General features: G+C 59.8%; 45 protein-coding genes. 15 read left to right on the top strand and 30 right to left on the bottom strand.

Features of this window, described 5'->3' with window-relative positions; genetic code table 11:
* Positions 1-123: 123 nt before the first annotated feature.
* From AC07SU_RS19845 to AC07SU_RS19825, 5 genes are read right to left on the bottom strand one after another with little or no spacing between them, the layout of a single operon-like run.
* Positions 124-702 carry a T3SS effector IpaJ family cysteine protease gene (locus tag AC07SU_RS19845; RefSeq protein WP_178923775.1) on the bottom strand — a complete coding sequence of 193 codons (579 nt, stop codon included), beginning with the start codon at positions 700-702 and terminating at the stop codon, positions 124-126.
* A 37-nt stretch (positions 703-739) separates the two neighbouring features.
* Positions 740-1,234, bottom strand: coding sequence for a periplasmic heavy metal sensor (locus AC07SU_RS19840; protein ID WP_494997984.1), 495 nt, complete (start codon positions 1,232-1,234; stop codon positions 740-742).
* Positions 1,231-1,662, bottom strand: a complete 432-nt coding sequence (locus tag AC07SU_RS19835; RefSeq protein WP_494997983.1) for a hypothetical protein — start codon at positions 1,660-1,662, stop codon at positions 1,231-1,233. The genes AC07SU_RS19840 and AC07SU_RS19835 overlap by 4 nt, the downstream gene beginning before the upstream one ends.
* Positions 1,659-2,237 carry an RNA polymerase sigma factor gene (locus tag AC07SU_RS19830; protein ID WP_494997982.1) on the bottom strand — a complete coding sequence of 193 codons (579 nt, stop codon included), beginning with the start codon at positions 2,235-2,237 and terminating at the stop codon, positions 1,659-1,661. Before AC07SU_RS19830 ends, AC07SU_RS19835 begins: the two co-directional genes overlap by 4 nt.
* Before the next feature lie 37 nt (positions 2,238-2,274).
* Positions 2,275-2,586, bottom strand: a complete 312-nt coding sequence (locus AC07SU_RS19825) for a YXWGXW repeat-containing protein (RefSeq protein WP_176997828.1) — start codon at positions 2,584-2,586, stop codon at positions 2,275-2,277.
* Between the two features lie 224 nt (positions 2,587-2,810).
* Here AC07SU_RS19825 and AC07SU_RS19820 point away from each other — a divergent pair, with 224 nt between their 5' ends.
* Entirely contained in the window at positions 2,811-2,951 is a 141-nt protein-coding gene (locus AC07SU_RS19820; RefSeq protein ID WP_176997829.1) for a hypothetical protein, read from the top strand.
* 3 nt (positions 2,952-2,954) lie between these two features.
* Here AC07SU_RS19820 and AC07SU_RS19815 read toward each other — a convergent pair whose 3' ends face one another.
* Complete coding sequence (locus AC07SU_RS19815) at positions 2,955-3,203, bottom strand: DUF1652 domain-containing protein (RefSeq protein WP_176997839.1); 249 nt, start codon at positions 3,201-3,203, stop codon at positions 2,955-2,957.
* Between the two features lie 247 nt (positions 3,204-3,450).
* Here AC07SU_RS19815 and AC07SU_RS19810 point away from each other — a divergent pair, with 247 nt between their 5' ends.
* Positions 3,451-4,395 carry a sensor domain-containing diguanylate cyclase gene (locus AC07SU_RS19810; protein WP_176997830.1) on the top strand — a complete coding sequence of 315 codons (945 nt, stop codon included), beginning with the start codon at positions 3,451-3,453 and terminating at the stop codon, positions 4,393-4,395.
* Between the two features lie 288 nt (positions 4,396-4,683).
* Here the strand turns inward: AC07SU_RS19810 and AC07SU_RS19805 are convergent, their stop codons facing one another.
* From AC07SU_RS19805 to AC07SU_RS19785, 5 genes are all read right to left on the bottom strand, one after another.
* Entirely contained in the window at positions 4,684-4,944 is a 261-nt protein-coding gene (locus tag AC07SU_RS19805; RefSeq protein ID WP_494997981.1) for a hypothetical protein, read from the bottom strand.
* Between the two features lie 4 nt (positions 4,945-4,948).
* On the bottom strand, positions 4,949-5,395 hold the full coding sequence (locus AC07SU_RS19800) for a GNAT family N-acetyltransferase (RefSeq protein ID WP_176997832.1): 447 nt from the start codon (positions 5,393-5,395) through the stop codon (positions 4,949-4,951).
* A gap of 80 nt (positions 5,396-5,475) precedes the next feature.
* Positions 5,476-6,384, bottom strand: a complete 909-nt coding sequence (locus tag AC07SU_RS19795) for a helix-turn-helix transcriptional regulator (RefSeq protein ID WP_494997980.1) — start codon at positions 6,382-6,384, stop codon at positions 5,476-5,478.
* 36 nt (positions 6,385-6,420) lie between these two features.
* Positions 6,421-7,116: a fumarylacetoacetate hydrolase family protein gene (locus AC07SU_RS19790; RefSeq protein WP_494997979.1), complete on the bottom strand. Its 696-nt coding sequence runs from the start codon at positions 7,114-7,116 to the stop codon at positions 6,421-6,423.
* A gap of 66 nt (positions 7,117-7,182) precedes the next feature.
* A complete protein-coding gene (locus AC07SU_RS19785) occupies positions 7,183-8,238 on the bottom strand; it encodes an AbrB family transcriptional regulator (protein WP_494997978.1) in 1,056 nt (351 codons plus the stop codon).
* 107 nt (positions 8,239-8,345) lie between these two features.
* Here AC07SU_RS19785 and AC07SU_RS19780 point away from each other — a divergent pair, with 107 nt between their 5' ends.
* Positions 8,346-9,245: a LysR family transcriptional regulator gene (locus AC07SU_RS19780; protein ID WP_494997977.1), complete on the top strand. Its 900-nt coding sequence runs from the start codon at positions 8,346-8,348 to the stop codon at positions 9,243-9,245.
* A 13-nt stretch (positions 9,246-9,258) separates the two neighbouring features.
* Here the strand turns inward: AC07SU_RS19780 and AC07SU_RS19775 are convergent, their stop codons facing one another.
* Positions 9,259-9,588, bottom strand: a complete 330-nt coding sequence (locus AC07SU_RS19775; RefSeq protein ID WP_065941186.1) for a hypothetical protein — start codon at positions 9,586-9,588, stop codon at positions 9,259-9,261.
* A gap of 91 nt (positions 9,589-9,679) precedes the next feature.
* Positions 9,680-12,181, bottom strand: coding sequence for a TonB-dependent siderophore receptor (locus AC07SU_RS19770; RefSeq protein ID WP_494997976.1), 2,502 nt, complete (start codon positions 12,179-12,181; stop codon positions 9,680-9,682).
* A 252-nt stretch (positions 12,182-12,433) separates the two neighbouring features.
* Here AC07SU_RS19770 and AC07SU_RS19765 point away from each other — a divergent pair, with 252 nt between their 5' ends.
* The 5 genes from AC07SU_RS19765 (at position 12,434) to AC07SU_RS19745 (ending at position 19,271) form a co-directional block, all read left to right on the top strand.
* Entirely contained in the window at positions 12,434-16,999 is a 4,566-nt protein-coding gene (locus AC07SU_RS19765) for an RHS repeat-associated core domain-containing protein (RefSeq protein ID WP_494998023.1), read from the top strand.
* A complete protein-coding gene (locus AC07SU_RS19760) occupies positions 16,996-17,412 on the top strand; it encodes a hypothetical protein (RefSeq protein ID WP_494997975.1) in 417 nt (138 codons plus the stop codon). The genes AC07SU_RS19765 and AC07SU_RS19760 overlap by 4 nt, the downstream gene beginning before the upstream one ends.
* A 300-nt stretch (positions 17,413-17,712) precedes the next feature.
* Positions 17,713-18,045 (top strand): hypothetical protein, encoded by a 333-nt coding sequence (locus AC07SU_RS19755; protein WP_494997974.1) that lies wholly within the window; start codon positions 17,713-17,715, stop codon positions 18,043-18,045.
* Positions 18,046-18,180: 135 nt separating this feature from the next.
* Positions 18,181-18,816, top strand: coding sequence for a hypothetical protein (locus AC07SU_RS19750; RefSeq protein WP_494997973.1), 636 nt, complete (start codon positions 18,181-18,183; stop codon positions 18,814-18,816).
* Between the two features lie 44 nt (positions 18,817-18,860).
* A complete protein-coding gene (locus AC07SU_RS19745) occupies positions 18,861-19,271 on the top strand; it encodes a DUF6896 domain-containing protein (RefSeq protein ID WP_494997972.1) in 411 nt (136 codons plus the stop codon).
* A 33-nt stretch (positions 19,272-19,304) separates the two neighbouring features.
* On the opposite strand, the gene AC07SU_RS19740 is transcribed toward AC07SU_RS19745, so the two are convergent.
* A complete protein-coding gene (locus AC07SU_RS19740; RefSeq protein ID WP_494997971.1) occupies positions 19,305-19,742 on the bottom strand; it encodes a DUF3995 domain-containing protein in 438 nt (145 codons plus the stop codon).
* A gap of 93 nt (positions 19,743-19,835) precedes the next feature.
* Here AC07SU_RS19740 and AC07SU_RS19735 point away from each other — a divergent pair, with 93 nt between their 5' ends.
* Together AC07SU_RS19735 and AC07SU_RS19730 are read left to right on the top strand one after the other, a co-directional pair.
* Positions 19,836-20,225 carry a DUF2946 domain-containing protein gene (locus AC07SU_RS19735; protein ID WP_494997970.1) on the top strand — a complete coding sequence of 130 codons (390 nt, stop codon included), beginning with the start codon at positions 19,836-19,838 and terminating at the stop codon, positions 20,223-20,225.
* A gap of 95 nt (positions 20,226-20,320) precedes the next feature.
* Entirely contained in the window at positions 20,321-22,447 is a 2,127-nt protein-coding gene (locus AC07SU_RS19730) for a TonB-dependent receptor (protein ID WP_494997969.1), read from the top strand.
* A gap of 141 nt (positions 22,448-22,588) precedes the next feature.
* Here the strand turns inward: AC07SU_RS19730 and AC07SU_RS19725 are convergent, their stop codons facing one another.
* Both AC07SU_RS19725 and AC07SU_RS19720 read right to left on the bottom strand, forming a co-directional pair.
* Positions 22,589-23,605 (bottom strand): ABC transporter substrate-binding protein, encoded by a 1,017-nt coding sequence (locus AC07SU_RS19725; protein ID WP_494997968.1) that lies wholly within the window; start codon positions 23,603-23,605, stop codon positions 22,589-22,591.
* Positions 23,606-23,737: 132 nt separating this feature from the next.
* On the bottom strand, positions 23,738-24,187 hold the full coding sequence (locus AC07SU_RS19720) for a hypothetical protein (RefSeq protein ID WP_174244875.1): 450 nt from the start codon (positions 24,185-24,187) through the stop codon (positions 23,738-23,740).
* A 415-nt stretch (positions 24,188-24,602) separates the two neighbouring features.
* On the opposite strand from AC07SU_RS19720, the gene AC07SU_RS19715 reads away from it, so the two are divergent.
* The 3 genes from AC07SU_RS19715 to AC07SU_RS19705 all read left to right on the top strand — a co-directional run bounded on the left by AC07SU_RS19715 (position 24,603) and on the right by AC07SU_RS19705 (position 25,527).
* Positions 24,603-24,878: a hypothetical protein gene (locus tag AC07SU_RS19715; protein ID WP_176999056.1), complete on the top strand. Its 276-nt coding sequence runs from the start codon at positions 24,603-24,605 to the stop codon at positions 24,876-24,878.
* A 110-nt stretch (positions 24,879-24,988) separates the two neighbouring features.
* A complete protein-coding gene (locus AC07SU_RS19710; RefSeq protein ID WP_176999055.1) occupies positions 24,989-25,219 on the top strand; it encodes a hypothetical protein in 231 nt (76 codons plus the stop codon).
* A 71-nt stretch (positions 25,220-25,290) separates the two neighbouring features.
* Positions 25,291-25,527, top strand: coding sequence for a DUF2789 domain-containing protein (locus tag AC07SU_RS19705; protein ID WP_494997967.1), 237 nt, complete (start codon positions 25,291-25,293; stop codon positions 25,525-25,527).
* Positions 25,528-25,533: 6 nt separating this feature from the next.
* Here AC07SU_RS19705 and AC07SU_RS19700 read toward each other — a convergent pair whose 3' ends face one another.
* The 3 genes from AC07SU_RS19700 to AC07SU_RS19690 all read right to left on the bottom strand — a co-directional run bounded on the left by AC07SU_RS19700 (position 25,534) and on the right by AC07SU_RS19690 (position 28,034).
* Positions 25,534-25,737: a hypothetical protein gene (locus tag AC07SU_RS19700; RefSeq protein WP_176999053.1), complete on the bottom strand. Its 204-nt coding sequence runs from the start codon at positions 25,735-25,737 to the stop codon at positions 25,534-25,536.
* Positions 25,738-25,852: 115 nt separating this feature from the next.
* Positions 25,853-27,085 carry a methyl-accepting chemotaxis protein gene (locus AC07SU_RS19695; protein WP_494998022.1) on the bottom strand — a complete coding sequence of 411 codons (1,233 nt, stop codon included), beginning with the start codon at positions 27,083-27,085 and terminating at the stop codon, positions 25,853-25,855.
* A 544-nt stretch (positions 27,086-27,629) separates the two neighbouring features.
* Entirely contained in the window at positions 27,630-28,034 is a 405-nt protein-coding gene (locus tag AC07SU_RS19690; protein ID WP_010564800.1) for a TraR/DksA family transcriptional regulator, read from the bottom strand.
* 373 nt (positions 28,035-28,407) lie between these two features.
* Between AC07SU_RS19690 and AC07SU_RS19685 the strand changes: the two genes are divergently transcribed.
* Entirely contained in the window at positions 28,408-33,159 is a 4,752-nt protein-coding gene (locus AC07SU_RS19685) for a dermonecrotic toxin domain-containing protein (RefSeq protein WP_494997966.1), read from the top strand.
* A gap of 169 nt (positions 33,160-33,328) precedes the next feature.
* Here the strand turns inward: AC07SU_RS19685 and AC07SU_RS19680 are convergent, their stop codons facing one another.
* The 11 genes from AC07SU_RS19680 to AC07SU_RS19630 all read right to left on the bottom strand — a co-directional run bounded on the left by AC07SU_RS19680 (position 33,329) and on the right by AC07SU_RS19630 (position 46,224).
* Positions 33,329-34,351, bottom strand: a complete 1,023-nt coding sequence (locus tag AC07SU_RS19680) for an ABC transporter permease (protein ID WP_026083090.1) — start codon at positions 34,349-34,351, stop codon at positions 33,329-33,331.
* 25 nt (positions 34,352-34,376) lie between these two features.
* The gene (locus AC07SU_RS19675; protein ID WP_176999050.1) at positions 34,377-35,930 is read right to left on the bottom strand and encodes a sugar ABC transporter ATP-binding protein; all 1,554 of its coding nucleotides are present in this window, start codon (positions 35,928-35,930) and stop codon (positions 34,377-34,379) included.
* Positions 35,931-35,994: 64 nt separating this feature from the next.
* Complete coding sequence (locus AC07SU_RS19670) at positions 35,995-36,924, bottom strand: sugar ABC transporter substrate-binding protein (protein WP_176999049.1); 930 nt, start codon at positions 36,922-36,924, stop codon at positions 35,995-35,997.
* Between the two features lie 48 nt (positions 36,925-36,972).
* Positions 36,973-37,158, bottom strand: a complete 186-nt coding sequence (locus AC07SU_RS19665) for a hypothetical protein (RefSeq protein ID WP_176999048.1) — start codon at positions 37,156-37,158, stop codon at positions 36,973-36,975.
* A 151-nt stretch (positions 37,159-37,309) separates the two neighbouring features.
* The gene (locus AC07SU_RS19660; protein ID WP_494997965.1) at positions 37,310-38,338 is read right to left on the bottom strand and encodes a Gfo/Idh/MocA family protein; all 1,029 of its coding nucleotides are present in this window, start codon (positions 38,336-38,338) and stop codon (positions 37,310-37,312) included.
* 150 nt (positions 38,339-38,488) lie between these two features.
* Positions 38,489-39,499 (bottom strand): bifunctional inositol 2-dehydrogenase/D-chiro-inositol 1-dehydrogenase, encoded by a 1,011-nt coding sequence (gene iolG / locus AC07SU_RS19655; protein ID WP_176999046.1) that lies wholly within the window; start codon positions 39,497-39,499, stop codon positions 38,489-38,491.
* Positions 39,500-39,517: 18 nt separating this feature from the next.
* Positions 39,518-41,449, bottom strand: a complete 1,932-nt coding sequence (gene iolD, locus AC07SU_RS19650) for a 3D-(3,5/4)-trihydroxycyclohexane-1,2-dione acylhydrolase (decyclizing) (protein WP_494997964.1) — start codon at positions 41,447-41,449, stop codon at positions 39,518-39,520.
* Positions 41,450-41,597: 148 nt separating this feature from the next.
* Positions 41,598-42,419, bottom strand: coding sequence for a TIM barrel protein (locus tag AC07SU_RS19645; RefSeq protein WP_494997963.1), 822 nt, complete (start codon positions 42,417-42,419; stop codon positions 41,598-41,600).
* Positions 42,420-42,444: 25 nt separating this feature from the next.
* On the bottom strand, positions 42,445-43,233 hold the full coding sequence (iolB, locus tag AC07SU_RS19640; RefSeq protein WP_078742045.1) for a 5-deoxy-glucuronate isomerase: 789 nt from the start codon (positions 43,231-43,233) through the stop codon (positions 42,445-42,447).
* Positions 43,230-44,123 carry a myo-inosose-2 dehydratase gene (gene iolE / locus AC07SU_RS19635; RefSeq protein ID WP_494997962.1) on the bottom strand — a complete coding sequence of 298 codons (894 nt, stop codon included), beginning with the start codon at positions 44,121-44,123 and terminating at the stop codon, positions 43,230-43,232. Before iolE ends, iolB begins: the two co-directional genes overlap by 4 nt.
* A 163-nt stretch (positions 44,124-44,286) precedes the next feature.
* On the bottom strand, positions 44,287-46,224 hold the full coding sequence (locus tag AC07SU_RS19630; protein ID WP_494997961.1) for a bifunctional 5-dehydro-2-deoxygluconokinase/5-dehydro-2-deoxyphosphogluconate aldolase: 1,938 nt from the start codon (positions 46,222-46,224) through the stop codon (positions 44,287-44,289).
* A gap of 284 nt (positions 46,225-46,508) precedes the next feature.
* Between AC07SU_RS19630 and AC07SU_RS19625 the strand changes: the two genes are divergently transcribed.
* Positions 46,509-47,417, top strand: coding sequence for a MurR/RpiR family transcriptional regulator (locus AC07SU_RS19625; RefSeq protein WP_176999041.1), 909 nt, complete (start codon positions 46,509-46,511; stop codon positions 47,415-47,417).
* Positions 47,418-47,505: the final 88 nt, after the last annotated feature.

The following is a 47,505-nucleotide window of genomic DNA, read 5'->3' as shown; positions in this document are numbered from 1 at the left end:
CGATTCAAATGCCAGCTGGCCCTCCGCTTTCGCAGGCAAGCCAGCTCCTACATTTTGATCGGTGTCCGGCCGGGACATTGGGTACACCGCTAACCCCCTGTGGGAGCGGGCTTGAAGAGCGCCCTAAACCTCCACTTCCTTCTCCAGCACCAAGGTAATCCCCGTTTGCGAGTACACCTTCGACCAGGTGTTCATCGTCTTGAAGTTATCGTGGTTGTCGCCATCGGCCGGGTCCATGAAGTCTCCGCCCGGGCGCAGCATCACGTAGTGCAGCCCCACTACAAAGGTGGTGACCACACACAACGCTCGGCGATTTGCGGCCATCGGCGGCGGTGCGCCGTGGATCACGGGAAAGCCCGCCTTCACGCAAAGCTCTTCGCACTTGGGGTACAAGGTGGCCAAGGCGCTGGCCAGAAAGCCTTCCATGTAGATGGTCACGTTCAACCCCAACGTCCGCGCCGCCAACGCCACACTGTGGGGATAGGAGTAGCCGGCCTTGGTGGGATCGAAGGGTTTGACCACCCCGCCGGTCAGCGCGCCGGAGGTGAACTTGTAGAGTTCCACTTCACACATGTTGGTGCGCAACGCATCGGTTGCGGTCATGCCACCGGGCAAGGTTGCCTCCAGCTCCACTGCCGCGCACAACAACGACGCAGCCCCACAGGAAAAATCAAAAGCCTGTTTCTTTTTCGCAGCCGGCATAAGCACACTTCCATAGAGGTTATGCGGGCTTAACAGCTCAAGAACGGGGTTTATTCCCCGCTGTCTGGATGAATTTTTCTTTAGCCTTGACCTGTCCGCGCTGGTACAGCGCCTCGACCAGTTTCTGTCGCTCGTCCTGGGGCAAGTTGCTCGCAAATTGCGCCAGGGTGCCGTCCACCAATGCCCTGAGCGACGTATCGGCCTCGCGCGCTTTGGCCAGCTCGGTCACCAGCGCGTCGCGGTCCAGGCTCGGCGATTCCAGCTGTTTGATCACGCCAAGGCGTGCCTCGCGGCCGGCCATGATCAGCGGCTGGCTGTCGGCACGGTTCTGGCGCAGCAGTTGGCGCAGTTCCTTGCGCCGCTCGGGCGGCAACTTGATCATCGCCTGGCGCAGGCCATGCTGGTTGACCACCGCTTCGGCGGGTTTGGCCGCTGTCGTCCAGTGGTATAGGCCACCGCCGACGCCGCCGATCAAAAACACATTGAGCAACACCGAGACGACCAACCACGGCTTGAGGGATTTGGGGGTCATTGCTCGGTTTCCTCGGCGTTGACGGTAAAGACGACGTCGGCGTCGCCCTGATCGAAGACGCTGGGCAGCACTTCGGATGACGACATCGGCAGCGGCACGCTCAGCGACGCCACCAATACCCCGGCCGCGATGCCGGCGATGCCCACCCCCACCAGGCCGGCAGGTGACAACCAACTGGCGTAGCGCGACCAGAATGACGCCCGGCGCGGCGCCGACTGGCGAATCTGTCGGGCCAGCGCAGGGTCGGCGAACGCCAACTGATGGCTGTCCAATCGGGTATCCAGCCAACTGGCCTCGCGCAACGCCTCGCGGGCGCTGGCGTTGCCGTTATCGAGCAGCGCCTGGGCGGCGGCTTGTTCGGCGATGGGCCAGCGGTGCAGGCTGGCCCCGTAGGCATCAGCCAGATGAGCAAATCGTTCGGGCGTCATGGTTTTTCCCTTCCTGGGCGGGCAAGCCCTGGTGTGTCGGCAAGTTGATTGCGCAACTGGCGTCGGGCCCGCGACAGCAGGCTCTCCAGTGCCTCGACGCTAATATTCATCAGGGCCGCGGCGTCGATGTTCGACAGCTCCTGGTAATACTGCAGCACAATGGCTTCGCGCTGGCGCTCGGGCAAGGTCGCCAACGCGGCGGCCATCCTCGCACTGCGGTCGGCGGTTTCCAACTGCTCATCAAGGGACGGTGCGCTGTCCGCCAGCTCCAGCACTTCGTCCTCGTCCAACGGGCGCTCTTTGCGACGACGCAAGCGGTCGTGGCACAGGTTCAGCGCCACCCGGTGCAGCCAGGTGTCAAACCGCGCTTCACCAGGACGCCAGTTCGCCGCGTGGCGCCAGATGCGCAAGAAGCTTTCCTGGGCCACGTCCTTGGCCTCGTCGGCATCGCCCAGGATCCGACCGGCGAGCGCCAGCAGACGCGGCAGCTTGCGCGTCACCATCTCGTTGACGGCCGCAGGTTCGTTGTTGCCGATACGTGCCAGTAGCTCAACGTCCGGATCAGTGTCTTTCAATCGGGTAATACTCGGTCCGGAGGCTAAGTTTCAGGGTTCAGCGGATCCAATGCCCTTCGCGCCAGTACCAGTTCGGCCCATGGGATTCCCAATGGCCCGGCTCCCAGCGCGCATTGCGCATCACCGGCTGCCAGTGTCCTGGCACCCACGCATAGGCACCGCCTTCCCAGCGCCAGTGTCCACGGTCCCAGGCGTAGCCGGGGCGTTCGGCGGGTATCACTTCAACGCGCTCGGCCGGTGGGGCCTGGCGAATGATGACTTCGGTCTGGGCAAACGTCGGGGTGCTGACAAACGCGGCGAGCGCCAGCGGGGCAAGCAAGACAAGGCGCAATTTGGCCAGTGGTTTCATGGCAACTCCTCATACGGCGAGCGAAAGTGCACGCTGCTGATGGGTTGAACGCCAGGTACGGGAAGAATCCGTCGCGAACTCCGCAGATTTTTTTCACGCCGTGCGTAAGAGGAGTATTGCTCAGGGGATGAAGGGGCTTGATGAAATGTTTGAAAGCATTGCGACGGATATTCCAGGGTGGCGGCGTTCAACCTGTAACGCCGAACACACCAAGAGGAAACATCATGTCCCGTCGCCTATCCATGCTGGTTGCCGCCCTGCTGATCGTAAGCCTGAGCGGCTGTGTGATCCTGCCGGAACATCGGCATTGCTGCTGGCGCTACTACGGCGCGGTCTCGACCCAGGCCGACACCGCCGTGTCATGACGCTTAGCCGACGGCTGCAAACCCGCGGCGCCCGGCCTTGATCTCGGTGCGCAGCTCGCCAATCAGGTTTGAGATGGAACGGATGCTGTCCAGGCCTTCGGGCGAGACGCGGGTCAGCAGCAGCTCGACGCGCCCGGTCTGCGGCTCGAACACGCTGATGCGCAGTGAACCGTCGCTGTTGAGGCTGCAATCACAGGACAGCGGCAAGAAGCCTGACGCCATGATGCGACTGAATTCAGTGATCGAAATCATCATAAGCCCCCGTCCCTGGGCCCTGCCCTGTCGGTGTGATGGAACCAGAGTAGATGAGCTTGCGACCCTGGCGTAACAATTAATGCAAAAGTGTTAGCTACCGCGCATTTTGCCCCGTAAACGCTGGTGCGTTGGCGCCAGGAACCCGGCACTCGACCTCTCGTCCGGTGCGCTGGCGAAGGCTTGACTCACGGGCCGGTTCAAAAGACGCTCATGGCATTTCGCCCCTACTTCGAGCAGCCCACCTATGAGCATCGCCCCACCGAGCCAGCCCGACAGTGACGTCTACAAAACCCTGCTGGAGTCGACTAAAGCCATTCCCTGGCGCATCGACTGGCAGACCATGACCTTCAGCTACATTGGCCCGCAGATCGAGACACTGCTGGGCTGGACCCCGCAAAGCTGGGTCAGCGTGGATGACTGGGTCGAACGCATGCACCCCGATGACCGCGAATACGTGGTGAACTTCTGCGTGTCGCAGTCCCGCGCCGGCGTGGACCACGAGGCCGACTACCGGGCGCTCACAGTGAACGGCGACTACGTGTGGATTCGCGACGTGGTGCACGTGGTGCGCAAGGACGGCGAAGTCGAAGCGCTGATTGGCTTCATGTTCGATATCAGCGAGCGCAAGAAGACCGAAGAGCACCTGATCCGCCTGCAAAAGCAGCTTGAGGAATATTCCTACCAGGACGGCCTGACCGGTATCGCCAACCGACGCATGTTCGACATGGTCTTGGAACGCGAGTGGGCCAGCGCCCAGCGCAGCCAGTTGCCGTTGTCGTTGATCATCCTGGATATCGATTTTTTCAAGCAGTACAACGACCACTACGGCCATATCAAAGGCGATGAGTGCCTGCGCCAGGTGGCGCGCACCTTATCGCTGGCGGCCAACCGGCCACGGGACTTCATTGCGCGCATCGGCGGCGAGGAGTTTGTGTGGTTGCTGCCGGAGACCGATGCCGCCTCGGCCAGACAGGTCGCGCAACGCTGCCTGCACCTGATCTGCCAGCAGCAGATCGAGCACGGTTTTTCACCGGTGTCGAAACTGCTGACCCTGAGCCTGGGCGTGGGCACCCACCTCGTCACGCCCGACAGCGCCATGCTGGGGTTTGTCGAGGAGGTGGACAAGTTGCTGTACCAGGCCAAGCGCAACGGCCGCATGCGTGCAGAGTTCGCCGACGTTGAAGTTTGACGTTTGAGTCAAATCGCAGGCAAAAAAAATCCCAAGTAGCTGATGGAAACTTGGGATTTAAAAATGCATAAACCGTGGGAGGTGAACGCCCGGCTATAGTACCGATTGTAAAAAGCTGTAACAAGATTATTTTAATCCTTTCGTCGGATTAAAAGTCGCGTAAGTCATTCAATAACCTGACCTTTTTTAAGGTAGCGCGGCGCACTTGTGCCACTTTTTGGTGCAAGTAGCGCGACTATTACCTGACACTTCGTCGGTATATATCCGCTGTATAAATAAGGTTATTGATTATAACGGCGCAACACTTCCGGACTCACGCGCCTTAAGTTGCTTGCACGCCTCGGGCGGCTGGAGGTTGGCCGGCAAAGCCGCACGGGCCATGCTTTGGATGTGTTGGCAAAGGGCCAGGCGTTCGGCGGCTTCCTCCCGCTCCTGGTCAACCCGCGCATTGAGCCGTACAAAGTAGAAGCCCAGCAAAACCGCGACGCACAGCACCCCGATCACAAAGTAGCGAAAGCTGTTGGAGGACGGGTCTTCAGGTGGGTTCATGGCACTACAGCGCCCTGCTCTTCTGGTAACGAACGTCGTCGCCGTCAACCTGATCCACCACCGACCAACCGAGGCGTTGGTAAAACCCGTTGGCGCGGATTTCATCACGCCCGTCGGTGACCAGGAACAACGTGTCATGGCGTTCAAACAAGGCGGCCTCGGCAACCGTCATCAATTGGCGGCCGAGCCCTTGGTTCTCATAGGCCGGCCGCACGAACATCGCAAACACTTCGCCACCGTCCAGGTCGACCATGGAAAACCCGGCAGGCTCGCCATTGACCTCGGCGATCCACACACAGGGCGCTTCACGGATGCTGTCCGCCAGCCCATCCGGGGTAATGCCCAATTCGGCCATTTGTTCCCGGCTCAGGTGGTTCTGCACCACCGAGGTACGAATCGCAAACAATGTGTCGATGTCCTGCGGTGTCGCCTGCCGTATCCGCGTATTCATGGGCGCTTCCTCCGTTGAAGCACGCGATTGTATGCAAATAGAAACATATGCATTGTCGTGGTTTTGTAAAAAGCGCGCGATTACAGGGATTCAGTGTGCTGCTGGCGGCGGAATTGCCCCGGCGCCAAGCCGTGTGCCTTGCGGAAACAGCGGGAAAAGTACGCCTCATCGGTGAAGCCACAGCGTTGGGCGATAACGCCGATCAATTGCGCGCTGTTGAGCAACAAGGTACGCGCCAGTTGCATGCGACGGTCGAGCACCAGTTGGGAGAACGGTCTGCCGGTCTCCTTGCGCAACAAGTGAGTGAGGTAATTGGGCGACAGGAAAGCCGCAGCGGCGGTGTCTGTCAGGTTGAGGGTGGGTTCGTGCAGGTGCTCGCGGATATACCCCTGCACCCGTGCCAGTGCGTCCTTGCGCCCGCGCCGGGTGGCGTTGCTGGCGGCAAATGCCTGCAGCGGCTCGGCGTAGGCCTGGCACACCAGGCCGATCAGCTGGAACAGGTAGCCCTTGAGGCGCTCGCGCGCGCCGAAGGTGCGGTGGGCGTCGAGGGCACGCATCTGGGTGAGCCAGGTTCGCACTTCTTCGAAGGCCGCGTCGTCGAGGATGAAGTCCAGCTGTTCCTGGAAGCGAAACGGTGCCAGTTCTGGCGCCTGGCCGATGGGGATGTCTTCCAGGTCCAGTGGGTCGCACGTCAGCTGGGGCAGGAAAAACGCCTGGCTGAAGTTGATCAGCATGAACTCGCCATCCTCGGGATGGGGGATCACGTGCAGGCGATGGGGCAGGATGAACGCCAGGGCCTTGTGCGGAAACGGCCGCACCGCGCCGCCGATATGCTGCACGGTGTCGCCGCCGAGGTTGATCTGGATCTGGAAATACTCGTGGCGATGGGGGCTAGTCAGCGCCGCCCGCCCGCGTTTGTCGCGGATATAGAAGTCGGGGCGGTCGCTGCGTTGTTCCATGCCATAGGTGGTGACGCGGGTGCCTGGCATAACAGTCTCTCGGGTGGCCTGGGCACCACTTTAGCCTCAACCCTGGCTAAGGGTGAAACTCAACTCGCCAATGCCGTCGATGCCGGCCGTGAGCACATCCCCCGGCTGCACGGCACCCACACCTGCGGGCGTACCGGTGAAAATCAGGTCGCCCGCCTTGAGCGCCACGGATTTGGACGCGTGGCTGATCACTTCGCTGACGGACCAAATCAGGTCGGCCAAGTCACCCACTTGGCGTTGTTCGCCGTTGACCTTGAGCCAGATTTTCCCCGTGGAGGGATGGCCGATGGCACTCACGGGCCGCAAGGCGGTGGTCGGCGCCGACTCATCAAACGCCTTGGCCCAATCCCACGGACGGGAGAGTTTTTTCGCCTGGGCTTGCAGGTCGCGACGGGTCAGGTCGATGCCAACACCATACCCCCAGATATGCGACAACGCCTCTTCAGGGCTGATATCCACCCCACCCTTGCCGATGGCCACCACCAGTTCCACTTCATGGTGCAGGTCGGCGGTCAGCGGCGGGTAAGCGATCACCCCTTCGGCGGGCACGACGGCATCCGCTGGCTTCATAAAGAAAAACGGCGGCTCGCGGTCTGGGTCATGCCCCATTTCCCGGGCGTGCTCGCTGTAGTTGCGCCCCACACAAAACACCCGGCGCAGCGGGAAACGTGCGTCGCTGCCCTGGATGGCAAGGGAGGGAATGTGCGCGGGGGTGAATACGTAGTCAGTCATGGCCTGTGCCTCTTCGTTTACCTGGCGCCAGTATGGCGAGGGGTACGAGGGCAAAGTTGGACAGGCTTACGCAGATTTTGTACTGGCCGGTGCTTGCTCGTGCAGCGCTCGGTCCAGCAGGCGATACAGCGGCAGGCACGCAGCCTGGATCAACAGCATACGGATAACCTGCATGGCCGTGACCAATGTGACCGCCAACCCCAAGGCTTCGGCAGTGAGGCTCATTTCCGGGGCACTGCCGGGCATCATGCCCAGGGCCAGCGACAGCCACGGCATGCCCAATCCAGCACCCAGCCCCCACGCAGCCAGCGCAGTGGCAATCACTGAGCCCGCCAAGAGCACCAGCACCTTGGCCAGAAAACCCGGTGCACGGCGGAAAAAACCGCGGTCGAACGCAACACCCAGTGCACATCCGATCAGCAATTGCCCGCACCCGCTGAGCCAGCCTGGCATGCTCATCGACAAATGGTTGCACCCCACCCCCACCGCACAGATCAGGAACGGCCCGAAGGTCCAGGGATTGGGAAGGTTGCAGCGCTTGAAGGCCAGTGCGGCGAGAAAGCCCATTGCCAGGATAAAGATCAGCCAAGGCCAGATGACCGGCAACGGCTCGTGCGCCACAGAATGGGACACGCCAAAGGTAGCCACCGCTGGCACTGCCAACAGGATCAGCAGCAACCGGACGCTGTGGGCCGCCGCGATAAAACTGGTGTCCGCCTGACGCTGCCGTCCCAGGTGCACCATCTCGGTGGAGTTGGCCGGCATCAGCGCGAAGAACGCCGTGTTCAAGGCAACGCCCCATCGGTGCAAGAACAGCACCGAACCCAGGGCCAACACCAGCGTCAGCAGTACTGCTGTTACGATCAGCCCCAAATGCCCCGCCACCTGCTGCATCACCGGCACGGTGAAATGGCAGCCGATGGCCACGGCCACGATCAACTGCCCGGCTTTGCGCCCGTGGGGAATTTCCGGCACCCGGCTGCCCGCGCAGCGGGTCAGCAACACCGCGAGCAATGAGCCAATAACCCAAGGCAAAGGCCATCCCGCCCATTGGGCAAGGCTACCGCCCAAGGCGCCAACAGTAAGGGTGGCGAGCCAGTAACAGCGAAGGTAGAGGGGCATGATGAAATCCGGCATGGAGAAGAATGCCGACAGGTTATAGACTGCCGCGCATCACAAAAAATATCCATTTGTGAAGCTGTTCATCACTCTTTGTTATGTGAGCCGGAATGAACCTCAGAGCCCTGGAATACTGCGTCGAAATCGCCCGCCAAGGCAGCTTCACCAAAGCCGCGCAGGCCCTGCATGTGGCGCAGCCGGCATTGAGCATGGCGGTCAGCCGCCTGGAAGATGAGCTGGGGGTGGCCTTGTTCAACCGGGCCACACGCCAGATCAGCGTGACGGCCGAGGGCCAGCTGTTTCTGGCCCGCGCCGAAGCGTGCCTGGAGGGTTTGGCCGGCGCACGCCGCGAACTGCAGGACCTGACCCAACTGCACAGCGGCGAAATCCGCGTCGGTGTGCCACCGATGTATGGCATCCGCCATATTCCGGAACTGTTGATGCAATTTCGTGCCCGCTACCCCGGCATTGCCATGCACGTGGTCGAAGGCAGTGCCGATGACATCAGCGCACGCCTCGCGACACGGGCGATTGATGTCGCGTTGCTCGAGTCGCGACGCGTGGAACCTGGCTGGGAGTCGGTGCTGCTGGGCAGCGATGAGATGGTGCTGTGCGTGAACGAGCATCATCCTTTGGCGGGAGCGGTATCGCTGTCAGCAGACCGCCTGCACGACGAACCGTTGCTGGTGTTCGACAACACCTTCCTGCAACGTCACCTGCTGGATACTTTTTGCAGTACCGCACGGGTGCAGCTCAACATCGCCCTGGAAAGCAACTTCGTACCACTGGTGATAGCGGCCACGCGCAGCGGGATGGGGGCTTCTACCCTGCTGCGTTCCGTTCAGGAGCAGGAGCCAGGGTTGGTGGGGGTGTCTTTTGCGCCTGCGCAATTTATGCACTTCAACCTGTGCTGGCGCGCCAACGAATACCTGTCACAAGCCAATCGGCGCTTTATCGACACCGCCAAGGTATTTTTCCAGGAAGATGCCGGCTCACCGCTGTCACGCTGAGCCAGTCAGGCCATCACTTGCGCGCCACTTTGTAGCGTACGCAATCCTGGTAAAAACTCTGGCGGATTGCCTCGGGTTTCAGCCGGGAACGGCTGTCGTAGGTCTGCTCGGTGATGCCCATGGCCATCATGCGCATCCACGATTTGCTGAACTTGATGGTCTGGATCTTCTGCCGCGCGGCATACAGCGACACGCCCGACAGCTTGAGTTCCTGGGCCCTGGCGGCGGTGCCAGCGCCCCAACTGCACATGTACTTGTCACCCTCGCGCAGCTCCCGTGCCTGCACGGCAGCCGCGCCGCCTGCCAGGGAGCAGGCGATCAGCATGATTCCAACAGTGCGCATTTGCATCCCCACCTAACCACCTGAAAATAAAAGCGATTCTGGCGAGGATTTTGTTACAAAGGGGCCATTAAATTGCCTTATCAGCGCATTTTTACCACTGATAGGTCGCACTCGCCTGCACGGTGCGCTGCGAGCCGTACCAACACCACGAGTACGAGTAGCACGAGGCCACGTACTCTTTATTGGCCAGGTTGGTGGCATTCAATGCCAGGCGCAGGTTGTCCTTGAGACTGGTGATGTTCGGGATGTCGTAATGCACCGCCGCGTCGAACAGGGTGTAGCCCGGCACCTTCAGGGTGTTGGCGGTATCGCCCCAGGACGACCCGACATACCGCGCACCGGCGCCGGCACCAAAGCCTTTCAGGCTGCCGTCATGGAAGGTGTAGTCCGCCCACGCCGACGCGGTATGGCGCGGCACGCCATAGGTGGTGGTGCCCTCGGCGGCGATGGCGGGGCCTACGCCCACATCGCCGATCGGCGCATAACGCACGGTGCTGTTGGACTTGCTGATGCGGTTGTCCAGGTAGGCGTAGGCCGCGGTGATGTCCAGGTTGTCGTTGAGGCTGGCCTTGCCTTCAAGCTCAAAGCCACGGGACTGCACTTCGCCATCCTGGCTTTGGCAGCGGCCGGTGCCGCACAGGTGCGTCGGGTCCGGGTCGGTGGTGAGCACGTTGGTCTGGCGCAGGTCGAAGATCGCGGCGGTGATAAAACTGTTGCTGCCCGGCGGCTGGTACTTGATGCCCACTTCATACTGCTTGCCTTCGGTGGGTTTGAACACCGAACCGCCATACCCCGTACCCGATTGCGGCTGGAACGATTCCGAATAGCTGGCGTAAGGCGCCAGGCCGTTATCGAACAGGTAGACCAGCCCCACGCGGCCGGTAAAGGCCTTGCTGTCCAGGGAGGATTTGGCCTTGGCGCCGGAGCTGAGGGTCTGGGTGCTGTTGTCGGTGCTGGCCCAGTCATAGCGGCCCCCCAGCAGCAGCACCCACTTGTCCCACTTCATCTGCTCTTGCAGGTACACGCCGGTCTGCTCGCTGCGCGACGTGCCGTCGGTGGTATACGCAGGCACCGGAACCGCCGCGCCGTACACCGGATTGAAAATATCCAGGGTCGGGCCCGCGGTGTACACGCCGGAGCCCTGCTTGGTGTCGGTGCTGGTGTTCTGGTAGTCGAGCCCCATCAGCAGCGTGTGCTGCAGCGAGCCGGTGTCGAATTTGGCTTGCAGCTGGTTATCGAGGGTGTAGGCGTCCATGTCGACGTCAGCGGCAATGGTCGAGCGTCGGATGGTGCGGTAATCCGCCATCAGGTAGTTGTTGTAGAGGCTGCGGTACTGGCCCTCGCTGCGCAGGTAACGCGCGTTCTGGCGTACGGTCCACACATCATCGAAGTGATGCTCGAAGGCGTAACCGATGGAGTAATACTCACGGTTGCTCTTCTCGAAGTTCTTCTCGCCGTCATAGAAATCCACGTCGATGCTGCGCCCGGTCGGGCTGTGCAACACCGATCCCCAGGCCGGCACCGAACCGTAGGACGCGCCCTTGGGGTCCTTCTGAAAGTGCCCGAGCAACGTGAGCGACGTCGCCTCGTCCGGGCGCCAGGTGAATGCGGTGGACAGCGACTGACGGCGGGTCTCGGTGTGTTCCACTTGCCCATCGGCATCGTCGAAAAGCCCGGCGACGCGGTAGGAGTAAACGCCCTGATCATCAATCGGCCCGCTCAAGTCGAAGGTGGTGCGCTTCTTGTTGAAGGTGCCATATTCCACGCCGACTTCATGAAACGGCGTATCCAGCGGGCGCTTGGTGACCATATTGATCACACCGCTCGGCGTGCCCTGCCCGTACAGCACCGACGCCGGCCCGCGCAGCACTTCGACGCGCTCCAGATCAAACGCGTCCTTTTGCGGCAAGGCATCGCGACTGGACGGCATGCGCAGGCCATCCAGATAGGTGGCCGGGGCAAAGCCACGGATGGTCAGCTGGTCCAGGCGCGACGCCGTGGCGCCACGGGTTTCCGGTATCACGGCGGCGCTGTAACGCAGGATCTGGTTGAGGCTCTCGGCGTTCTGCGCGCGCATCTGGTCCTTGGTCACAATCGAGATCGACTGCGGGGTCTCGATCAACGCGGTGTCGGTCTTGGTGCCCGACAGACTGCGCGTGGCCACGTAACCGGACACCGGCCCGGTGGGACTCTCGGCCTGGTAGGCGCCGCTGATGGTGGTGGCCTGCAACTCCATGGCCCCGCCGTTATCCGGGATCGGCTCCAGGCGGTAACGGTCGGCGGAAATCTTCAGCGCCTGCAGGCCACTGCCGGCGAGCAACTGGTTCAGCGCCGCGTCGGTGTCGTACTGCCCGCTCAAGCCATTGCTGTGCTTGCCCCGCGCCAGGCTCGCATCAAACGCCAGCACGAGGTTGGCCTGCTCGGCCAGGCTGTTGAGTGCCTGGCTCAGATCACCCGCAGGAATCGAGAAGCGACGCAGCGCGCTGCTGCTTTCTTCGGCAAAGGCAGGTTGAACAGACAGCAACGGCACGGCGGCAAAGGCGAACGCCACTGACAGGGCCAGTGGATGCAAGGGACGAGCAAGGCGCGACATGGGAAATCCTGCGTAATAGAGGTTCTATTAACCATGACGGCCAGGTCGGAAAATCGGGCAAGGATGAGAGCCATTTTTATTTGAGCAGCTTTTCGCAATGAGCCGGATCGCCTTTTTGCGTAATCCCCCGGGCTAGTTTTTCGCGGCTTTTTCCCGCTCTACGTCATCCCATTCTGATTTTTCCAACCGTTCATCCAGCCGCTTTTTGCTGCGGCAGACTCCGACGCCTTGCCCTTCGACGAGACGTCACGGATGACACACACCGCCCACATTGCCTTTATCGAACACGAGCTGGATGTCTTCCATCAGAGCCTGGCGGAGTATCGCCAGCAGATGGGCACCTGGTACGCGCAGGCGTTGGATTCAGCCAGCCATGCCGCTGATTTGCCTTCGCTGTTGGGCATGGAGCGGGTGTTGCGGGTGGGTGATTCGCAGATCTCGGTGAGTGTGTCCGATGCCGATTTTTCGACCGTCACCCATTGCTCGCTGGGCGGCGAGCTGAACATCGAGAGCCTGTTCGAATCGGTGTATGACGTGCCGATCGGCAACATCCCGGTTGAGGTAATAGGGCTCGATGACGGCACCTCCACCGTGGTCATGCTCGATGAACACGGCAAGGGCTCACACCACTGCGCGGCAGGCAAGCGCTATCAGGTGCGGGTGCGAGGGAGCGTTTCCGAGGAGCAGGTGGAGGCGCTGTTTGCCTCTTACGCGGGGCTGACGGCTGACCTGGAGCAGTGGCTGCGATCGCAATGGTCCGGGTTTAAGCCGCACTGGGAGCGCTCGACCGCCAGCGCCATTGGCAACGGTGTTTTGGCTGGCAGTTGGGCGGCGATCAAAGAGGTGTGGGACAGCATCAAGCTGGTCCAGGCGATTCTTGAAGACCCGTTGAAGTTCGGCGAGCAACTCGGTGATCAGGCTGCCAAGTTGGCGCAATTGGCCACCGACACGCCCAAAGTCATGGAACAAGCCATGTTGCTGGCCAGTGACGAGGCGGCGCTGTACCTGATGCTGCGCACGGCGATGCTCTGGCTCAACGCGCTGCCACCCGGCGAGATGGCCGAGAAGGCGGCCGGGTTGGCGGTGTCGTTGCTGATTGACCTGGTGATTGGCGCGGTGTTGACCATCGCACTACCCGCGGCGGGCGTGGCTTACCTGGGGTTGCGCCTGGTCAAGTACGGCGCGCAGATCCTTGATGCGGCGGTGGGTTTTGTTAAGAGCCTTTTGGCGATTCTGACGAAGTTCATGCAGGCAGTGGATCGCTACAAGGCCGTGGCGGTTCGCGGCGTGGTCGGCGGGTTGAAGCAAGGCACGATGCAGATGCGCTGGCGGGCACGGCAGAACGCGGTGCTGACGCAGAAAGAGCATGTGGATGATGTGCCTGCGTCGGGGAAGAACCAGAACGGCGATGCGGCAACCTGTTCGGCGACCACGTGCACTAACGGTTGTCCGGTGTCGATGGTTACGGGCGAGGAATTGCTCACCCTCACCGATGGCACGCTTGATGGGATGTTGCCGTTTGAGTGGACGCGGTTGTATCGCACCAGTGCGGTGGAAGTGGATTGCGGGTTGGGGTTTGGTTGGAGCCATGCACTGGCGCATCGCCTGGTGGTTGCGGGTGATTCGGTGGTGTGGACGGATCATGAGAACCGCTCGACTGAGTTTCCGCTGCCCTCCGCCGCCCGCCCCGCGATTACCAATAGTTTGGCCGACGCGGCGATTTATCTGGGGACGTTGCCGGATGAGTTAGTGCTGGCGCAAGGCTCGCGTTTCTACCATTTCGTTAATGGTTTTCTGACAGCGATCAGCGATGCGTATGACAACCGACTGCGTGTTTCCCGGGATTTCAGGGGGCGGATTGAGCGGTTGGATAACGGCGTGGGGCGGTCGTTGTTTTTGCGCTACTCGTCGGGTCGCATCGTTGACGTGGACTACCAGATTCACCGGGCTGAAGGGCCGGGTGAGTTTGTCTGGGTTACCGAGTACACCGTCGTTTCCTACGCCTATGACGACCTTGGCCGACTTGTGTGTGCGACTAACGCTGTCGGTGAAAGCGAGGTTTATCGCTACGACGATCAGCACGTCATTCTTGAACGCCAGTTGGCCGGTGGGGCGAGTTTCTTCTGGGAGTGGGAAAGGTCTGGCAAGGCGGCGCGCTGTGTTCGGCACTGGGCCAGCTTTTCGCAGATGGACACCCGGTATGCCTGGGATGACAACGGGCAGGTCACGGTGTTTAACGCCGATGGCAGCCAGGAAGTCTATGTGCATGACGGGCGTGCGCGGCTGGTGCAGCGTGTTGATCCGGACGGTGCCGAGCACTTCAAATCCTACGATGACAAAGGCCGGCTGACGGTTGAGCAGGACCCACTGGGCGCGATCACGGCCTATCAGTACGACGACGCTGGACGTTTGGTGGCGCTGTTTCCGGGGGACGATGAGCCGACCTCCTACGAGCATGACAATGGGTTCGTACGGGTTGTAAGGCGCGGTCAGGCGGTCTGGAAATATGAGCGTAATGACAGGGGCGATATCACCCGCAGGATTGATCCTGAGGGCCACAACACCGACTACAGCTACAACAAATATGGGCAACTGACGGGGGTTTGGTTCCCGGATAACAGTTGTCAGCGGCTGGTGTGGAATGAACGGGGGCAGTTGCTTGAGGAGCATCTGCCGGAGGGTGGGATCAAGCGTTATCGCTATGACGACCTTGGCCGACAGGTGGCGCGGGAGGATGAACATGGCGCGCTGACCGAGTATCAGTGGGACAGCGTGGGGCGGTTGGTTCGGGTGGTGTTGCCGGGGGGCGCTTTTAGGGAATACAGCTACAACCCTTATGGAAAAATCACGTCTGAGCGGGATGAGTTAGGCCGCGTTACCCGCTACGAATATGCCGATGGGCTGCATCTGATCAGCCGTCGTATTAATTCCGACGGCACCCAGGTCAAGTATCGCTACGACAATGCGCGGTTATTGCTGACTGAGATCGAAAACGAGGTTGGCGAGACCTACAAACTCGATTACCACCTAAACGGCCTGATCCAGCAGGAGATAGGGTTTGACGGTCAGCGCACGGCTTACGTCTACGACCTCAACGGCAACCTGCAGGAAAAGACCGAACACGGGGATGACGGCAGTCAGTTGGTCACCCGCTATGAGCGCGATTCTGCCGGCCGCCTTGTACGAAAAACCCTCCCCGATGGTAAAACCGTCGACTATACCTACGACCGCCAAGGCAACCTCCTCGGTGTCGAGGACGGCCACTGGGCGCTGGCCTACGAGTACGACAGCCAAAACCGCCTCACTGCCGAACACCAAGGCTGGGGCACCTTGCGCTACGGCTACGACGCCTGCGGCCAGTTGCAAAACCTGCGACTGCCCGACAACAACCGTCTTGTTTTTAATCACGCCAAAGGCGGCCACCTCGCCACCGTCGAACTCAATGGCGAAATCCTCACCTCGCACCTGTTCAAAGCCGGCCAGGAACACCAACGCCAACAAGGCCAGCTCCTTAGCCACTACCACTACGACGACCAACAACGCCTGCATGCCCACACCGTCACCCAGCAGGAACACCACCTCTACGCACGCCACTACACCTACGACAAATCCGGCAACCTCACCCGCCTGCTCGACACCCGCAAGGGCCAGCACGACTACACCTACGACCCACTGAACCGCCTCACCCGCGCCGACCACTCCCAGGATTTGCAAGAACGCTTCGCCCACGACCCGGCCGGCAACCTGCTCATGCAAAACCGCCCCGGCCCGGACATCGTCGCGGGCAATCGGCTGATGATTCAGGGGGATAGGCATTACGACTATGACGCGTTCGGCAATCTGATCCGTGAGCGGCGTGGCAAAGGTCACCTGCTCGTCACCGAGTACCGCTACGACTGCCAGCATCGGCTGATTGGTATCACGCAACCCAATGGGCAGACGGCCAGTTACCGTTACGATCCGTTTGGGCGGCGGATCAGCAAAACCGTTGATGACATAACCACGGAGTTTTTCTGGCAAGGCGACAAGGTGATTGCCGAGCATCACAAGGACCGTCATCGCAGCTACCTCTACGAACCCGGTAGCTTCAGGCCGCTGGCCTTACTGGAAGGCTTCGGCCCCAAACAAACCAAGCCCTACCACTACCAGCTGGACCATCTGGGCACCCCACAAGAACTCACCGCCCCCAACGGCGAAATCGTTTGGTCCGCGCATTACCGCGCCTACGGCGAAATCAGCCGCTTGGACGTCGGAAAAATCGACAACCCGCTGCGCTTCCAGGGCCAGTACTTCGATCAGGAAAGCGGGCTGCACTACAACCGGCATCGCTACTACAATCCGGATATTGGTCGTTACCTGACGCCGGATCCGGTGAAGTTGGCGGGTGGGATCAATGCTTACCAGTACGTTCCTAATCCTACGGGGTGGGTGGATCCGCTGGGATTGGCTTGCATCCCTGGAGATTGCCCACTTCGGCAAGGCAAAGCGTTAACACGAAAGCATGGGAAAAAGGCCCCGGAGATTGGTGACCCCAACCGGTCTTCGACATATGAACAAGCACTGAATAAGGCATTGAAGTGGCTGCTAGAAAAAGGCTTCCGCGCAGAAAAGCCAACTCCCGGAAGATTTGGCCCACGTATCGGGGAACCGGTTGGAATGCAGACAGCCAATGGTAAAACCGGGTACCGGGTTGAACATGACGAGAGTCACGGCGCCCATATAAATGTTTGGTCACACAAAAAAAAGGGACCACACTTCGTTTTTGATGCCAGTCCAAAAATAGTATTAAAACTGACAAAAAGGTTTTCAAAAAAATGAGTTACTTCGACGAAGAATTAAGTGAAGACTTAAACAGCAATGATATCCCCTTTAACATCCTCTCCGAGAGCGAACAAATATCAATCACTAGAAGAATAAATAAAACTGTACCATTTTCCGTGAACAAAGTAGCTTGGAGCAGATTGAGCAACAGCATTGATTTCGGTCAAACATCTTCAGATTCGGCAATCTTGCAGTTGGCCGAAGAAATTAAGATGGTCGCTGATGGCGACTTGATTTTTATCGGCGATTCGGCCTGTGATGAGGCTTACTTCATCCCCCCTGAATATATAAAAAAAGCAATCAAAATCTTTTCTGAACTACCTCAGCACACTTACATCGTGCAAGACTCGCTAGCTTGGATTGCCTGCGTTTCTTTTGAAGGTGATTTGAACTTCGCAAACCTGTCATAAAAACATAAATAACGCAACCTCTAAAAAACAATGACGCCTTGCATGTGGCCATCCATCCCCAGTTGAAATCAAGCTGTGTTACCGTACCCACTTAACGGCCCAACTGCGAGTTTCCGCTATGATCAGTCTAGGCGGCGAGTCGACGAAACCGATGATGACGTAAACATCGAACTCTTTTGACAAGTTAACAACCTGTCTACCAAGCACTACTCGCACTGCACTCACAATTGGATCTAACAGAAAGACAGAACACAACGCGAATAGAATTAAGTTACCTACGTAAACAAGGAAACTAAAAAAATGAAGATGATCTGTGTCCCGCTCAGTCCTGAGGCCATGTTCTTAATGGATACAGGCACTTGCCCAAACTCTTTACTCAAAACAATCAATCTCACTCCTAGAGAATATAAAGAACTCTTAGAGCCCAACGCGATAGACACTATAAATATCACCCTTGGAAAATTAATCGACGAATACGAAGACGAAAAAATTGACACCTTCAAAGATCTAAAAAAAGCACTAGGCATATTGCATACAATAAAAACACCTACAAACTCAACCATCATCGAAAAACTAATAAAATTAAACACCTTAGCGATAAAAAACCATACCGGGCTATTTTTCTTCTTCTAACCTGACCACCACAGGACAACCACTAACGCCAACACTCCTAGTCAAATGAAAATTAAAAACTCATTTCAAACACCATTATTCCAAGACCAAAAATAAATTCAACAACAAAAACCTTAAAATCACGAGCAGAAAATTATGCTAAAACAGAATCGAAGTATCACCCTCACGGGAGCAGAAGCACTTGACGCCCTTAAAGAAGTCGAATTCATGTTGATATCCCTACGTAAAATGGGTAGCTATTACGCGGAAAAGCCTAATTCCACTGACGAATATAGAAAAGCAACTACCGACTTCATTGACGATTGTGCGATCACTCATCGCCTAGCAAAAGTACGCTCGATCATTTCTCGAAAGTTTGACGACACTCTTGGAGATGATGATATGGACGACATAGAACGACATGTATCTGACTTGACTTTCTGGACCCCAGACCAGCCTCTAAATAAAAGAGTTCGCATTGAAAATACGTTTGAAATCCCCAAAGGAACTATCGAACAGATATGTTGCAAAAAAAATGAGCTATGGGTTGTTTTTTCCGATCTACACGGCGATTTTTTAGTGATCACTTTTCATAACCCCACTGCTTTCCAGGCTTATGGCGCGCTTGGCACTGAGACACTTGGCGTAAGCGAAGAAAATATTGAGCCCTCACAAAATTCTAAACACTTCACCAACATACAAAGCAAGAAAAATTATTGTTTCAAATCTAGCAGCGATTCAGAAACCGTTCTCGCAATTATCGCTGATGGATACAGCGCCGAAGGAATATAACTAAACCGCAAAGATTCTACGCACCCATGAGTAATTGCAAGGCGATGAGCGATAGCAAAATTGAAAATCTTATCAGCGAACATTTAGCGCAAGTAAAGAAAGCAACAAACTTACTTAAGCACGCTTTTGGAACCAAAAACATTCTTGGCTTATGGCGCACTAAAAAAATCCCGCAACGAGGCTCAGTGAGTGGCGATGTAACCTACGAACTGCATGGGATTGGCTGCCGTGTTTACATATCTGAAATATGTATCGACTTCGACTACGGCCCTGATGACAGGGTCGACGGCTTCGACCTTTGGCGGCTATTTATATACGCTTGTGAGCTTCCGGAAAAATACAAACAGTACACAGATAGAGATTTTTTGGAGCACGACTTCAACGAGTACCTAAAGCTAGGCAAAGCCAAGAAAATCCCAGGGGCGATGTCCAGTTTGTACTTTATTGAATCATGACTGTGATAACCGGGCTGATTACCGGCCAGCCCCTCACCCCCACGCCACCACCAACAACCCCACCCCCAACACCAAACACAACGGCGAATAAAAATACGTATCCAACCTGGCAAACCTAGACCCACCCACCTTCTTGAAAAACCCCACCAGCTCCGAATCCCCGATCGCCCTGGCAAACATGATCACGGCTATCGCGCTGATTCCCCATTGCAACGCGCCATGGGACACCGCCGAGAAATACAGCCCGGCGCGCAGGCAAACCAGCAGCGCTATCGCCACCAGCCCCATCGCCACCAGAAAGGTGCCCAACGCCGAAGGCTTGAACGCGGGCCGTGGCCCTCGGGCGAATTCGCCGGGCAACTGGGGGATGGCGGCCAGGCTACCGAGTTTGCCGCCTGCGGCCCAATACAGGTGCACCATGCTGATGCAGGTGAAAATCCCGACGATCCATCGTGCGACGACAAAGCTCATGGCTGGCTCTCCCTGAAAACGTGCGAATGAGGATAGTCGGCCTGAGATTTTTTGTAGGCATTTCGTCGGCCGCTGATGGTAAAGTGCCGCCCCATGAAAATCGCCCGTGCCGACCGCTCGCTCATTGCCTGGATGCTCTATTGCTGCGTCCTGTTCAATGTGTTCGCGTGCAGTATTGGTCATGGGCAGATGCTGGGGATGCAGCTCAATGGCATCGGCGGGCAGTTCTGTACGGTGGACCCGCGTACCCAGGCGCCGGCACAGAAGAACTCGACCGATGAGAACCTGCCGACGCTGTCGAAGGCGTTCGGTTGCCCGCTGTGTTCATCGGGTGGCATGGGCCCGGCGCTCAATACCAGCCTCAATGTGGCGGTGTTGCCACAACCCCACGCGCCACCGCCTGCGGTGGTTGTGGCTGCCGACATCCCTGCCCGCTTCACCTGGCCCACGGCTCACCCGCGCGCGCCGCCTGTTTTTGCCTGACACCTTCGCTTTCTGATCAGCACTGACCACCGCTCCCGTCGGGGATTACGGCCGGCTGTGCGTTGTTTTCAAGCCAAGTTTTTCAGGATTCAACCATGAAACATCTTCCCCTGTTGGCGGGCCTGTTCGGCTGCCTGCCTGTCTGCGCCTTGGCCATCGAGTTGGCCCCCACGACCATTGATGGCGATCAAGCCACCGAACCCGGCCTGACCCTGGATCAATCCAGCGGCATGGCGTCTCGCCTCGGATTGAGCGTGCGGGAAACCCCAGCATCGGTGGCGATCGCCAATCGAAATGACATCGAGCGCCATGGCGCCAAGACCTTCCGCGATGCGGCCAACACCCTGCCTGGCGTCAACGCGAGTGCACCGCCGGGGTTTGGCGGGTTCGTGTCGTACCGTGGCTTTACCAGCAGCCAGATCACCCAAATGTTCAACGGCATCAACGTCGCGACTGGCCTGGCACGGCCGGTGGATGCGTGGATCTACGACCGCGTCGAGCTGGTGGGCGGCCCCTCCTCGCTGATCAACGGCGCCGGCTCTGTGGGCGGCTCGCTGAACTACGTGACCAAACTGGCTACCCGTGAAGAGCAAGCTGCCGAGGGCCAACTCACCTATGGCAGCTACGACACGGCCGGCATGGCCTTTGGCGTCAATCATGCCCTGACCGAACCGGGTGCCGAGGTGCAGCACTACGCGCGCCTGGATGTAAGCCGCAACACCAACCACAGCTACATTGATCGCGATCAGCGGGATGCCTGGAGCGTGGCGTTTTCCCTGCTCAGTGACCTGACGCCAGACCTGTCCCATACCCTGGCCCTGGAATACCAGGATGAGCACGAAGACAGCCCCTACTGGGGCACACCAGTACTCAACCCCAAGGCCGGCGAGCTGAAGATCGACCGGCATAACCGCTTCAACAACTACAACGTCGCCGATGGCCGTTACGAGCAGCGCACGATCTGGGCGCGCTCGATCATCGATTACCGGATCAACGACAGCACCACCCTGAAGAACACCCTGTATCACCTGGACAGCCAGCGCGACTACCGCAACCTGGAAACCTACCAGTACAACGCCGACAACAGCGCAGTGAACCGCTCCACCGCCTACCAAGTGCGCCATCAGGGTGAGCAAAACGGCAACCAGTTCGAGCTGCGTCACGACGACAGCCTGTTCGGGCTGTCGACCACCTGGTCCGGTGGCTTTGAATACAAGGTCAACAGCACCACCAACAACCCGCTCAACGTACCGGGCAACAGCACGGTGGACCCGAACAATTACAACCCGGGGCACTTCTATGACATCCCGGGCACCAAGCCGGGCTTTGTCAGCGACAAGACCAACGAGGTCACCACCCGTGCGCTGTTCGTGGAAAATCGCCTGGGCCTGACCGATAAACTCTCCCTGCTCACCGGCCTGCGCTACGACGCCATCGACCTGGATGTGACCAATCACCGAACCGTAACCGCAACCAACCCACGGCACTTCACCCGCAGTTGGGAACCGGTAACCGGCCGCGTGGGCCTGACCTACCAATTCATCCCGACGGCCAATGTGTATGTGCAATACAGCACCGCCGCCGAACAGCCGAACACCACCACGCAAGTGTTCGACGTCTCGACGGGAAAACAGTGGGAAGTGGGCAGCAAGTTCGACTACCTGGACGGTCGTGGGTCGGCCACCGTTGCCGCCTACAAGATTGAGCGAAAGGACTTTGCTGTTACCGACCCACTGGACCCGACCAACAGCATTCCGGTGGGCGCGCAATCGTCCAAGGGCATTGAGTTGGCCAGCTCGCTGCGCATCACCCCGAGGCTATTGGCCGAAGGCAACTTCGCCTGGGTCGACGCCGAATACGATGACTTCAACGAGAAAATCGCCAGCGGCGCCGTGGTCTCGCGCAAAGGCAATACGCCGACCAATGTGCCCAAGCAGGTGGGCAACCTGTGGCTGACTTATGACTTTGCCGAGGACTGGCAAGGGGGTGTGGATGCGAGGTATGTGGCGCAGGTGTATGCAGACAATGCCAACACACAGACGGTGCCGGCCTACACGTTGTTCGGGACATTCCTGCGCTACAAGGTGGACTCGCACACTTCGGTGACCGGGCGCGTGCGCAACCTGACCAACGAGGTGTATGCCGAGTTTGCCCATGTGTCGCCGGCGTATTACCTGGGATCGCCGAGGACCTTTGAATTGGCCGTGCAAACCAAGTTCTAAAACGCACCACCCGGTCAATGTGGGAGCCGGGCTTGCCCGCGATGGCGGTATGTCAGGTAACAAATTTGTTGCCTGACTCACCGCCATCGCAGGCAAGCCAGCTCCCACAGTTGGAGCTCCACTGGGTGGTAATACCTGCAATTACTTCAAACTTGCTTCCACCTTCTGCGCCACATCCTCAGTCAACCACGCCTTCCACACCTCGGGATGCTCCTTGAGAAACACCTGGGCGACATCCCGCGGCGGCGTGTGATTTTCGCTCATCGCGGCCAACGCTTTATTCAACGGCCCGATGGGAAACTGAACCTTGGAAAAAAACTCGGCGATCTGCGGATGTTCCTTCTGGAACGGCGTCGACACACCAATGCTCAGCTTGGACGCCAACGAACGCGTCGGCCTCGGGTTGGGGTTGTCTGCATCGGTGAGCGTCTTCCAGGCATCGGCATCAAACGGTGGTTCTTCCAGCTGGATCAGCTTGAAGCGGCCCATCAGGGGAGTCGGTGACCAGTAGTAGAACAGCACCGGCTTGCCACGACGAATCGACGAGGCGATTTCGGCATCCAGGGCTGCGCCCGAACCGCTGCGAAAATTCACATAGCTGTCGTCCAGGCCATAGGCCTTGAGCTTCTGGGCGTTGACCACTTCCGAAGTCCAGCCGATGGGGCTGTTGAGAAAGCGCCCTTTGCCAGGGGACTCGGGGTCCTTGAACACGTCCTTGTAGCGCGCCAGGTCCTGCACGCGCTTGAGGTCGGGCGCCAGGGGCTTGAGGCCTTTGGCGGGATCACCCTTGACCACGTACTCCGGCACCCACCAACCTTCGGTCGCGCCTTTGACCGTATCGCCCAGGCCCACCACCTTACCTTCGGCTTCGGCCTTGATCCACACGGGGCTGCGGCCAGCCCACTCTTCGCCGATCACCTGGATGTCATTCTTGGCGAGGGCGGTTTCCAGGGTGATGGTGGTGCCGGGCAAGGTATCGGTGGGCAGGTCATAGCCCTTCTCCACGATAAACCTCAGCACCTCAGTGATGAGGCTGCCGCTTTCCCAGTTCAGGTCGGCGAAATGCACCGGCGCCTCGGCAGCGGTCACAGGCGACGCAGCCATCGACAGGCCCAGTGTGGTCAGCGATGCAGCCAACAGCGTTCTCAATCCTTTCATGCCTTTGCACCTCGCGATGTCGCAGCCAATAGCGGATGGCTTTGCTGCCTATGCGCGAAGCCTCTGAATAGTTAAGTCAACTCAACTGTAGTAGAGGTTCCGGGAGAGAACGGTACACGCGGTGTTTATGGACTACTCGCTGGCCTTGAAGGTCACCAGCTCGCCCTTGCGCCACTTGGCGGCCTTGCCGGTCACGGCCTTGAGGGTCTTGGTCAGCCCTTCCTGCAATTGTTCGTTGGCGGCGAATACCAGCATCACACTGTGGCCTTCCTTGAACACGATGCCCTGCCCTTCGGCAGAGGACACAAAGGCGTAATCGCCCAGGCCATACACGGTCAACTTGATATCGCGGAACTTCAGTTCGAACTTGCCACCTTCGCGACTGGGCAATACCGCCGCACGAAAGTGATCGCCTACCTTGAGTTCCAGGCGTGGCTTGTCATCCACGACCATCGCTGTTTCGGTATCGATCTCAGCGATATAGATGCCTTCCGGCGTCTGTTCAGTGATGTAAACAAAACGTGATTGGAACTGCTTGACCAACTTTGCGCGCAAATCACCCAGCACGAATAACGCGTGCATATCCAGATTACTGACTGCCAAGGAAACGCCCCCACATCGAAAAGAGCGCTGACCGCCTGAGCGGGCAGCACAAAAAAAGGCCGTTACGGCTCGATCACACAACGCATTTGTAAAAAAAGCTGAAGTAGAGCCTGCTGCTGCGCCGTAAGACTAGTACAGACGTACGCGATGGACCCTTTGCAAGGTCATCCGGCACCACAGGAGATCACAGGTTCAACGACCAGAGAACACGGGTCGGCCAACTTCAGAGAATAACCCAATTAAAAATGCAGTTTTCCGACAGCCTAAACAAATGTAACGATCTGGCTTGGAACTCGACCAAGGCTGCCGCCAACAATACTAAAACAGCAACACGGGTCAAAACCACCCGAAACGCTGCTGGTGGGTCAACAAGATCGATCAACGGGAGCTGGCCATGCAACACCCTCGACACGATACACTCTATTCCACTACTCGTTCATCTTGCCAGGACGAGAGCCCATATTACCGCCTGCACGGCCATGACGGGTATCCGGATTCAGTCCTTTACCAAGTCATTCCTGCCGGCAGGAATTTTTTCCATATCCGTGAAGTCACCAGTGGCCGGGTCAAAGGCTTTCGCAGCAATCACGACAAAGCCTGTGAACTGGCCAAAAAGCTTGAAGCGATCCTGCACGCCCCTTACGGCGCAGTCGTTTCATCAGCTGGGTGAGTTTACTGCGCCCTCGCCCGCCAACAACTGCCATACTGGCCCGTCCATTGAAGTTTGTCCCTAGCGGGTCAAGTTTCATCAGTGCAGTTACCTTGAAGGGAAGGCTATACGTGACGGAATTTGATATTGGCGAATTTTTCATCCATGGCGATGCCAGGGAAGTAGACGGTGAGTTTCAGGCAGTCATTATCATGCGCGCCAAACCACCGCTGACCACGGTCACCACGCACCAGGTCGAAAAAGATCGCTGGTTCAAAACCGTCGACGCCGCGGCCATCGCGGCCAAGGAAGCCGCAAAGGCGTTGAAGGCTGCGGTGGATTGCGGCGCACTCAATTCCTGATAATCCGATAGAACTCTGAAGCGCGGCAGGCCTCCCATGCACAACGACCATCACCTTGCAGGGAGATCGATATGGACGCGCCACTACCCACGCTGGAAACACTGTTCGAACAACTGGGCCTGGACTCTACGCCCGAGGCGATTGACGCCTTCATTGTCGCGCACCCGCTGCCTGAAGACGTGAAGTTGATCGACGCGCCCTTCTGGACGCCCCAGCAAGCGCAGTTCCTGAAGGAGGAGCTGCGTGAAGACGCCGAATGGGCGATTGCCGTGGACGAGTTGAACCAGCGCCTGCATCAACCGCAATAAGGCTGCTCAATGCAGGCTGTCTGACTGTTCCAGGCGCAACAGCGCTTGCCAGGCAGCCTGGCATTCCTGCGCTTCTTCACGGCTGGCGAACGCCGTGCCGCGCTGCTCCCCGTTCAGCAGCACTACCCAGCAAGCTTTCTGACCCAGCGCACGCAAGGTTTCAGGCACACCACTGCCGATCATCACGGCGACATCGACTTTGTTTTGCATGGCGCTTCTCCGCAGCATTAGTTAGCTGGCTAACAATGTTCGCCATGCTACGGTTTTCTGCCAGTAGGAAAAAGCTATCCCCGGAATAGCTGCGTTGCATAAACAGCAACAATCACTAGCCCGTGGCCTTCGCCCCCTCCGGTTTATAGCCCAGACGCAACCCACCCCAATGGCGGCCCTTGACCATGATTGGCACGGACAAGTCGTGCATCAGCTCCCCGGTATCACGGGTGTAAGTCTGCAACAACACCGCCTGTTGATGGCTGCCACAACGAATGCCAGTACGGTCCTCGAACTTGCGTTTGGTGCGGTTCTGCACGGCGTCGACCTGCGCATCGCCGGTCAGGGCGTGAGAAAACGCTTTGTTATGGGTCGGTACATAGCCTTGGGGCGTGCAGGCAATTGCAAATACCAGCCCCTCATGTCGGGGCAGCAAGGCTTCCTGGATCGCCGGCAAGACCTGGTCGGTATAACCGTCAAAACGCGAGTGGTATTTGGTGGGGCTGGTATTGGGAATGGCTGTGTAGCTGCGATCGAACAAGTCTTCCAGGCTGATGCGGCTTTGCTGCACATCGGCCTCGAACTGCTCGGCAATACGATTGGCACCTTCGCGGGCCAAGTCGTAGATCCGCTGGTGATAGTCATCCAGGCCAACTTCGGCCAGGCGCTCGCTGATGGTCTCGGCCTGCCCTTCCATTTGCACGGCGGCGTCGGCGAGCTGACGGGTTTGCTGGTCGCTGACGGTAAGGTCGCTGCGCATCTGCTCCACGGCGTGGAACAGGCTGTCGAGCTGGGTGCGGTTGGTATCGGCGCCCTCGGCGATCGCATTGACCTGCCCTTCCACGTCCGCCGCCAGGCTGGCGATGCTCTCGAGTTGCCCGCCAGCATGCTCCACCTGTTCGACGCCAGCGTGCAGGTCCGCCGAGAGTTGGCGAATCTGCTCCACCACCTGGGCCGTGCGTTGCTGGATATCGGCGACCATCACCCCGACTTCATCGGTGGCGGTGGCGGTGCGCCCGGCCAGGCCGCGCACTTCATCAGCCACCACGGCAAACCCGCGCCCATGCTCGCCAGCCCGCGCGGCTTCAATGGCGGCGTTCAGCGCCAACAGGTTGGTCTGGCTGGCGATGGACTGAATCACCAGGGTAACCCGCTGGATTTCTTCGCTGCGCTGGCTCAGGGCTTCGATCAGCTCGCGGCTGGCGTTCGCGCGCTGACTGAGCTGGTGCATGCGGGTGATCGATTGGGCCAACACTTCGCGGCCTTCGGTGCTGCGCTGATGGGCCTGGCTGGCTGCGCCCAGCGCTTGACGGCTAAGTTCAGAGGTGACCTTTTCGGTGCCGATCATCACCTCGGCGCTGCTGACAATTTGCTTGGCGGCGCTCAACTGCGACTGCAAGCGTGCAGCCAGTTGCTTGACCGAATAGGCCACGCCGGCAGCGGACAATGCGTTATGACTTGTTGTGTAGGAAAGATCGCGGGTTAGGTCGCCAATCGCATCGGCGCCTTCAGAAGGAGCGATCACCGGCGTACGACTTTTAAGGCGAGGCAGCCAGATCACCAGCAAGGCCAGTGGCAGGCACAGGTATATCGGCAAGCTGGCAAACGCCAGGCTAAGCAGCACGAGCACCAGGGCAGCGCTCTGCAAGAACGGCGTCAGCCAGCCGGGCAGCGTGCGCGCCACCGAATGCGGTGGCACTGCTGCGCCCATCAGAGATCCGTCTCCAGCCATCGTTGTTACCCCACTGCTTGTCGTTATTGTGTCTGCATTAAACGCCACTATCGGGCCATTATCCATGGGCCTTTAGTGGGGTGGCTTGCAGCAGATCAATAGACGGGGCGTAACAGGTGTTTCTCGGGGCACCGACGGCTCGGCCCCCCGTTTCACCGCATCAGGCTTGACGCTGGTGCTTGTCGATCTGCTCGTGGCGCTCTTGCGCTTCGATGCAGTACTTGGTGGTCGGGCTGATCAGCAGGCGCTTGAGGCCGATAGGCTCGCCGCTGTCATCACACCAGCCAAAGGAATCTTCCTTGATGCGCTCCAGCGCGCGTTCAAGTTGCGGCAGCATGCGCTGGTCGCGATCAATGGCGTTCACCAGCCAGGTGCGCTCTTCTTCAACGGAAGCGGCGTCGGCCGGGTCAGCCGGGGTGTCCAGGCTTTCAATGGCGATACGGTTCTGCTCAATGCGCTCGTGGTGTTCCACTTTCATGTCTTGCAGCAACTGCTCGAAAAAAGCGTGCTGTTCGGCATTCATGTAGTCATCCGCCGGCATGGCCAGCAACTTTTCCTTTGTCATTGATTTCTCTATAAAAAATACGTGCATTAAGGCGAATAAGGGAGCGTTCCGGCCGACCTCTGCAGGTCTCGGAAGGGCGCCGTCCATTCCAAGCGCCACCCGGCACTCAATTTACGAGGGGCGGCAGTCTAAGGCCGACTTGAGGGCGCAGCAACTGAAAAGACAGGCAATTTTTCCCAAACAACCCCCAAAAGCACCAGGACGGGCTCGGCGAATGGTCATCGGAGTGCGTTTATAGCAAGAAATTCAGGGTTGTGGAGCTATATGAAAGACGAATGGTTGATTTAGGGCCCAGCAATAGCTACCGCCAGGCCGAGGGCCAATGGGCATTAGCTAAGGCCTGTTTCCATTATCGACCCGAAAAGGCCCCGTTATGCCCCTCAGTTCTCCCCCATCGCCTGCCGGTGAACCTCTCAGCGGCGCGGTCAACGCGCAGTTCGCCTCCCGCCCGACACTGGCTGCAGTCACTCAGCATTTGCTGGCGACATTCATCGCCCAAGCCTATCCCACGCTCAACATCGACCTGAACCGCACTCAATTGCTCATCCCCACGTCCCGGGGTGGATGGGCCCGGCAGTCACTCATGGCGCTGACGCTCGATTATCTCGCCAACGGCAAGGCGCCGGACTTCAGCGACCGCCACGGTCGTCCTTGCCACCTCAGTGACGAACCGACCACGCCCTTGCGGGCCAATGATCAGCCACTGGACATGACGCTGATCCAGGCACTGATCGAATCTCTCCCCCAGACCCTGCCGACCGCCCTGCAAAATGCCCTCGCCGCTTACTGGAACAGCCCAGGCGACGCTGGCGTAACGCGCTGGCACTGGTTCAGCGAGGCGCTCAGAGACACCTTGCGCATGACGCTCATCCAAAAGAATGACCTAATGCCCGAGGAGCGCGAGATGCTCGATCAACTGGTTGAATGCCCCGACCACGACCAGCGCATTGCACGCTTTGGTGATGCCGCCGTCCATGCTTACTTTCCGATGGCGACGTTCACCGCTGGCAAGCGGGCTCAGCAACGCCTGGGTGCGGACTTGATACTGATACCGGTTTATAAAGGCCAGCCGCATATTTTAAGGTGCTCCGTGGCGGGCGGTTACGAGCGTGACTACACCATGGATTCGGCGCTATCGGACTGGGCCGCGCCCCTGGAACGGGACGCCGCATTCGAACGTATCACCACCCAACGCTTCGAGGCAGACGGTCACCTGTTTGATGCGCAAACGGCCATCATCCTCAATCGCCAACTGCAACAGTTGCAGGGGCTGAGATTGGGCACGCCATTCGGGCTACAGGCGTTGCAGGCTGTGTATTGGCAGATCACCGACCCGGTGGCGAGCTTTGACAACGCCGCGCTCTACAGCTCTCGCACACTGACCACGTTGCGCCGCGACCTGCCTGAATGGCTGAGCCGGGCCACCCCTGGCGAGCGCATGCAATACCGGCATTACAGCCTGAAACTGGCCAGCGCGAAAAAGCGCAGCGAGGGCGAGACGTTTCTCAGCGATATACCGGATATCCGTACCTACACCCAAACCGCCTTGCTCGATCAACTGCTCAAGGATGAAGCCCGCCTGGGCACTGCCCACTCCGGGCCGGAACACGCCGCGCAATGGGATCCCGATGACCTGCAACTGACCTTTCATGTGGCTGCCGGCTACCCAGGCGGCGCGGGCTACGTCGAAAAAATCCACATGAGCCTGACGGACCTGGCCATCAACAACCTGCAAAGCCAGCCACGGGGGCAACTCACCGTGGCCCATCGCAACAACCTGCCCCTGCCCGCCTGGCTCACGGCCGACTATATCAATGGCAGCGGTGGTCTGATCCAGCAGGTCAACATTGGCAAGAACTACCCTGAAATGCTCAAGGCCCATCTACTTGAGGGTAACGAAGCAGTACAGCAACGAGAACGTCGATTTGCCGAACAAACCGAAGCGCAACTCCCCTTGCTTGCACTGGAGTCGAGCCTCAGGCAAATCAATGGATTTACGGCACAGGGCGCCGCCTATGTCACCGCATTGGTGGCTCGTCAGGCAGATGAACGACGAGTAGACGGCCGCGCCGTCGTCATTCGCCAACTCGCCCTGATGCGCAAACCCGGCGCTTCGGCCGATGCGGTCACTAACATGTACATCATCGAAAGCGAAGCCGGCGAAACCGGGCCTCATATCCTGTATCGTCCGCTGTATACCGACATGCTGCTGCAGTTCAATAGCCGCGAACAGTTGATGAGCGCCATTGCCGCACCGGGCGAGCTGCAAACCAGCGTCCTGACCTGGCTGTCTGACGGTGCGCGGCCGATCTACGACAACGGTGGCTTTCAGCAGCCGCACTACGTCAGGTTTGGTGCCGGCAGCGAGTTCGACCTGCCCGAAATCCCAGTACCGGCTACGCTTGCCGCGAACGGTATCAATGATGAGCTGTTGCAGTTTTTAGCCAATGGCCAGCTGATGCAGTACCTGTACGGCGCTAATGCGCGAGCGTTGGTCGATCAGGCTGAACGTGAGTCCGTGTCCAATGCCGAGAGTCGCTGGCAAGTGCTCCTCGAGGGTGCCGGGCTGCTGTTCAGTACGTTGCTGCTACCGCTGGCGCGTGGGCCGCTGATGCTGACCGGCTGGTTGTTGAGCCTGGCAGGCAGCGCCAGCCGGGACATCCCGGCACTCAACAGTGCAGACGCCGAGACGCGAGAACTCGCATGGGCAGACCTGCTGCTGAACGTCGGCCTGCTGATGTTCGAACTGGCACCGACACTCGTGTCACCCAAACGCAGTTCGTCGGACGCCCACACATGGCAGATCCTGCGTTCGCCGCTGGAACGGCGCGTACCGGAACAATGGCCGCCGCTTCCGGCCCCGGTTATTGAACATGGCACCGTCCTGTTGGGCGGCGGTAGCTCGGGGTTGGAAAGCTGTGTGTTCGACTTCAGCTTTGCCAGCGCGCGCCAGCGGCTGACAGCCGACCAGCAGCAGCGTCTTTCACTGCTCCAGGCGCCCAAACCCGAAGTGCTACCTGACCCCGTGGCGAGCGGGCCGCATCGCGGCCTCTACCACCACCTACGGGATTGGTACGCACTCATTGACTCGCGCTGGTATCAGGTTCGCCGGGAAACCGATGGCGTGGTGATCGTCGATCCTTTCAATACCCGACGCGAAGGCCCTTACCTTAAATCAGACGGCCAGGGTAACTGGTCGATCGACTTGCAGTTGCGCCTACGTGGCGGCATGCCCCCCAAGCGCATTGCGGCCGAACGCGAACGCAAAGCCTTGCGCAAGCAGCAACTGGGCGAAGAACAGACACGGTTCACCAACAGCCCTCAAGTCATGCAACAAGGTCGCCTGGTGAGCCTCAAAAGCCCGCAACAATTGCTGCAAGAAAAGGTAGACATGGCGCAAATGCTGATGGAAAAAGCCGCCACCGACCCCAAGTACAGCGACCAGGCCCGCGCCAACACACGCAAGAATTTCGACAATGCCCTCCATGAACAAATGAATGTTTTCATGGGGTTTCTCGACAGCCGTAAGGAACGTAGCGAACTGGGGATTGCGATGCCCGCCAACGTCGCCGCCATCTTTCTGGAAAACACTGTGAACAATGCGCGCAAGTCGGTGGTGGTCGCCGACATGGATCGCCAGGCGCTGTACGTCGAAAACCCAGACTTGAAAGCGCCCTACGAGCAGGCGCTGCCGGCAATTCTTCTGAACCCGCCGCGCTACGCGCAGTTTCTAAAGGATATAAGCCTGATCAATGAGCGCCAGATCAACGCTCTGGAAATCAAGGATCGCTCCTTGCTGGAGCTATTCAACCTTGGCAAGCCCGGCCCAGAGACCTACAACCGCCTGACAGAAGGGCGTCCGGATGAAATCAGCGCCCTCGCCCTCAAATACTCGCAATTACAGAACTTCAAATACCTGAGCAAAAAGAACTGGCGCGACGGTTTGTTCCACAACGAGCTGGATCTGATCCTCGACCCACTGGGCCGACACCTACGCACCCATAGCGAACTCAATACCCTCAACCTCGGCCCTGCCGACCGAATCGCCGTACTGGACAGCCTCTTCCAACATTACGCCCCCGCAGTGGATGCCTTACAGGGCCTCACCATCGTGCACGCCGAGAGCCTGGACATGGCCCATTTCCAGCCTTTGCAGGCACTGGTGAACTCGCTGTATCAAGACGTCATGCAACAGTTGGCCGCCGAGGTCAAGCCATTGCCCGAAACGGCGAAGCGCCCGCCCAAGCGCGCACTGAGCGCTCCCGATAGAATCCAGAAAAAAGTGATCAAGACCCGCAGGCAAGGCATTTTGATCGGCAACATGAAGCCCGCCGACAACGTCTTACCTATCGATACGGTGGAGGTTCGTTCCGAGCAAACAGACCAGTTGTTGGCCACTTACTCGGAGCACGAAAGTGGTTGGGATGAGGTCGAGTTCCAGCATCGGCCCTCCGCGTCGGGGTCGCAGCCGAAAACCCGCGCGCTCAGTATCGTCAAGGGGGAGGCACGCCAGCGTCTAAACGCCTTGGAGCCGACAATCAAACGCCAGGAACGCTATGCGCAGATGTCGCGGTTCCCGATCGAAATACAGGAGAGCCTGGATGTCGAAGCATCGCGTTACGCAGAGCTGGCCAATGAGCTGGATCGCGCCATTTCAGCCCAGCCCAAAGAAGAGCAGGTCAGCGCCGACCTAAACCTGGTCAGCCAATTACGCAACGCGGTGGATACCTTGAAGGGCAAAGGCCGCGCTCTGCGCATTGAGCGCACCCTTGCCCTTGTGCCGACCGACAGCCATGTGGCCTACCTGCTTGAGCAGGATCAGGTCCAGTTGGCCAGCCTCGGGTCGCGCATTCCGCTGCGAGGGGAACGCTGCGACTTTATCCAGGAATATGCCATCAACGACAAACGTGGATCCCCGTTGTGGTACGCGCACTTTCATTACCCGCAGAAGGAAACCCCCAAGCTTGAGTACACCGTGGCCCATATCAAGACCAAAGCACAGCGTACCGAGAGCTATTACTCGCTGCTAAGCAAGGCACAAAACCCGCAAAACGTGGTGGATGTGCATCGAGGGAGCATCAGCCGAGGGCTGGCTGAACGATGGTTCCTCCCGCTGGCGCCTTGAATCCCCCGCGGCGCACCTGAAGCAGTAGTGAGCAGGCTTGCCCTGCGCCAGGCGCACCACCTATCCCAACCCAACCACCGTGTTCCATCTATTGATATTCGGAGCCCGGTTGGGGACCGCGTTGCGGCTGGCGCGGGGCAAGCCCGCTCACTACAGGACCTGCGTGTGATCAGCGTTTGAGTTTGCGCTTGTTACGGTATTGGTCGATCACCACCGCGATGACGATGATCAGGCCCTTGATGATGTCCTGGATGTACGCATCCACGCCGACAAAGGTAAACCCGCTGGCCATCACCCCGAGGATCAGCGCGCCGATCACGGTGCCGGTGATGCGCCCTACCCCGCCCGCCAGGCTGGTGCCGCCGATCACGGCCGCCGCAATCGCGTCCAGCTCATAGGACATGCCCATGCCCGCCTGCCCGGTCGCGGCACGTGCCGAGGCCACCACACCGGCCAAACCTGCCAAGAGGCCTGCGATGCTGTACACGATGATCAAATGGCGCTTGACGTTGATACCCGAAGTCCGCGCCGCCTGCATGTTGCCGCCGATGGCGTAGGTGTATTTGCCGTACTTGGTGTAGCGCAAGGCAATGTGGAAGATCACCGCCACCACCAGGAAGATGATCACCGGCATCGCGCCATGGCCGATGGCCGTGTACGAGTCCGAGAGCATGCTCACCGGCTGGCCTTCGGTGTAGTAACGCGCCAGGCCACGGGCCGACACCATCATGCCGAGGGTTGCAATAAAAGGTGGAATCCCCGTGACGGCAATGATGCTGCCGTTGATTGCCCCGGCCAACAGCCCCACACCCAATCCCATCGCCACCGGTATCCACACCGGCAAGTCAGTCAGGCTGGGGAACACCGCCCGGGAAAAGTCCGAGGTCTGCGCCAGGCTCGCGGCGATCATCGCCGACAGCGCCAGCACTGAGCCCGAGGACAGGTCGATCCCGGTGGTGATGATCACTTGCGTCACACCGATGGCCAGCAGGCCGATGATCGACACCTGCAGGATCATCAGCACCAGGCGCTGGGAGTTCATCAAAAAGCTCTGGTCGCGCACGATCCAGCCGAACAGTTCAAACACCAGGCCGATGCCGATCAGCACCAGGAAAATGCTCAGTTCGGTCGGCATGCGTCGACGGTGCTTGACCGGTGCCGTGGCGGGCTTGTTGTCTGTTATTGCGTTCATAGCCAATCACCTTCTTATTCTGTAGTCAGTGGACTGCGGTCATACCGGAAGCCAACTGCATGACTTTTTCCTGGGTCGCTTCGCTGCGGTCCAGGGTGCCCATCAGGTCGCCCTCGTGCATCACCATCACCCGGTCGCTCATGCCCAACACTTCGGGCAGCTCGGAGGAAATCATGATCACTGCCATGCCTTCACTGGCGAGGAAGGAAATCAAACGGTAGATCTCAGCCTTGGCGCCCACGTCGATACCACGAGTAGGTTCATCGAGGATCAGCAGGCGCGGGTTGGTCATCAGCCAGCGCGCCAGCAGGGCCTTCTGCTGGTTGCCGCCCGACAGCGTGTCGATGCACTGCTCAAGCGACGGCGTCTTCACCCGCAGCTTCTTGCACATGTCTTCGCACAAAGCGCGCAGGGCTTTCTGCTGGATAAAACCGTTGCCGGTGTAGTGCGGCAGCACCGCCATTTCCATGTTCTCCAGCACCGACAGGCACGGGAACAGGCCGCTGAGCTTGCGGTCCTCGGTCAATAACGCGAAGCCCTTCTCGATGGCCATGTGCGGATCGGTGATGCGCACCGGCTTGCCGTCCAGGGTGATCTGCCCGCCAGAGCTTGGGGTGATGCCAAAAATGGTTTCCGCCACGTTGGTACGGCCCGAGCCCATCAACCCGGCGATGCCAAGGATTTCACCGGCATGCAGGTCGAACGACACGTCCTTGAACACGCCATCCAGGCGCAGGTCACGCACCGACAACAGCAGGTCGCCAATCGGCGTCTCACGCACAGGGAACAGCTGGCTCAGTTCACGGCCGACCATCATCGAGATCAGGCTGTCGCTGTTCATGCTGTCGGCGCGTTGCAGGCCGATGTAATGGCCGTCACGGAACACCGCCACTTCATCGGCGATGGCGAACACTTCGTTCATTTTATGGGTGATGTAGACGATGCCTTTGCCCTGGGACTTGAGGTCGGCAATGATCGAAAACAGGTGGGCCACTTCCTTTTCGGTAATAGCCGAGGTCGGCTCATCCATGATCAGGATGTCGGAGTCGTAGGACACGGCCTTGGCAATCTCGACCATCTGCCGTTCGGCGATGCTCAGGTTGCCCACGTGTTCCTCGGGGTCCAGGTTGATGCGCAAGCGCGCCAGCAATTCGGCGGTGCAGCGGTGCATTTCGCGGTGGTTGACCATGTGCAGGCTGTTGAGCTGCTCGCGGCCGATCCAGATGTTCTCGGCGATGCTCATGTGCGGCATCAGGTTGAGTTCCTGGTGGATCATCGCGATCCCGGCCTTCTGCGCTGCCAGGGGCGTTTCAAACACAATCGGCTTGCCGCGCAGGCGGATCTCGCCGGCGTCGGGCTGGTAGATGCCGGCGATGATCTTCATCAACGTCGACTTGCCCGCACCGTTCTCGCCCATCAGCGCCAGCACCGTGCCGGGACGCACCCGCAGTTGCACGTCGGCCAGGGCCACGACGCCGGGAAAGCCTTTGCTGATGTTGACGATTTCCAGCAGGTAGGGTTCTTCCAACGGCTGGGGCTGGATACCGGGAGGCTGCGAGACAGTCGCTTGAGCGAGCATAGAAGGTACTCCATCTGCGGGGCGACCGAGGCCGCCCCGCCGGCTTATTGTTGTTATGTCAGGGCTATTTGAAGTCTTTGACGTTGTCCGGGGTGATCAGCTGGAACGGGATCACCACGTTCTGCTCGATAGGCTCGTTCTTGGCCATCTTGCGCGCCGTCTCCACCGATTTGTCGGCCTGGCCCTTGGCGTCCTGGAAGGCCGACACGGTCATGTCGCCCTTGGTGATCGCGTTCAGGCCGTCTGGCGTGCCGTCGACACCGGCGATCAACACGCCCTTCTTGCCCGCCGACTTCAGGGCCATGGAGGCACCAATCGCCATCTCATCGTTGTTGGCCAGCACCGCCTGGAAGTCGCGCCCCTGGGTCAGCCAGTCGTTGACCAGGGTCATGCCCTTGTCACGCAGCCAGATGCCGGTCTGCTCCTGTTCCACCTTGATGCCCGGGTATTTGGTGAGCACTTCCTTCACACCCTTGGTACGGTTGGTGGTGGAGTTGTTCGCCAGGTCACCCAGCAGGATCACGATATTGCCCTTGCCACCGAGTTTTTCGGCGATGTACTGCATTTGCAGCTTGCCGGCCTCGACGTCGTCGGAGGTCACGGCCGCCACGCCTGGGGCCAGGGTCGGGCTGTCAGGACGGCGGTTGACGAACACCAGCGGGATTTTTGCCGCGGTAGCCGCCTTGATGATGTTGGCGGTCGATGCCGTGTCCACCGGGTTGACGATGATCGCGTCGACCTTCTGGCTGATGAAGTTCTCCACCTGGCTCAGTTGCTTGACCACGTCGGCGCGGGCGTCTTCGAACTGCAGTTGCACGCCGTCCCCCTTGGGGTAGGACTTGGCTTGCTTGTCCATGTCTTCGCGCAGGTAAGTCAGGAAGGTGTCATCGAACGCGGACATGCTCACACCTATCTTGAGGTCGGCAGCCGAGGCAAAGCCGCTGGCAAGCAGCATGGACAGGGCCAGCGCGGTAAAACGGATCGGGGTCTTCATGAACGGTCTGTCTCCAATTTCTTGTTGGTTTTGTGGACGTTGCGTTTTTCAGAGCGGTACGGGCGAAGACGGCAGTCGAACCACCGGCGCACCGGGAATGCAGCACACCAGCGCGTCTTTGTTTTCGACGATCAGCACATTGAGAAAGGAGAAGTAGAACGGCCGGGCGCGGGGCAGGCCGCGTGGCGTGTGGGCAGGGCGTAAAACTCGCAGTACAGCGTTGAAGATTTTCATCTGACGGTACCTGGTTGTTTTTGATCTTGTTTTTGTTGAGCCGCCCGAATCGAGTCCGAACGTACTTTATGCAACCTGGAAAAGACTTTATTGGAAAATAATTTCCATATCAACATGTTTTAGAATTTTATTCTATTTTTCTGGAAAAGCCCTACAGCGCCTTCGTTTCGACCACCTGACGACGCTCATGACTGAGGCGTGCGGCGTCCAAAATACGCGTGGTTTCCAGCGCACCCGCGGCCTCCACCGGCAACGGCCCCTGCCCTTGCACAGCACTGTGCAACTGGCGATAGAACTGCGTCCAGCAGCCTTTTTCCGAAGGCACCCGTTCACGCTCCTCGCCCTGCTCAAACCAGCCCCAGCGCCGGTGTTCTTCCGCGCCCCAGTGCTCGCCTTCGGTTTTCGGCGACTTGCCAGCCATCAGCAACGCCTCCTGGCCGTCCAGCCCGTCGACGGTGTAGCACCCGGCGGTGCCGCTGACCCGAAAGCGCGGCGCCTGGCTGTTTTGCAACGCGCTGCCCCACAGGTGCGAAATCACCCCGTTGGCATGAGTCAACGAGACAAAGAAGCCGTGATCGAGGGTGGGGTATTCAGGGCTGAACTGCAGTTGCGCAAACACCCGGTCGACCGGGCCGAACAGTTGCAGCGCCTGGTCCACCAGGTGGCTGCCCAAGTCGCGCAACCAGCCGCCACCGCTGGCGTTACCCACGGCCTCGGGGGTGTAGCGTTCCACACGGGATTCGAAACGGGTGACAGTGCCCAGGGCGCCGGCATCGATCAGCTTGCGCAGGGTCAGGTAATCCGAGTCCCAGCGCCGATTCTGGTAGACGCTGAGCAGCGAGCCCTGGCGCTCGGCCGCCGTGATCAGGGCCTGGGCCTGCTCGGCGTTGGCGGCAAAGGGTTTGTCACTGACCACGGCAACACCGTGCTCGATGGCTTCCAGCACCAGGGCCGGGCGGCCTTTGAGGGTGGTGGAAATCACCAGGGCGTCGACGCCGGCTTCAACGATCTGGCCAATGGAGTCAAAGGCCTTCACCCCCGGATGATCAGTGTTCAATTGCTGACGGCGCTCGGCTGAGCGCGTGACCACGCCGACAAACGTGGCGCCTGGCAGCGTGGCAATCAGCGGCGCATGAAAGAAGCGCCCGCCGTGGCCGTAGCCAACCAATCCAATTCTCATGAGTCGATTCCTTCTTGAATTGGAAACCCGGTCAAATGTGGGAGCTGGCTTGCCTGCGATGGCGGTGTATCAGGCACTCCATTGTTAAATGAAAGACCGCTATCGCAGGCAAGCCAGCTCCCACATTTTTGACCGAACTTCTTCAGTGGTTCAGCCGTAGAAGTGCGGACGCTCCGGCAAGCTCACCTTCACGATCTGTTCACTGCCCTGCGCCTCAATGCACGCATCCGCCGCCACAGCCGCCGCAAACCCATCCCACGCCGACGGCCCGCCGACTTGCCCGGCCCGTACGCTGTCGATAAAGGCCTGCAACTCCACGTCATAAGCGCCGATGAACCGATCCTTCCAGTCCATCAGAATCGCGTTGGACAGCTTCGCACCGCTGCGCAGTTGCACTTGCGACGGCTCCGGCAGCTTGGCGATGCCGGTCTCCCCCACCACTTCGCACTGGATGTCGTAGCCGTACTGGCAGTTCACGAACACTTCCACGTCGATGCGCGTGCCCTTGGCGGTTTCCAGCAGCACGATCTGCGGGTCACGCAGGTGGGCCAGGGCCTTGCTGGATTTGCGCGGGAACACCACCTGCACCGACACGTAGTCGTCGTTGAGCAACCAGCGCAGCACATCCAGCTCGTGGATCAGGGTGTCGGTGATCGCCATGTCGGTCTTGTAGTTCTCGCCCACCGTCGGGTTGCGGTGCGCGCAGTGCAGCATCAAGGGCTCGCCGATCTGGCCGCTGTCGATCACGGCTTTCAGGGCGCGATAGCCTTCGTCATAAGGGCGCATAAAGCCGACTTGCACCAGGCGTTTGCCAAACGCCACTTCGGCGTCGACGATCTTGCGGCAGCCTTCGGCGGTGACCGCCAGGGGCTTTTCACAGAACACCGGCTTGCCGGCCGCAATGGCGGCCAGCACGAACTCTTCGTGGCTCGGGCCCCAGGAGGTGACGAGCACCGCTTCCACTTCAGGCGAGCGGATCAGCGCATGGCCGTCGGCGTACACTTCGGCGCTGATATTCAGGTCGGCCACCACTTTGGCAGCCTGTTCCAGGTTGATGTCGGTCACCGCCACCACCTGGCTGTTGAGCAGGGTCTGGCTGCAACGACGAATATGGTCCCGGCCGATGGCGCCGGTACCGATGACTCCAAGCTTCAAAGACATACAAAACTCCTCTTGTTATTAGTACTGCCGGGCCTTCGCCAGGTGTTCGTTGAGTTTTTTTGCCGCCGCATTCGTGCGTTCGCTGGTGGACACCTGCGCCACGCCCACCCGCCACCACGACAGGTAGCCGTGGACCATGGTCTTGGGCAGCACTTTGATGTCGATCAGCGTGGAGACGGTTTGCGTGCGCGCATCCGCCAGGGCCGCTTCCAGTTGCTCCACGGTGCTCACCTTGTAGGTCTTGCAGCCGTAGGCCGCCGCGCTCATGGCGAAATCCACCGGCACCAGGCCGCCGTCGAGCTTGCCGCTCTCGGGGTTGCGGAAGCGGAATTCGGTGCCGAAGCTGTCCATGCCATTGCCGATCTGCAGGTTGTTGATGCAACCGAAGGCTATGTTGTCCAGCAGCACCACGTTGATCTTGCGTCGCTCCTGAATCGAGGTGGCCAGCTCCGAATGCAGCATCATGTAGGAGCCATCGCCGACCAGGGCGTAGACCTCTTTTGCCGGCTCGGCGAGCTTCACGCCCAACGCCGCGTTGATCTCGTAGCCCATGCACGAATAGCCGTATTCGACGTGGTAGGTGTTCACGCCCTTGCTGCGCCAGGCGCGCTGCAAGTCACCCGGCAGGCTACCGGCTGCGGCGACGATGATGGCGTCGTCAGCCAGGGTTTCGTTGAGCACGCCCAGCACGCGGCTTTGGGTCAGGCAGGAGCCGGTCAGCTCGATGAATTCGCGCAGCACGGCGCGGTCCAGGTGGTCATCCACCTCGGGCACAAAGCCGTCGCCGGCATATTCCACCTGGTGCACACGGTCCACTTCGGCGTCCAGCTGCGCCTTGGCCTCGGCGACCTGCCCGCCCCAGCCGGCACGGTAGTCACCCAGGGCATCGGCGAGGGCTTCGAGGGCGACCTGTGCGTCAGCCAGCACCTGCACGCCGTCCAGTTTCAGGGCGTCGCAAGGGCTGATATTGAGGTTGAGAAATGTCACGTCCGGGTGCTTGAACAGCGACTTGGACGAGGTGGTGAAGTCGGTGTAGCGCGTACCCACACCAATGATCAGATCCGCCTCAGGCGCCAACAGGTTGGCCGCCAGGCAGCCGGTCTCGCCAATGCCGCCGACGTTCAGCGGGTGGCTAGAGACGACAGCGCTCTTGCCCGCCTGGGTTTCTGCGAAGGGAATATCAAAGCGCTCGGCGAAGGCTTGCAGCGCGGCATTCGCGCCGGAGTACTTCACCCCGCCGCCACAAATGATCAACGGTTTGCGCTTGCCCCGAAATGCGGCCAGCGCATCGCCGATCATCGCCGTCGTGGCCGGGCGACGCTCGATACGGTGCACGCGTTTTTGCAGGAAATAATCCGGATAGTCCCAGGCCTCGGCCTGCACGTCCTGGGGCAGTGCCAAGGTCACAGCGCCGGTTTCCGCCGGGTCGGTGAGCACACGCATGGCGTGGATCGCCGCCGTCATCAGTTGCTCGGGGCGGTTGATGCGGTCCCAGTATTTGCTCACGGAACGGAACGCATCGTTGGTGCTGATGCTCAAGTCGTGGAATTGCTCGATCTGTTGCAACACCGGGTCCGGCTGGCGACTGGCGTAGACGTCACCGGGCAGCAACAGCAACGGAATGCGGTTGGCCGTGGCGGTGGCCGCCGCGGTCAGCATGTTGGCGGCACCGGGGCCGACCGAAGCGGTACACGCATAGATCTTGCGGCGCAGGTGCTGCTTGGCAAAACCGATGGCTGCGTGGGCCATGCCTTGCTCGTTGCGGCCCTGGTGCACCACCAGGTCGCCGGCGTCCTGCTCAAGGGCCTGTCCCAGGCCCAGCACGTTGCCGTGGCCGAAAATGGTGAACACCCCGGCGACGAATTTGCTCTGCACGCCATCGACTTCGATGTATTGGTTATCCAGGAACTTCACCAGGGCCTGGGCCATGGTCAATCGTGTTGTGGTCATGTCTTACACCCTGTGGAAATGCGGTCCATTGATCAACAGAGATCCAATGTGGGAGCTGGCTTGCCTGCGATGGCGGCGTGGCAGGCACTTTATTTGCTACTGACAGACCGCTATCGCAGGCAAGCCAGCTCCCACAGGTTGATCGGTGTCAGGTTCGGGATTTCTGCAGGTGGGCGATGCTTGCCCCTAACGCCTGCTGGATGTCGGCCAGGCCGTGCACGCTCTCGGCAAACGGTTCGAACGACAGGTAACCGCTGTAACCGGTGCTGAGCAAGGTGTCGATTTGTGCGGCATTACCCAGAATGTCGCCCTCGCCCACCAGCACGCGGTGGCCGTCGCGGATCGCGTTGAGCGGCGCCTCGGCATCGTCCACGCCGGAGATATGCACCAGCCCGGTCAGCTCCGGGAAGAACTCATGCTCGCTCGCCAGGTGATGGTGGAAGGTGTCGTGCACCAGGCGGAACACATCCAGGCCACCAATGGACTGGATCGCATCCACCGCCACGCGTTTGCGCCGCAGTGCGCATTCTTCAAAGCCCAGTGGCTCGATAAACCCGAGAATCCCATGGTCACGCAGGATCAACGCCAGCTCGCTCAGGGCCGTACGCAAGCCCGCCGCACGCTGGGCTTCGGTGCGGGTGTCGCCGCGCTCATTGAGCGGGCACATCACCAGGCCCCGGGCCCCGCACTCACGGGCGTAGGTGGCGAGCTGGAGGGCCTGGGCACGGCGCTCGTCGTTCCACACATCGAACGGGTACAGCGCGTTGATCGACAGCACCGTGATGCCCTGCAGCGCGCACAGTTCACGCACGCGGCTGGCCGGGGTGCCGAATTCAATCTTTTTGTCCCCGAGGTCATTGCGAATTTCGATGGCATCGCATTTCAACGCCGCCGCCAATTGGATGAAGTCCGGCAGGGACAGGTTGGGGGCGACCATGCGGTTAAGGGCAAAACGTAACGGCGACTTCATTGTTGTTGTTCTCCGTCCAAACCGGTTAAAGGTCCAACAGCCAACTGTGCTGCGGGTCGTTATGGAAATGCCAGGCGCGCTTGGGGCCGGCCATCACGTTCAGGTAGTACGACTCGTAGCCGTACGGCACGCTGACGGGGTGGTAACCCTTGGGCACCACCACCAGGTCGCTGTTTTCCACGGCCATGGCCTGGTCGATGCTGCGATCGTCGGTATAGACGCGCTGAAACACAAAGCCCTGGGGCGGGTTGATCTGGTGGTAATAGGTTTCTTCAAGAAAGCTCTGGTGCGGCAGGTCGTCGGTGTCGTGCTTGTGCGGCGGGTAGCTGGACGAGTGCCCGGACGGCGTGCGCACTTCCACCACCAGCAGCGAATGCGCCGGCTCGCTGTCGGGCAGGATGTCGCACACATAGCGGGTGTTGGCGCCTTTGCCGCGCACACTGCGCTTGCACTGCTCGGGCCGAATCAGCCGGGGTTCGTAGCCGCTGGCACCCGGCGCGGCGCAGACGGCAATCTGCACATCGCTCAAGGCGGTGACCTGGGCATCGGTGCCGGGCGGCAGGTAGGCGGCAAACGGTGATTTGTCTTCAAACACCGACTGGCGATCACCGAGGTTCTGCCAGTTGAAGCCCTCGCCCTCGATGTTCACGCGACCGCTGAGCAGCACCAGGCAGAGCTCTTGATCGCCGGCGGTCACCGGCAGGGTTTCGCCCAGGCTCAGGCGATACGCGGCAAAACCTACGTACTCCAAGCGCCCGTCTTCCAGGGCGACCATGGTTTGCCCGCGTTTGCTGCTTTTGACCAACAGGCTCATTGTCCAACCCTCTCAGTGAGAAGCGCGCGCAACGTGTCATAACCTTTTTTCGCATAGATGTAGCTGGGTGCCACAGCCGGGTCCTGTTCGGCTTCCACCACCAGCCAGCCTTCATATTGGGCGGCCAGCAGCACATCCAGCAGTTCGGAAAAATCGATATCGCCGTCGCCAGGCACGGTGAAGGTGCCGTTGACGATGCAATCGGGAAAGCTCCACATCTGGTTGCGCGCCAGTTGCACCACCGGCTTGCGCACGTCCTTGAAATGCACATGGCAGACGCGGTCAATGTGTTTGCGCAGCACGTTGATGGGCTCGCCCCCCCCCATGTAGCAGTGGCCGGAATCGAACAGCAGGCCGACTTCCGGGCCGGTGCGGCTCATCAACTGGTCGATGTCTTCCGGGGATTCGACGTAGGCGCCCATGTGGTGGTGGTAGGCCAGGCGCACGCCCCGGGACAGGGTGAAACGCGCCAGTTCAGTGAGCTTGTCGGCATACTCCTGCCAGGCCTGCTCACTGTGAAAACGCGGGCGTTCGATCAGGCGGATTTTCGAGCCCTGGATCGAATCGGCGACCTCGCCGTATACCAGCACGGTGGCGCCGTTTTGTTTGAGCAGCTCGACATGCCCGGCGATGGCTTCTATTTCTTCGGCCACCGAGCGGCGTGCCAGGCGGCTGGAGTACCAGCCGGAGACAAGGGCCAAGTCATAGGGGCGCAACACATCGCCCACGCCCTTGGCGTCCTTGGGGAACTTGCCATTGAGTTCAAAACCTTCGTAGCCGATGTCCTTGCCTTCGCTCAAGGCAGTGCTCAGCGGCGTCTCGCCGCCCAGGGCCGGCAGGTCGTCGTTGCTCCAGGAGATCGGGTTGATGCCAATTCGGATTGCGGGCATGGCTGCACCTTTTATTGTTTTCAGATATCACTGAGATCTGGCTTCTGTGGGAGCTGGCTTGCCTGCGATGGCAGTGTGTCAGCCAATGAATCTGTGACTGGAAGACCGCAATCGCAGGCAAGCCAGCTCCCACATTGGATTGCATTTCAGGTTGAGCGCTTTTTCAGTCTCTGGCTTGGCGCCAGGCGTTAATAAGCTGTTCGAAGGTGGCCTGCACCTGCTGGATCAGCGTCTCGTCATCGATCTCCCCCGCCAGCCACGCACGGCTCGGTTCCTGGAAGATCGTGCGGCCCACGGCAAACCCTCGGCAGGTGGTGCTCTGAGCGGCCTGCTGGAAGCCATCGGCGAGAAACTCGGCCGACGCATTCAGGCCCAGCAGCACCACGCCCCGGCAGTACGGGTCGCGTTCCTGGATCAGCTCGTCGAGCTTCTTCCAGTCTTCGGCCGACTGCGCCTCGATCTTCCACCACGCCGGGTAGATGCCCAGGTTGTACAGGCGCTTGAGGCTGCGGTAGAGCACGTCAGGGTAAGTGGACGGGTGATCCTTGGGCGGGATGACTTCCAGCAGCAGTTCATGGCCACTGACCACCGACGCCTCGTACACCGCCTTCAGCTGGGCTTCCTGCTCCAGGCGCAACATCGGTTCGTCGTCGGGGTGGAATTGCACCAGGCACTTGATGATCTGTTCTTGCGGCCAGGCGATCAGGTTGCTGCCCACCGAGCGGCCGTGTTCGAACGCCAGGGGCCGCGAGTTCTGCACTTCCACCGGGCGCGCGATCCACCAGCCACGACCACTGGCGGCGTTGAGCGCGTCCTGGCCGAAGCGTTGGTCGGCCAGCAGGCCTACGTCGGCTTCGACGCCTTGCTCGACGAGTTTTTTCTCGACGCGTTCGATGGCCTGGATAAACAGTTGCTTGGCATCGCTGATACGCGCCGGGTCCTGGCCGCCCTTCTGCGCCAGGTCCACCAGTTGCCAGCGATGGTCGAAGGCAAACACGAACAGCTGCTTCCAGGCTTTGCGCGGCACCGTTACCCGGTGCAGGCGTTGCAGGGTCACGTCCTGGTCGGGCCGAGTGATCGGCACCGGGCTGTTGAACAGGTAGTCCAGTTCAGCGGGCGTCGGCATGGCCGGTGCACAGGCGTGACGCGACACCACCAGGCCGCCACAGGCGTTGGCCAACTGGCTGCAGCGTTCGTCACTGGCATCGTTGAGCCAGCCGCTGAGGAAGCCCGACATAAAGGCATCGCCGGCGCCGAGCACATTGAGCACCTCGACACGCACGCCGGGGTAGATGGCGCCGTCTTCCAGGCGGTCCGGGATCGCGCCGTGGATCACCGTGCAACCCTGCGGGCCGAGCTTGACCACCAGGGTGGCCGGGGTCAGTTCGCGCACGGTACGCAGCGCGGTGAGCAAGTCTTCGCTGCCACCGGCGATCAAAAATTCCTCTTCGGTGCCGACGATCAGGTCAAAGCGCGGCAGGATGGTTTGCACGTGCTGGCTGACATTCTGGTCGGCGACAAAGCGCGTCTCGCCGTCGGCCTTGCCCGCCAGGCCCCACAGCACCGGGCGGTAGTCGATATCGAGGACGCGCTTGACGTTGTGCTTGGCGGCGTAATCCAGCGCCTGGAGGCTGGCCTTGTACACGCCCTCGGTGGAGAAATGCGTGCCGGTGATCAACAGGGCTTTGCTGGAGGCGATAAAGGCTTCGTTGATGTCTTCGGCGCGCAGGGCCATGTCGGCGCAGTTTTCGCGGTAGAACACCAGGGGGAAGGTTTCGCGGTCCTTGAGGCCCAGCAGCACCAGGGCAGTGAGGCGCTCCGGGTCGACCTTGATGCCACTGACATCGCAGCCTTCGCGAGCCAGGGATTCCACCAGGAAACGCCCCATGTGGTCGTCCCCCACCCGGCTCAGCATCGCCGACTTGAGCCCCAGCCGGGCGGTGCCGAAGGCAATGTTGGCGGAGGACCCGCCGAGGTACTTGGCGAAGCTGGACACGTCCTCAAGCCGCGCACCCACTTGCTGTGCGTAGAGGTCGACGCCCAGGCGCCCGAGGCAAATCAGATCCAATTGACGCCCACTGGCAAAACGAGTCTGGCCCATGCTGGCTCCTGTTATTTTTATCAGCCTGCGTTGTGCCGCCGTGGCGACGGCAAACGCTCTTGGTGGGAGCAGACTAGAACGTCCGGCGACGGCAATCAATATTTATTCCATAATTATTTTTAGTGGAATATTTTTTCCAATACGCCACCCTGAAGGCTCTGCCCCGACACTGCATCGTTTCAGCAGGCCAGGCACGCCGTGATGCCGGGGTATTTTTTTGCGCCTACCCTGTAGACTTGCGCCACCCATCAGCGCACCAGACGAACAAGCCAGAAGGATTGCCCATGTCCAGCACCGATCACGAGACCACCCTGGAAGGAACCATCGCCAGCCCTCCGATCAATGCCGAGCGCCTGTTGCAGCTGATCACCGACGAATACGAAAGCCTGCCGCGCCAGCTCAAGCGCATCGCCAGCTACATGAGCCAACAGAGCGACCGAATCATGGTCGACCGCATCAGCGACATCGCCCGCGAATGCGAGGTGCACCCTTCTGCCATCGTGCGGTTCTCCCAGCGTTTCGGGTTCAGTGGCTTCAGCGAAATGCAGGCGCTGTTTCGCGAGGCCTACACCCACAAGACCACGCCGGTACAGAATTACCAGCAGCGCATCCGCAGCATGATCGCCAACAAGTCGCAGAAAGCCAGCGGCGGCGACCTGGCGCGGGAATGCGTGAACGCCACCCTGTCCGGCATCGAACGCCTGGGCCTGGAACTGGACGATGCAGCCTTTGAAAAAGCCGTGGACCTGGTGGTCAATGCCGACAACATCTACGTGGTTGGCGTGCGCCGGTCTTTTGCGGTGGCCGATTACCTGGTCTACAACCTGCAGCACACCAACAAGCGCATCCACCTGATCTCGGGTCTGGGCGGCAGTTACCGCGAGCAGATGCGCAGCGTGCGCGCCAACGACCTGGTGATCGCCATCAGCTTCACGCCCTACGGCAAAGAGACCCAGCACTGCCTGCGCATCGCCCAGCACCACCAGGCCAAGACCCTGATCATCACCGACAGCAACCTGTCGCCCCTGGCCAAGCGGGCGAACGCGGTGCTGCTGGTGAACGAAGGTTCCTCGTTTGCCTTCCGCTCGTTGAGCGCCACCTTGTGCCTGTGCCAGGCGCTGTTCATCGCCGTGGCCTACCGCCTGGAGTTGAAGGTGGACGAGATCCACGAGCAGGTCGGGTTCGACGACTGATCTTGGGTGTTTGAAGATCCCCTGTGGGAGCTGGCTTGCCTGCGATGGCGGTGGGTCAGCTTACATCTTCGCTGACTGACACTCCGCC

Source organism: Pseudomonas sp. GW821-FHT05H12, assembly GCF_059419385.1.
The sequence above is the reverse complement of the archived record's forward strand: the minus strand, read 5'-3'. Positions and strand labels throughout refer to the sequence as shown.

What these genes read in the sequence shown, in the direction of transcription:
- AC07SU_RS19730 (WP_494997969.1), top strand. Translation starts at nt 20,321, where the DNA reads ATGAAACATCTTCCCCTGTTGGCGGGCCTGTTCGGCTGCCTGCCTGTC.
- AC07SU_RS19840 (WP_494997984.1), bottom strand. Translation starts at nt 1,234, where the DNA reads ATGACCCCCAAATCCCTCAAGCCGTGGTTGGTCGTCTCGGTGTTGCTC.
- AC07SU_RS19805 (WP_494997981.1), bottom strand. Translation starts at nt 4,944, where the DNA reads ATGAACCCACCTGAAGACCCGTCCTCCAACAGCTTTCGCTACTTTGTG.
- AC07SU_RS19755 (WP_494997974.1), top strand. Translation starts at nt 17,713, where the DNA reads ATGAAGATGATCTGTGTCCCGCTCAGTCCTGAGGCCATGTTCTTAATG.
- AC07SU_RS19665 (WP_176999048.1), bottom strand. Translation starts at nt 37,158, where the DNA reads ATGAAAATCTTCAACGCTGTACTGCGAGTTTTACGCCCTGCCCACACG.
- AC07SU_RS19680 (WP_026083090.1), bottom strand. Translation starts at nt 34,351, where the DNA reads ATGAACGCAATAACAGACAACAAGCCCGCCACGGCACCGGTCAAGCAC.
- AC07SU_RS19820 (WP_176997829.1), top strand. Translation starts at nt 2,811, where the DNA reads ATGTCCCGTCGCCTATCCATGCTGGTTGCCGCCCTGCTGATCGTAAGC.
- AC07SU_RS19705 (WP_494997967.1), top strand. Translation starts at nt 25,291, where the DNA reads ATGGACGCGCCACTACCCACGCTGGAAACACTGTTCGAACAACTGGGC.
- AC07SU_RS19815 (WP_176997839.1), bottom strand. Translation starts at nt 3,203, where the DNA reads ATGATTTCGATCACTGAATTCAGTCGCATCATGGCGTCAGGCTTCTTG.
- AC07SU_RS19790 (WP_494997979.1), bottom strand. Translation starts at nt 7,116, where the DNA reads ATGACTGACTACGTATTCACCCCCGCGCACATTCCCTCCCTTGCCATC.
- AC07SU_RS19630 (WP_494997961.1), bottom strand. Translation starts at nt 46,224, where the DNA reads ATGGGCCAGACTCGTTTTGCCAGTGGGCGTCAATTGGATCTGATTTGC.
- iolE (WP_494997962.1), bottom strand. Translation starts at nt 44,123, where the DNA reads ATGCCCGCAATCCGAATTGGCATCAACCCGATCTCCTGGAGCAACGAC.
- AC07SU_RS19645 (WP_494997963.1), bottom strand. Translation starts at nt 42,419, where the DNA reads ATGAAGTCGCCGTTACGTTTTGCCCTTAACCGCATGGTCGCCCCCAAC.
- AC07SU_RS19810 (WP_176997830.1), top strand. Translation starts at nt 3,451, where the DNA reads ATGAGCATCGCCCCACCGAGCCAGCCCGACAGTGACGTCTACAAAACC.
- AC07SU_RS19785 (WP_494997978.1), bottom strand. Translation starts at nt 8,238, where the DNA reads ATGCCCCTCTACCTTCGCTGTTACTGGCTCGCCACCCTTACTGTTGGC.
- AC07SU_RS19800 (WP_176997832.1), bottom strand. Translation starts at nt 5,395, where the DNA reads ATGAATACGCGGATACGGCAGGCGACACCGCAGGACATCGACACATTG.
- AC07SU_RS19780 (WP_494997977.1), top strand. Translation starts at nt 8,346, where the DNA reads ATGAACCTCAGAGCCCTGGAATACTGCGTCGAAATCGCCCGCCAAGGC.
- AC07SU_RS19660 (WP_494997965.1), bottom strand. Translation starts at nt 38,338, where the DNA reads ATGAGAATTGGATTGGTTGGCTACGGCCACGGCGGGCGCTTCTTTCAT.
- AC07SU_RS19745 (WP_494997972.1), top strand. Translation starts at nt 18,861, where the DNA reads ATGAGCGATAGCAAAATTGAAAATCTTATCAGCGAACATTTAGCGCAA.
- AC07SU_RS19685 (WP_494997966.1), top strand. Translation starts at nt 28,408, where the DNA reads ATGCCCCTCAGTTCTCCCCCATCGCCTGCCGGTGAACCTCTCAGCGGC.
- AC07SU_RS19725 (WP_494997968.1), bottom strand. Translation starts at nt 23,605, where the DNA reads ATGAAAGGATTGAGAACGCTGTTGGCTGCATCGCTGACCACACTGGGC.
- AC07SU_RS19675 (WP_176999050.1), bottom strand. Translation starts at nt 35,930, where the DNA reads ATGCTCGCTCAAGCGACTGTCTCGCAGCCTCCCGGTATCCAGCCCCAG.
- AC07SU_RS19770 (WP_494997976.1), bottom strand. Translation starts at nt 12,181, where the DNA reads ATGTCGCGCCTTGCTCGTCCCTTGCATCCACTGGCCCTGTCAGTGGCG.
- iolG (WP_176999046.1), bottom strand. Translation starts at nt 39,499, where the DNA reads ATGTCTTTGAAGCTTGGAGTCATCGGTACCGGCGCCATCGGCCGGGAC.
- AC07SU_RS19765 (WP_494998023.1), top strand. Translation starts at nt 12,434, where the DNA reads ATGACACACACCGCCCACATTGCCTTTATCGAACACGAGCTGGATGTC.
- AC07SU_RS19735 (WP_494997970.1), top strand. Translation starts at nt 19,836, where the DNA reads ATGAAAATCGCCCGTGCCGACCGCTCGCTCATTGCCTGGATGCTCTAT.
- AC07SU_RS19750 (WP_494997973.1), top strand. Translation starts at nt 18,181, where the DNA reads ATGCTAAAACAGAATCGAAGTATCACCCTCACGGGAGCAGAAGCACTT.
- iolB (WP_078742045.1), bottom strand. Translation starts at nt 43,233, where the DNA reads ATGAGCCTGTTGGTCAAAAGCAGCAAACGCGGGCAAACCATGGTCGCC.
- AC07SU_RS19825 (WP_176997828.1), bottom strand. Translation starts at nt 2,586, where the DNA reads ATGAAACCACTGGCCAAATTGCGCCTTGTCTTGCTTGCCCCGCTGGCG.
- iolD (WP_494997964.1), bottom strand. Translation starts at nt 41,449, where the DNA reads ATGACCACAACACGATTGACCATGGCCCAGGCCCTGGTGAAGTTCCTG.
- AC07SU_RS19690 (WP_010564800.1), bottom strand. Translation starts at nt 28,034, where the DNA reads ATGACAAAGGAAAAGTTGCTGGCCATGCCGGCGGATGACTACATGAAT.
- AC07SU_RS19715 (WP_176999056.1), top strand. Translation starts at nt 24,603, where the DNA reads ATGCAACACCCTCGACACGATACACTCTATTCCACTACTCGTTCATCT.
- AC07SU_RS19760 (WP_494997975.1), top strand. Translation starts at nt 16,996, where the DNA reads ATGAGTTACTTCGACGAAGAATTAAGTGAAGACTTAAACAGCAATGAT.
- AC07SU_RS19775 (WP_065941186.1), bottom strand. Translation starts at nt 9,588, where the DNA reads ATGCGCACTGTTGGAATCATGCTGATCGCCTGCTCCCTGGCAGGCGGC.
- AC07SU_RS19720 (WP_174244875.1), bottom strand. Translation starts at nt 24,187, where the DNA reads ATGCACGCGTTATTCGTGCTGGGTGATTTGCGCGCAAAGTTGGTCAAG.
- AC07SU_RS19700 (WP_176999053.1), bottom strand. Translation starts at nt 25,737, where the DNA reads ATGCAAAACAAAGTCGATGTCGCCGTGATGATCGGCAGTGGTGTGCCT.
- AC07SU_RS19695 (WP_494998022.1), bottom strand. Translation starts at nt 27,085, where the DNA reads ATGATCGGCACCGAAAAGGTCACCTCTGAACTTAGCCGTCAAGCGCTG.
- AC07SU_RS19670 (WP_176999049.1), bottom strand. Translation starts at nt 36,924, where the DNA reads ATGAAGACCCCGATCCGTTTTACCGCGCTGGCCCTGTCCATGCTGCTT.
- AC07SU_RS19795 (WP_494997980.1), bottom strand. Translation starts at nt 6,384, where the DNA reads ATGCCAGGCACCCGCGTCACCACCTATGGCATGGAACAACGCAGCGAC.
- AC07SU_RS19625 (WP_176999041.1), top strand. Translation starts at nt 46,509, where the DNA reads ATGTCCAGCACCGATCACGAGACCACCCTGGAAGGAACCATCGCCAGC.
- AC07SU_RS19740 (WP_494997971.1), bottom strand. Translation starts at nt 19,742, where the DNA reads ATGAGCTTTGTCGTCGCACGATGGATCGTCGGGATTTTCACCTGCATC.
- AC07SU_RS19845 (WP_178923775.1), bottom strand. Translation starts at nt 702, where the DNA reads ATGCCGGCTGCGAAAAAGAAACAGGCTTTTGATTTTTCCTGTGGGGCT.
- AC07SU_RS19835 (WP_494997983.1), bottom strand. Translation starts at nt 1,662, where the DNA reads ATGACGCCCGAACGATTTGCTCATCTGGCTGATGCCTACGGGGCCAGC.